General features: G+C 64.4%; 59 protein-coding genes (1 of these 59 running past the window's edge). 45 read left to right on the top strand and 14 right to left on the bottom strand.

Annotation, left to right across the window (positions count from 1 at the left end):
- The 17 genes from fliF to flhB form a co-directional block, all read left to right on the top strand.
- Positions 1-636: the 3' end of a flagellar basal-body MS-ring/collar protein FliF gene (gene fliF / locus JFY56_RS11140; RefSeq protein ID WP_208313720.1), read on the top strand. The gene continues 1149 nt to the left of window position 1, outside the view; 636 of the gene's 1785 nt are visible here — the last part of the coding sequence; the start codon falls outside the window, past its left edge; its stop codon occupies positions 634-636.
- The gene (fliG, locus tag JFY56_RS11135; RefSeq protein WP_208313719.1) at positions 629-1645 is read left to right on the top strand and encodes a flagellar motor switch protein FliG; all 1017 of its coding nucleotides are present in this window, start codon (positions 629-631) and stop codon (positions 1643-1645) included. Before fliF ends, fliG begins: the two co-directional genes overlap by 8 nt.
- The gene (fliH, locus tag JFY56_RS11130; RefSeq protein ID WP_208313718.1) at positions 1646-2440 is read left to right on the top strand and encodes a flagellar assembly protein FliH; all 795 of its coding nucleotides are present in this window, start codon (positions 1646-1648) and stop codon (positions 2438-2440) included.
- Complete coding sequence (gene fliI / locus JFY56_RS11125; RefSeq protein WP_208313717.1) at positions 2430-3785, top strand: flagellar protein export ATPase FliI; 1356 nt, start codon at positions 2430-2432, stop codon at positions 3783-3785. The genes fliH and fliI overlap by 11 nt, the downstream gene beginning before the upstream one ends.
- A gap of 216 nt (positions 3786-4001) precedes the next feature.
- A complete protein-coding gene (gene fliJ / locus JFY56_RS11120) occupies positions 4002-4445 on the top strand; it encodes a flagellar export protein FliJ (protein ID WP_208313716.1) in 444 nt (147 codons plus the stop codon).
- A 188-nt stretch (positions 4446-4633) separates the two neighbouring features.
- Entirely contained in the window at positions 4634-4939 is a 306-nt protein-coding gene (locus JFY56_RS11115; protein ID WP_208313715.1) for an STAS domain-containing protein, read from the top strand.
- A gap of 17 nt (positions 4940-4956) precedes the next feature.
- On the top strand, positions 4957-6651 hold the full coding sequence (locus JFY56_RS11110) for a fused response regulator/phosphatase (RefSeq protein WP_208313714.1): 1695 nt from the start codon (positions 4957-4959) through the stop codon (positions 6649-6651).
- Positions 6652-6705: 54 nt separating this feature from the next.
- Positions 6706-7056 carry an Hpt domain-containing protein gene (locus JFY56_RS11105; RefSeq protein ID WP_208313713.1) on the top strand — a complete coding sequence of 117 codons (351 nt, stop codon included), beginning with the start codon at positions 6706-6708 and terminating at the stop codon, positions 7054-7056.
- Between the two features lie 70 nt (positions 7057-7126).
- A complete protein-coding gene (locus tag JFY56_RS11100) occupies positions 7127-8326 on the top strand; it encodes a flagellar hook-length control protein FliK (RefSeq protein ID WP_208313712.1) in 1200 nt (399 codons plus the stop codon).
- Positions 8327-8684: 358 nt separating this feature from the next.
- Positions 8685-9200 carry a flagellar basal body-associated FliL family protein gene (locus tag JFY56_RS11095; protein WP_208313711.1) on the top strand — a complete coding sequence of 172 codons (516 nt, stop codon included), beginning with the start codon at positions 8685-8687 and terminating at the stop codon, positions 9198-9200.
- Positions 9201-9207: 7 nt separating this feature from the next.
- Complete coding sequence (fliM, locus tag JFY56_RS11090; protein WP_208313710.1) at positions 9208-10179, top strand: flagellar motor switch protein FliM; 972 nt, start codon at positions 9208-9210, stop codon at positions 10177-10179.
- 25 nt (positions 10180-10204) lie between these two features.
- Positions 10205-10660, top strand: a complete 456-nt coding sequence (gene fliN / locus JFY56_RS11085; RefSeq protein ID WP_208313709.1) for a flagellar motor switch protein FliN — start codon at positions 10205-10207, stop codon at positions 10658-10660.
- A gap of 1 nt (position 10661) precedes the next feature.
- Positions 10662-11126, top strand: coding sequence for a flagellar biosynthetic protein FliO (fliO, locus tag JFY56_RS11080; protein ID WP_208313708.1), 465 nt, complete (start codon positions 10662-10664; stop codon positions 11124-11126).
- Positions 11123-11887, top strand: a complete 765-nt coding sequence (gene fliP, locus JFY56_RS11075) for a flagellar type III secretion system pore protein FliP (RefSeq protein WP_208313707.1) — start codon at positions 11123-11125, stop codon at positions 11885-11887. Before fliO ends, fliP begins: the two co-directional genes overlap by 4 nt.
- A 121-nt stretch (positions 11888-12008) precedes the next feature.
- Positions 12009-12278 (top strand): flagellar biosynthesis protein FliQ, encoded by a 270-nt coding sequence (gene fliQ, locus JFY56_RS11070; RefSeq protein WP_208313706.1) that lies wholly within the window; start codon positions 12009-12011, stop codon positions 12276-12278.
- Positions 12278-13054 carry a flagellar biosynthetic protein FliR gene (gene fliR, locus JFY56_RS11065; RefSeq protein ID WP_208313705.1) on the top strand — a complete coding sequence of 259 codons (777 nt, stop codon included), beginning with the start codon at positions 12278-12280 and terminating at the stop codon, positions 13052-13054. Before fliQ ends, fliR begins: the two co-directional genes overlap by 1 nt.
- 4 nt (positions 13055-13058) lie before the next feature.
- Positions 13059-14195 (top strand): flagellar biosynthesis protein FlhB, encoded by a 1137-nt coding sequence (flhB, locus tag JFY56_RS11060; RefSeq protein ID WP_208313704.1) that lies wholly within the window; start codon positions 13059-13061, stop codon positions 14193-14195.
- A gap of 340 nt (positions 14196-14535) precedes the next feature.
- Here the strand turns inward: flhB and JFY56_RS11055 are convergent, their stop codons facing one another.
- The 7 genes from JFY56_RS11055 to tssI all read right to left on the bottom strand — a co-directional run bounded on the left by JFY56_RS11055 (position 14536) and on the right by tssI (position 22100).
- Positions 14536-15033, bottom strand: a complete 498-nt coding sequence (locus tag JFY56_RS11055; protein WP_208313703.1) for an immunity protein YezG family protein — start codon at positions 15031-15033, stop codon at positions 14536-14538.
- A 274-nt stretch (positions 15034-15307) separates the two neighbouring features.
- Positions 15308-16270 carry a hypothetical protein gene (locus tag JFY56_RS11050; protein WP_208313702.1) on the bottom strand — a complete coding sequence of 321 codons (963 nt, stop codon included), beginning with the start codon at positions 16268-16270 and terminating at the stop codon, positions 15308-15310.
- A gap of 117 nt (positions 16271-16387) precedes the next feature.
- On the bottom strand, positions 16388-17350 hold the full coding sequence (locus tag JFY56_RS11045; protein ID WP_208313701.1) for a hypothetical protein: 963 nt from the start codon (positions 17348-17350) through the stop codon (positions 16388-16390).
- On the bottom strand, positions 17351-18481 hold the full coding sequence (locus JFY56_RS11040; RefSeq protein WP_208313700.1) for a hypothetical protein: 1131 nt from the start codon (positions 18479-18481) through the stop codon (positions 17351-17353).
- Between the two features lies 1 nt (position 18482).
- Positions 18483-18839 carry a DUF4150 domain-containing protein gene (locus JFY56_RS11035; protein ID WP_208313699.1) on the bottom strand — a complete coding sequence of 119 codons (357 nt, stop codon included), beginning with the start codon at positions 18837-18839 and terminating at the stop codon, positions 18483-18485.
- 2 nt (positions 18840-18841) lie between these two features.
- Entirely contained in the window at positions 18842-20056 is a 1215-nt protein-coding gene (locus tag JFY56_RS11030; RefSeq protein WP_208313698.1) for a DUF2169 family type VI secretion system accessory protein, read from the bottom strand.
- Between the two features lie 10 nt (positions 20057-20066).
- Positions 20067-22100 carry a type VI secretion system Vgr family protein gene (gene tssI / locus JFY56_RS11025; RefSeq protein WP_208313697.1) on the bottom strand — a complete coding sequence of 678 codons (2034 nt, stop codon included), beginning with the start codon at positions 22098-22100 and terminating at the stop codon, positions 20067-20069.
- Positions 22101-22368: 268 nt separating this feature from the next.
- On the opposite strand from tssI, the gene flhA reads away from it, so the two are divergent.
- From flhA to JFY56_RS10955, 14 genes are all read left to right on the top strand, one after another.
- Positions 22369-24492 (top strand): flagellar biosynthesis protein FlhA, encoded by a 2124-nt coding sequence (flhA, locus tag JFY56_RS11020; protein WP_208313696.1) that lies wholly within the window; start codon positions 22369-22371, stop codon positions 24490-24492.
- A 30-nt stretch (positions 24493-24522) separates the two neighbouring features.
- The gene (gene flhF, locus JFY56_RS11015) at positions 24523-25788 is read left to right on the top strand and encodes a flagellar biosynthesis protein FlhF (RefSeq protein WP_208313695.1); all 1266 of its coding nucleotides are present in this window, start codon (positions 24523-24525) and stop codon (positions 25786-25788) included.
- Positions 25789-25933: 145 nt separating this feature from the next.
- The gene (fleN, locus tag JFY56_RS11010; RefSeq protein ID WP_208313694.1) at positions 25934-26767 is read left to right on the top strand and encodes a flagellar synthesis regulator FleN; all 834 of its coding nucleotides are present in this window, start codon (positions 25934-25936) and stop codon (positions 26765-26767) included.
- Complete coding sequence (gene fliA / locus JFY56_RS11005) at positions 26764-27513, top strand: RNA polymerase sigma factor FliA (RefSeq protein ID WP_208313693.1); 750 nt, start codon at positions 26764-26766, stop codon at positions 27511-27513. Before fleN ends, fliA begins: the two co-directional genes overlap by 4 nt.
- A gap of 167 nt (positions 27514-27680) precedes the next feature.
- Positions 27681-28055 (top strand): chemotaxis response regulator CheY, encoded by a 375-nt coding sequence (locus JFY56_RS11000; protein ID WP_208313692.1) that lies wholly within the window; start codon positions 27681-27683, stop codon positions 28053-28055.
- A gap of 19 nt (positions 28056-28074) precedes the next feature.
- A complete protein-coding gene (locus JFY56_RS10995; RefSeq protein WP_208313691.1) occupies positions 28075-28860 on the top strand; it encodes a protein phosphatase CheZ in 786 nt (261 codons plus the stop codon).
- 61 nt (positions 28861-28921) lie between these two features.
- Positions 28922-31075 carry a chemotaxis protein CheA gene (locus tag JFY56_RS10990; RefSeq protein ID WP_208313690.1) on the top strand — a complete coding sequence of 718 codons (2154 nt, stop codon included), beginning with the start codon at positions 28922-28924 and terminating at the stop codon, positions 31073-31075.
- A gap of 46 nt (positions 31076-31121) precedes the next feature.
- Positions 31122-32192 (top strand): protein-glutamate methylesterase/protein-glutamine glutaminase, encoded by a 1071-nt coding sequence (locus JFY56_RS10985; RefSeq protein ID WP_208313689.1) that lies wholly within the window; start codon positions 31122-31124, stop codon positions 32190-32192.
- Entirely contained in the window at positions 32192-32932 is a 741-nt protein-coding gene (locus tag JFY56_RS10980; RefSeq protein WP_208313688.1) for a flagellar motor protein, read from the top strand. The genes JFY56_RS10985 and JFY56_RS10980 overlap by 1 nt, the downstream gene beginning before the upstream one ends.
- Positions 32933-32942: 10 nt before the next feature.
- Complete coding sequence (gene motD / locus JFY56_RS10975; RefSeq protein ID WP_208313687.1) at positions 32943-33782, top strand: flagellar motor protein MotD; 840 nt, start codon at positions 32943-32945, stop codon at positions 33780-33782.
- A 28-nt stretch (positions 33783-33810) separates the two neighbouring features.
- The gene (locus JFY56_RS10970) at positions 33811-34599 is read left to right on the top strand and encodes a ParA family protein (RefSeq protein WP_208313686.1); all 789 of its coding nucleotides are present in this window, start codon (positions 33811-33813) and stop codon (positions 34597-34599) included.
- 67 nt (positions 34600-34666) lie between these two features.
- Positions 34667-35440, top strand: coding sequence for a CheW domain-containing protein (locus tag JFY56_RS10965; RefSeq protein WP_208313685.1), 774 nt, complete (start codon positions 34667-34669; stop codon positions 35438-35440).
- 73 nt (positions 35441-35513) lie between these two features.
- Entirely contained in the window at positions 35514-35993 is a 480-nt protein-coding gene (locus tag JFY56_RS10960) for a chemotaxis protein CheW (protein ID WP_208313684.1), read from the top strand.
- A gap of 1 nt (position 35994) precedes the next feature.
- On the top strand, positions 35995-36405 hold the full coding sequence (locus JFY56_RS10955) for a DUF2802 domain-containing protein (RefSeq protein WP_208313683.1): 411 nt from the start codon (positions 35995-35997) through the stop codon (positions 36403-36405).
- Positions 36406-36412: 7 nt separating this feature from the next.
- On the opposite strand, the gene JFY56_RS10950 is transcribed toward JFY56_RS10955, so the two are convergent.
- The 3 genes from JFY56_RS10950 to JFY56_RS10940 are packed head-to-tail and all read right to left on the bottom strand — an operon-like array spanning position 36413 to position 39582.
- On the bottom strand, positions 36413-37504 hold the full coding sequence (locus JFY56_RS10950; protein WP_208313682.1) for a M48 family metalloprotease: 1092 nt from the start codon (positions 37502-37504) through the stop codon (positions 36413-36415).
- A 28-nt stretch (positions 37505-37532) separates the two neighbouring features.
- A complete protein-coding gene (locus tag JFY56_RS10945; protein ID WP_208313681.1) occupies positions 37533-37976 on the bottom strand; it encodes a hypothetical protein in 444 nt (147 codons plus the stop codon).
- Positions 37977-37989: 13 nt separating this feature from the next.
- Complete coding sequence (locus JFY56_RS10940; protein WP_208313680.1) at positions 37990-39582, bottom strand: CHASE2 domain-containing protein; 1593 nt, start codon at positions 39580-39582, stop codon at positions 37990-37992.
- Positions 39583-39981: 399 nt separating this feature from the next.
- Between JFY56_RS10940 and JFY56_RS10935 the strand changes: the two genes are divergently transcribed.
- A complete protein-coding gene (locus JFY56_RS10935; RefSeq protein WP_208313679.1) occupies positions 39982-40428 on the top strand; it encodes a hypothetical protein in 447 nt (148 codons plus the stop codon).
- Positions 40429-40509: 81 nt separating this feature from the next.
- On the opposite strand, the gene JFY56_RS10930 is transcribed toward JFY56_RS10935, so the two are convergent.
- Positions 40510-40812 carry an EscU/YscU/HrcU family type III secretion system export apparatus switch protein gene (locus JFY56_RS10930; protein WP_208313678.1) on the bottom strand — a complete coding sequence of 101 codons (303 nt, stop codon included), beginning with the start codon at positions 40810-40812 and terminating at the stop codon, positions 40510-40512.
- Entirely contained in the window at positions 40809-42341 is a 1533-nt protein-coding gene (gene fliK / locus JFY56_RS10925; RefSeq protein WP_208313677.1) for a flagellar hook-length control protein FliK, read from the bottom strand. The genes JFY56_RS10930 and fliK overlap by 4 nt, the downstream gene beginning before the upstream one ends.
- 134 nt (positions 42342-42475) lie before the next feature.
- Here fliK and ccmA point away from each other — a divergent pair, with 134 nt between their 5' ends.
- The 12 genes from ccmA to JFY56_RS10865 all read left to right on the top strand — a co-directional run bounded on the left by ccmA (position 42476) and on the right by JFY56_RS10865 (position 52819).
- Positions 42476-43162 (top strand): cytochrome c biogenesis heme-transporting ATPase CcmA, encoded by a 687-nt coding sequence (gene ccmA / locus JFY56_RS10920; protein ID WP_208313676.1) that lies wholly within the window; start codon positions 42476-42478, stop codon positions 43160-43162.
- A complete protein-coding gene (gene ccmB / locus JFY56_RS10915) occupies positions 43155-43826 on the top strand; it encodes a heme exporter protein CcmB (RefSeq protein WP_208313675.1) in 672 nt (223 codons plus the stop codon). Before ccmA ends, ccmB begins: the two co-directional genes overlap by 8 nt.
- A gap of 62 nt (positions 43827-43888) precedes the next feature.
- On the top strand, positions 43889-44635 hold the full coding sequence (locus JFY56_RS10910; protein ID WP_208313674.1) for a heme ABC transporter permease: 747 nt from the start codon (positions 43889-43891) through the stop codon (positions 44633-44635).
- Positions 44632-44808, top strand: coding sequence for a heme exporter protein CcmD (ccmD, locus tag JFY56_RS10905; RefSeq protein ID WP_208313673.1), 177 nt, complete (start codon positions 44632-44634; stop codon positions 44806-44808). The genes JFY56_RS10910 and ccmD overlap by 4 nt, the downstream gene beginning before the upstream one ends.
- Complete coding sequence (ccmE, locus tag JFY56_RS10900; protein ID WP_208313672.1) at positions 44805-45281, top strand: cytochrome c maturation protein CcmE; 477 nt, start codon at positions 44805-44807, stop codon at positions 45279-45281. Before ccmD ends, ccmE begins: the two co-directional genes overlap by 4 nt.
- A gap of 2 nt (positions 45282-45283) precedes the next feature.
- A complete protein-coding gene (locus tag JFY56_RS10895; RefSeq protein ID WP_208313671.1) occupies positions 45284-47257 on the top strand; it encodes a heme lyase CcmF/NrfE family subunit in 1974 nt (657 codons plus the stop codon).
- 2 nt (positions 47258-47259) lie between these two features.
- Positions 47260-47802, top strand: a complete 543-nt coding sequence (dsbE, locus tag JFY56_RS10890) for a thiol:disulfide interchange protein DsbE (RefSeq protein ID WP_208313670.1) — start codon at positions 47260-47262, stop codon at positions 47800-47802.
- Complete coding sequence (gene ccmH / locus JFY56_RS10885; protein ID WP_208313669.1) at positions 47799-48284, top strand: cytochrome c maturation protein CcmH; 486 nt, start codon at positions 47799-47801, stop codon at positions 48282-48284. Before dsbE ends, ccmH begins: the two co-directional genes overlap by 4 nt.
- Positions 48281-49495, top strand: a complete 1215-nt coding sequence (ccmI, locus tag JFY56_RS10880; RefSeq protein WP_208313668.1) for a c-type cytochrome biogenesis protein CcmI — start codon at positions 48281-48283, stop codon at positions 49493-49495. The genes ccmH and ccmI overlap by 4 nt, the downstream gene beginning before the upstream one ends.
- A gap of 18 nt (positions 49496-49513) precedes the next feature.
- Positions 49514-49933 (top strand): hypothetical protein, encoded by a 420-nt coding sequence (locus JFY56_RS10875; protein WP_208313667.1) that lies wholly within the window; start codon positions 49514-49516, stop codon positions 49931-49933.
- Positions 49934-50193: 260 nt separating this feature from the next.
- Complete coding sequence (locus JFY56_RS10870) at positions 50194-50910, top strand: lipoate--protein ligase family protein (RefSeq protein ID WP_208313666.1); 717 nt, start codon at positions 50194-50196, stop codon at positions 50908-50910.
- Positions 50911-51007: 97 nt separating this feature from the next.
- Positions 51008-52819 carry a monovalent cation:proton antiporter-2 (CPA2) family protein gene (locus tag JFY56_RS10865; RefSeq protein WP_208313665.1) on the top strand — a complete coding sequence of 604 codons (1812 nt, stop codon included), beginning with the start codon at positions 51008-51010 and terminating at the stop codon, positions 52817-52819.
- A 25-nt stretch (positions 52820-52844) separates the two neighbouring features.
- On the opposite strand, the gene JFY56_RS10860 is transcribed toward JFY56_RS10865, so the two are convergent.
- Positions 52845-53465, bottom strand: coding sequence for an MFS transporter permease (locus JFY56_RS10860; protein WP_208313664.1), 621 nt, complete (start codon positions 53463-53465; stop codon positions 52845-52847).
- A 25-nt stretch (positions 53466-53490) separates the two neighbouring features.
- Positions 53491-54213, bottom strand: a complete 723-nt coding sequence (locus tag JFY56_RS10855; protein ID WP_208313663.1) for an rRNA pseudouridine synthase — start codon at positions 54211-54213, stop codon at positions 53491-53493.
- Positions 54214-54316: 103 nt separating this feature from the next.
- Here JFY56_RS10855 and JFY56_RS10850 point away from each other — a divergent pair, with 103 nt between their 5' ends.
- On the top strand, positions 54317-54940 hold the full coding sequence (locus JFY56_RS10850; protein ID WP_208313662.1) for a hypothetical protein: 624 nt from the start codon (positions 54317-54319) through the stop codon (positions 54938-54940).
- Positions 54941-54952 lie beyond the last annotated feature (12 nt).

Genomic DNA, 54952 nt, shown 5'->3' with positions numbered 1-54952 from the left:
AAGCGCGAGCAGAACACCCGCAACTACGAGCTGGATCGTTCCGTCAGCTACACCAAACAGCAGCAGGGCCGTCTGCGCCGGCTTTCCGTCGCGGTGGTGCTGGACGACCGTGCAATCACCGATCCGAAGACCGGCGAGATCAGCCACAAGCCGTGGAGCGCCGAGGAACTGGCGCGCTTCACCCGCCTGGTGCAGGACGCCGTCGGCTACGACGCCAGCCGTGGCGACAGCGTCAGCGTGATCAACGCGCCGTTCGCCGCGGAGCAGGGCATGGAGATCGCCTCGCCGCCGATCTACGAGCAGCCGTGGTTCTGGGATGTGGTCAAGCAGGTGCTCGGCATCGGCTTCATCCTCGTGCTGGTGCTCGGCGTGCTGCGCCCGGTGCTGAACAACCTCAGCGGCGGCAAGGGCAAGGAGCTGGTCGCCATGGGCGGCGAGCCGGGGCTGGGCGACATGGGCGGGCTGGACGGCGATCTGGCGGACGACCGGGTGAGTCTCGGCGGCCCGCAGAGCATCCTCCTGCCGAGCCCGACCGACGGCTACGAAGGCCAGCTCAACGCGATCAAGAACCTGGTGGCGCAGGACCCGGGCCGCGTCGCCCAGGTGGTGAAAGAGTGGATCAATTCCGATGAGTGAGATGCGCGTGAGTGCCAAGCTGAGCAAGGTCGACAAGGCCGCCATCCTGTTGCTCTCCCTCGGCGAGACCGACGCCGCGCAGGTGCTGCGGCATCTCGGGCCGAAGGAAGTGCAGAAGGTCGGCGTGGCCATGGCGCAGATGCGCAATGTGCAGCGCGAGCAGGTCGAGCAGGTGATGGGCGAGTTCGTCGAGATCGTCGGCGACCAGACCAGCCTCGGCGTCGGCGCCGACAGCTACATCCGCAAGATGCTCACCCAGGCCCTCGGCGAGGACAAGGCGAACAACCTGATCGACCGCATCCTCCTCGGCGGCAACACCAGCGGCCTGGACAGCCTGAAGTGGATGGAGCCGCGCGCTGTCGCCGACGTGATCCGCTACGAACACCCGCAGATCCAGGCCATCGTCGTCGCCTATCTCGATCCCGACCAGGCCGCCGAGGTGCTCAACCATTTCGAGCACAAGGTGCGTCTGGAAATCGTACTGCGCGTATCCGCGCTGAACACCGTGCAGCCGTCGGCGCTGAAGGAACTCAACCTGATCCTGGAGAAGCAGTTCGCCGGCAACTCCAACTCCACCCGCACCACCATGGGCGGGGTGAAGCGCGCGGCGGACATCATGAACTACCTCGACAGCTCGGTGGAGGGTGCGCTGATGGACGCCATCCGCCAGGTCGATGACGACCTGTCCGGGCAGATCGAGGACCTGATGTTCGTCTTCGACAACCTCGCCGACGTCGACGACCGCGGCATCCAGGCGCTGCTGCGCGAGGTGTCGTCCGACGTGTTGGTGCTGGCCCTGAAGGGCGCCGACGACCCGGTGCGCGAGAAGGTCTTCCGCAACATGTCCAAGCGCGCCGCCGAGCTGCTGCGCGACGATCTGGAAGCGCGCGGCCCGGTGCGGGTCAGCGAAGTGGAAGGCGCGCAGAAGGAAATCCTCACCATCGCCCGGCGCATGGCCGATTCCGGCGAGATTGCCCTGGGCGGCAAGGGCGGCGAGGAGATGATCTAAGTGTTCGAGTCGGACAAGCCGAGGGAAAGGAAGCGCGACGGCGAGCCCGGCGAGCTGATCCGCGCGCGCGATGTGGCGGGCTTCGATCTCTGGTCGCTGCCGAGCTTCGATCCGGTGGTCGAACGGCCCGAGCCGGAACCCGAGCCAGAGGCGGTGGAAACCCCGCAGGTCGAGGAAGTGCCGGTCGAAGAGGTCAAGCCGCTGACGCTCGAAGAACTCGAAGCGATCCGCCAGGATGCCTACAACGAAGGTTTCGCCACGGGCGAGAAGGACGGCTTCCACGCCGGCCAGCTGAAGGCGCGGCAGGAGGCGGAGACTGCGTTGCAGGCCCGTCTGCAGAGTCTGGAAACCCTGATGAACCAGCTGTTCGAGCCGATCGCCGAGCAGGACCAGTTGATCGAGCAGGCCATGCTCAACCTGGTCCAGCATGTCGTCCGCCAGGTGATCCAGCGCGAGCTGAGCCACGATTCCAGCCATGTCCGCCAGGTCCTGCGCGAGGCGCTGAAGCTGCTGCCGATGGGCGCGGAGAACATCCGCATCATGGTCAATCCGCAGGACTTCGAACTGATCAAGGCGCTGCGCGACCGCCATGAGGAAAGCTGGCGCATCCTCGAAGACGATGCGCTGCTGCCCGGCGGCTGCCGCATCGAGACAGAACACACGCGGATCGACGCCAGCATCGAGACGCGTCTGGCGCAGGCGACCAAGCAATTGCTCGAACAACAGCGCGAACAGGCGACCCACCCGCTGCGGGCCGACCTGCATATCGAACTGGAGCCGGCCGATGCGCCTTGATCGGGTCAGCTTCGCCAAGCGCCTGGGCGGTTACGCCGACGCGGTGAACCTGCCCGGCGAGCCGGTGGTGGAAGGCCGCCTGCTGCGCATGGTCGGCCTGACCCTGGAAGCCGAGGGCCTGTTGGCCGCCATGGGTAGCCGCTGCCTGGTGATCAACGACGGCATCTACCACCCGGTGCAGGTCGAGGCCGAGGTGATGGGCTTCTCCGGCGGCCGCACGTTTCTCATGCCGGTCGGCAGCCTGGCCGGCATCGCGCCCGGTGCGCGGGTGGTGCCGCTGCCCGACAGCGGGCGACTGCCGATGGGCAAGTCGATGCTCGGCCGGGTGCTCGACGGCCTTGGCCGCGCGCTGGACAACAAGGGCGGGATGCGCGCGGAAGACTGGGTACCGATGGACGGCCCGGTGATCAACCCGCTGGCCCGCGATCCGATCCACGAACCGATGGACGTCGGCATCCGCTCGATCAACTCGCTGCTTACCGTCGGCCGCGGCCAGCGCCTCGGCCTGTTCGCCGGCACCGGCGTCGGCAAGAGCGTGCTGCTGGGCATGATGACCCGCTTCACCAAGGCCGACATCATCGTGGTCGGGCTGATCGGCGAGCGGGGACGCGAGGTGAAGGAGTTCATCGAGCACATCCTCGGCGAAGAGGGCCTGAAGCGCTCGGTGGTGGTCGCTTCGCCGGCGGACGACGCGCCGCTGATGCGCCTGCGCGCCGCCACCTACTGCACGCGCATCGCCGAATACTTCCGCGACAAGGGCAAGAACGTCCTGCTGCTGATGGATTCGCTGACCCGTTTCGCCCAGGCCCAGCGCGAGATCGCCCTGGCCATCGGCGAACCGCCGGCGACCAAGGGCTACCCGCCGTCGGTGTTCGCCAAGCTGCCACGGCTGGTCGAGCGCGCCGGCAACGGCGAGAAGGGCGGCGGCTCGATCACCGCGTTCTACACCGTGCTCAGCGAGGGCGACGACCAGCAGGACCCGATCGCCGACGCCGCGCGGGGTATCCTCGACGGTCACTTCGTGCTGTCGCGCCGGCTGGCGGAGGAGGGGCACTACCCGGCCATCGATATCGAAGCCTCGATCAGCCGGGTGATGCCGCAGGTGGTCAGCCCGGAACAGCTTTCCAGCGCCCAGCGCTTCAAGCAGCTGTGGTCGCGCTACCAGCAGAGCCGCGACCTGATCAGCGTTGGCGCCTACGTGGCCGGCGGCGATGCCGAGACCGACCTGGCCATCGCCCGCTTCCCGGTGATGCGCGAATTCCTCCGCCAGAGCCTTGGCGAAAGCCAGAGCCTGGAAGACAGCGCGCAACTGCTCGACGCCGTGCTCAATGGCAAGGCCGGTTGATGACGCCGGTTACCGATGGGGTGGCGGGTTTCACCCGCCCTACGGGGCTGGTTCGAATGGCGCGTAGGTTGGCGCTGAGCTTGCGAAGCCCAACGGTGCCATGGCTCGACAGGTGTTGGGCTTCACTGCGTTCAGCGCCAACCTACGGGGCGCGCAACCGGCCGTCCGTAGGATGGGTTGAGCGCAGCGATACCCATCGCTCATGCGGTACGTGCAATGCCCCGTCGCGCTGAACGCCTCGCCCCCGTCGTCGAAATGGCGGTGAAGGCCGAACGCGAGGCCGCGCGCCAGCTCGGCCAGGTGCAGGCGCAGATGCTCCAGGCGCAGCGCCAGCTCGCCGACCTGGAGCGCTATCGCCTCGACTACCAGCAGCAGTGGATCGAGCAGGGCCAGAAAGGCGTCAGCGGCCAGTGGCTGATCAACTACCAGCGCTTCCTCTCGCAACTGGAAACCGCCGTCGAGCAGCAGGGCCGCAGCGTCGACTGGCATCGCGGTGTGGTCGACAAGGCCCGCGATGGCTGGCAGGAGAAGTACGCCCGCGTCGAAGGCCTGCGCAAGCTGGTCGAACGCTACCGCCAGGAGGCGCAACAGGCGGAGGACAAGCGCGAGCAGAAGCAGCTCGACGAACTGGCGCAGCGGGTGCGGCATACACAGCGGTAGGAGCAACTGTGTTTAGTTCCGTAGGATGGGTTGAGCGCAGCGATACCCATGGGGGCCGCGAATGATGGGTATCGCAAGCTCAACCCATCCTACAAGGCTGCCCGACATTCCCTGCCTGTTGCCGCCCCCCGGCCAAGCTGCTACATCTTGATCCGCGCAGAGGCGCATCCAACGACAGGGAGAATCCGATGGCCATCACTTCCGTTCCGTCCGCCGACGGGCAAGAGCTGAGCATTGTGATAGAGGGTCGCTTCGACTTCGGTGCGCATCAGGACTTCCGCAACGCCTATGAGCGCGTGGAGATCACGCCGAAGCGCTACGTGGTGGACCTCAAGGGCGCCACCTACCTGGACAGCTCGGCGCTGGGCATGCTCCTGCTGCTGCGCGACCATGCCGGCGGCGAGCAGGCGCAGATCAGCCTGATCCACTGCAATGCGGACGTGCGCAAGATCCTGTCGATCTCCAACTTCGAGCAGCTGTTCAAGATCAGCTAGAGGAGGGCATTCCTCCGATGTCCGACTACCTGACGGTACTGATCGCCGAAGACAACGCGGCGGACCGACTGCTGCTGTCCACCATCGTCAGCCGCCAGGGGCATCGTGTGGTCACCGCGTCCAATGGCCTGGAAGCGCTCGCCCAGTTCGCCCAGGAGCGTCCGCAACTGGTGCTGATGGACGTGATGATGCCGGTGATGGACGGCTTCGAGGTGGCGCGGCGGATTCGCCAGCGGACCGGCGAGGAGCTGGTGCCGATCATCTTCCTCACCTCGCTGACCGAGTCCGGCGCGCTCGGACAGGGGCTGGAGGCCGGCGGCGACGACTTCCTCATCAAGCCCTACAACCGCGTGGTCATCGAAGCCAAGATCCGCGCCATGGCCCGCCTGCATCACCTGCAGCGCATGGTGCTCGAACAGCGCGACCTGATCGCCCGGCACAACGAGCACCTGCTCAACGAGCAGCGCGTGGCCAAGGCGGTGTTCGACAAGGTGGCGCATTCCGGTTGCCTCGACGCGGCGAACATCCGCTACCTGCAATCGCCGTTCGCGGTGTTCAACGGCGACCTGCTGCTGGCGGCGTTCAAGCCGTCCGGCGGCATGCACGTGCTGCTCGGCGACTTCACCGGCCACGGCCTGCCGGCGGCGATCGGCGCGATGCCGCTGGCCGAGGTGTTCTACGGGATGACCGCCAAGGGCTATTCGATGCCCGACATCCTCCGCGAGATGAACGCCAAGCTGAAACGCATCCTGCCGGTGGGCGTGTTCTGCTGCGCGAGCATGCTCAACCTGAGCTTCCAGCGCGGGCTGGTGGAAGTGTGGACCGGAGGACTGCCGGACGGCTTCCTCTACCGTCGGGAAACCCGCGAGCGGGTGCCGCTGGTATCGCGCCATCTGCCGCTCGGCATCCTCGCCCCGGCGGCGTTCGACGAGCGCTACGAGGTCTACCCGATGAGCGAGGGCGACCGCGTATTCCTGTTCTCCGATGGCGTGCTGGAGGCGACCAATACCGCCGGCGAAATGTTCGGCGAGCAGCGACTGATGGAGGTGTTCGCCAGCCAGGCGGATGCTTCGCGCCTGTTCGACGACATCCAGACCGCGTTGTCGCGCTTCCGTGGCGAGGCGCAGGACGACCTCAGCATGCTGGAAGTGGCGATGGCGCCGCAGGTCAGCCAGCAGCGCCCGCCGCTGGCGTTCTCCGACAGCGGATTGAGCAATCCGCTGGACTGGTCGGCGAGCTTCGAATTCCGCGCGCCGACGCTCAAGCACTTCAATCCGCTGCCGTTCCTCCTGCAACTGCTGATGGAAGTGCAGGCCCTGCGGCCCAAGGGCGGCGCCCTGTACAGTGTGCTCGCCGAGCTGTATTCGAATGCCCTGGAGCATGGCGTGATGGGCCTGGATTCCTCGCTCAAGCGCGACGCCAAGGGTTTCGCCCGCTACTACGAGCAGCGTGCCGAACGCCTGGCGGCATTGCGCGACGGCTATGTGCGTTTCCATCTCGACCTGTCGTCCCATGCCGATGGCGGCGGCCGCCTGCTCATTCGCATGGAGGACAGCGGGGATGGCTTCGATGTCGGCGCGGTGCTGCAGTCGCAGTGCGAGGTTTCCAGCTACTGCGGCCGTGGGCTGCTGCTGGTGCGGCAGTTGGCCGATCGCTGCCAGTGGTCCGCGGATGGCAAGTCGGTGTCCGTGGAATTCTTCTGGGAGAGTTAGGGTCAACAGACCCTGACCCTCCCGCCATCGCCCGTATTCCCGGAGACCCAGCGAATGTCCGAAGTGCATCTCGACGACGCCGTGCAAAGCGCCCTGCAGGAGGTGATGGAGGACGACTATCCGCTGCTGCTGGATGCCTTCGTCAGCGACTCCGAAGTACGCCTGCGCGAAATCCGCGCCGGGCTGGCCAATGCCGACCGCGAAGCGGTGCGCCTGGCCGCGCACAGCCTCAAGGGCAGCTGCAGCAACATGGGCGCGGCGCGACTGCTCGGCCTCTGCGTGCAGATCGAGGAGTGCGCGCGGCACGGCGATTTGGCCCGGGTGGCGGTGCTGTTCGAACAGGCCGATGCGGAGTTCGGCACGGTCTGCAGCCTGCTGGGCAGGCGCCGGCTGGACGAAATCTGAACCGCGCACGACGAATTGGCCCGGCGGTTGCTACATCCGTTCCCGTCACTGAATGGAACGGAGAATCCCGATGGCAGTCGCCCCGGATGTGCTGCTCAAACCGACGCCCCCCGGCAAGTCCGGTGCGGCGCTTTCCAGCACCCTGAAGCATGCCGGCAATCCCACGCGCGACAAGGGTTCCAGCTTTGCCGACGTCTACGCGCGGGAGAGCCGTCCGGCGCCTGCGGAGCGTCCCGCGCACGCAGCCCGGCCGGCGCGCGAGCGTGTTGCCGACAGCGCCAGGGACAACCCGGCGAAACCGCCTGCTGCCGCCGACAAGCCGGAGGTTGCCGATGACGGCAAGAGTTTGCCGGGCGCGGCGGAGGACAAGCCGGAAAGCGTGGACGACAAGCCCGCGGAGCAGGCGGAATCGCAGCAGCCGCAGACCGGCGAGCCCGTGCCGCTGCTGGTCACCCTTGGAGCTGAACAGCAGAACGCAGCGAATACCGATTTCGACCTCGAAAAGCTCAACCAGCAGGGCGGCGTGAAGCTGAGCCTGGAGCAGGGTGCCCAAGCGCAACAGCAGGGTGTGCCCCAGGGCAAGCTGGATCTGGCGGCGCTGCAGGCGGGCCAGGTCGTGGAGCAACAGCCGGAAGCGGGCGACAGCAAGCTCCTGCAGGGCGCCTTGCAGGCCGGTGCGGGATTGCTGCGTCTGGCGGAAGGCCAGTCCGATGGCAAGTCGGACGCCCACAGCGAAACCTTCGCCGCCCGGCTGGAGGCGCTGACCCACGCCCTTGGCTCGCAACCTGCGCTGACCAGCCGCCCGGTGAATGCCCTGGTGCCCGGCCAGCCGCTGGCGCTGCAGCAGAATGGTATCAGCGAGGCGCTGGTGGACCGGGTGATGTGGATGTCCAGCCAGAACCTCAAGTCGGCGGATATCCAGATGGAGCCGGCCGACCTCGGTCGCCTCGAAGTGCGCATCCACATGACCGCCGAGCAGACCCAGGTGACCTTCGCCAGCGCCAACGCCGGCGTCCGCGACGCCCTGGAAAGCCAGATGCACCGCCTGCGCGACATGTTCAGCCAGCAGGGCATGAGCAGCCTTGACGTCAACGTCTCCGACCAGTCGCTGTCGCGCGGCTGGCAGGGGCAGGAGGGCGAGGCCGGGCGTGGGCAGGGTCGCGGGGGGCGTGGCGGCGGTGGCGATGACGAGCCGGTGCTGAGCGGCGTCGCGGAAGTGCGCAGCCAGCCGGGACGGCAGGGACGGGGATTGGTGGACTATTTCGCCTGATCCCGCGCGCCGCCGCTGCTTTTGGTAGGAGCCAGCAAGAACTAGGCGTCCCCCTGGCTCCTACAGGTGTGGCGCAGGCTGCAATGCCCATCGTAGGTTGGCGCTTCGCAACGCGAAGCCCAACAGCGCCATCGTTGGGCTTCACTGCGTTCAGCACCAACCTACGCGGGTTCTGGCCCAGCCACCCAGCCACATGGTTACTTAGGATGCAAACCAGTTGCTCCTGCAGCAAAAAACGCCTCGCACTTTTCCTCCCCGCCCTACGTACCACGCTGTAATATCCGCTCCCGAGCTGGCACAGCCCTTGCTCAAGTCCAGATATATGCGCAACGCGCCGGATTACTGACGGATTTTTGGCATGGCGAAGAAGGACCAGCAGACCCCCTCCCAGAAGAGCACCCGGGCGATCCCGGTGAAGCCCGCCGTCCTGCTGGCGGTGGCTTTCCTGCTGGCGATCGGCCTGTCGGTGGGCGGCACCTGGTTCTTCCTCAGCAAGCAGTCGAAGGACGAAAGCGCTGCCGAGGCCGGTGCCGAACACGCCACCACCGGCAAGAAACCGGCGCTGTACGAGCAACTGGCGCCGCCTTTCGTGGTCAACTTCAGTCAGGGCGGGCGGCCGCGCTATCTGCAGGTGTCGCTGGCGCTGATGGGCCGCGACAAGGCACAAATGGATGCCCTGCGCGAACAGATGCCGCTGGTCCGTAATCAGTTGGTCATGCTGTTTTCCGGTCAGAATTTCGATTCGCTGACCACACCGGTGGGCAAGGAAATGCTCCGCCAACTGGCCACCGCCAAGGTCCAGGAGGTGGCGAAGAAGGCCACCGGCAAACTGGTCGTGGAACAAGTGTTTTTCACCAACTTCGTATTGCAGTAGGTGCAGCATGGCCATGCAGGATCTGCTCTCCCAGGACGAAATCGACGCGCTGCTGCACGGCGTGGACGATGGCCTGGTCGAGCCCGAGGATGATCACGAGCCGGGGGCGGTCAGGTCCTACGACCTGACCAGCCAGGACCGCATCGTCCGGGGCCGCATGCCGACCCTGGAGATGATCAACGAGCGTTTCGCCCGCTACACCCGCATCAGCATGTTCAACCTGCTGCGCCGCTCGGCGGATGTCGCGGTGGGCGGCGTGCAGGTGATGAAGTTCGGCGAGTACGTGCATTCGCTGTACGTGCCGACCAGCCTCAACCTGGTGAAGATGAAGCCGCTGCGCGGCACCGCGCTGTTCATCCTCGACGCCAAGCTGGTGTTCAAGCTGGTCGACAACTTCTTCGGCGGCGACGGTCGTCACGCCAAGATCGAGGGCCGCGAATTCACCCCCACCGAGCTGCGCGTGGTGCGCATGGTGGTCGAGCAGGCGTTCACCGACCTGATCGAAGCCTGGAGCGCGGTGATGCCGATCTCCTTCGAGTACGTCAACTCGGAGGTCAACCCGGCGATGGCGAACATCGTCAGCCCCAGCGAAGTGGTGGTGGTCTCGACCTTCCATATCGAGCTGGACGGCGGCGGCGGCGACCTGCACATCACCATGCCGTATTCGATGATCGAGCCGGTGCGCGAACTGCTCGACGCCGGCTTCAAGTCCGACGTCGACGACCAGGACGAGCGCTGGGTCAACGCCCTGCGCGAAGACATCCTCGACGTCCACGTCCCGCTCGATGCCACCGTGGTGCGCCGCCAACTGAGGCTGCGCGACATCCTGCACATGCAGCCGGGCGACGTGATCCCGGTGGAACTGCCGGAACACATGATCATGCGCGCCAACGGCGTGCCTTCCTTCAAGGTCAAGCTGGGTTCGCACAAGGGCAACCTGGCGCTGCAGATTATCGATCCGCTCGAACGCCCGCGTTGAGCGCATCCACCAGAGGACACCGTCAATGGCAGACCAAGACAACGTGACCCCAGAGGAGCAGGCGCTGGCCGATGAGTGGGCCGCCGCACTCTCCGAGTCGGGCGACATCGACCAGAGCGGCATCGACGCGCTGATGACCAAGGCGCCGCCGAAGCCGCCGCGCGCACCGATGGAAGAGTTCGGCATGGCGCCCAAGGCGCCGACCATCGCCGGGCTGGAAGGGCCGAACCTGGATGTGATCCTGGACATCCCGGTGACCATTTCCATGGAGGTCGGCCGCACCGACATCAGCATCCGCAACCTGCTGCAGCTGAACCAGGGCTCGGTGATCGAACTCGACCGCCTGGCCGGCGAGCCGCTCGACGTGCTGGTCAACGGCACCCTGATCGCCCACGGCGAGGTGGTGGTGGTGAACGAGAAGTTCGGCATCCGCCTCACCGACGTGATCAGCCCCAGCGAACGCATCAAGAAGCTGCGCTGACATGAACCGACTCGTCGCATCCCTTGCCGCCCTGCCGCTGGCCGGGCTGGCGTCCTTCGCCGGCGCCGCGGAGAATCCCGCGCCGGCCATCGTCCACGCCAGCAGCGCGCCGAGTCTGATCACCGGCAGCGCCGGCGCGCAGCTGATGCAGCTGCTGTTCGGCCTGGTGCTGGTGGTCGCGCTGATCTTCCTGCTCGCCTGGCTGGTGCGCCGCGTGCAGCAGGTCGGCCCGCGCGGCAACCAGACCATCCGCCTGCTCGCCAGCCAGGCCCTCGGCCCGCGCGACCGGCTGGTGCTGGTGCAGGTTGGCGAGGAGCAGATCCTTCTCGGCCTCACGCCCGGGCGCATCACCCCGCTGCATGTGATGCAGCAACCGGTGCACCTGCCCGACGCCGAACCGGCCACCCCGGACTTCGCCCGCAACCTGCTGGAACTGCTGAACAAGGACAAGGGCCGCCCGCAATGATTTTTGCTGTCCTGCGCTGGGCGCCGCTGGCGCTCGGCCTCTTCCTGCTCGGCCTGCCGCAGGCCTTCGCCGCCGACCCGATGTCGATCCCGGCGATCACCGTGACCACCAACCCGCAGGGCCAGCAGGAATACTCGGTCAGCCTGCAGATACTGCTGATCATGACCGCGCTGAGCTTCATCCCGGCGTTCGTCATGCTGATGACCAGCTTCACGCGGATCATCATCGTCTTCTCCATCCTGCGCCAGGCGCTGGGCCTGCAGACCACGCCGTCGAACCAGGTGCTGATCGGCCTGGCGCTGTTCCTCACCCTGTTCGTCATGGCGCCGGTGTTCGACCGCATCAACAACGAGGCGCTGCAGCCGTACCTCAACGAGCAGATCCCGGCGCAGGAAGCGCTGAGCCGCGCCGAGGTGCCGCTGAAGGGCTTCATGCTGGCGCAGACCCGGCAGTCCGACCTGGAGCTGTTCGTGCGCCTGTCCAAGCGCACCGACATCGCCAGCGCCGACGCCACGCCGCTGACCATCCTGGTTCCGGCCTTCGTCACCTCGGAGCTGAAGACCGCGTTCCAGATCGGCTTCATGATCTTCATCCCGTTCCTGATCATCGACCTGGTGGTGTCCAGCGTGCTGATGGCGATGGGCATGATGATGCTGTCGCCGCTGATCATCTCGCTGCCGTTCAAGATCATGCTGTTCGTCCTGGTGGACGGCTGGGCGCTGATCATCGGGACGCTGGCGGGCAGTTTCGGGACGGTATAACGATGTTGTCTTTCGTAGGTTGGTGCTGAGCTTGCGAAGCCCAACATCGCCATGGCCAACGTTGGGCTTCACTGCGTTCAGCGCCAACCTACGTGTGCAGTTTGAGAGGTGAGGGCCAAGCATGACCCCTGAAGTCGCACTGGACCTGTTCCGCGAAGCGCTCTGGCTGACTGCGCTGATCGTCGCCATCCTCATCGTGCCGAGCCTGCTGGTCGGCCTGGTGGTGGCGATGTTCCAGGCCGCCACGCAGATCAACGAGCAGACCCTGAGCTTCCTGCCGCGCCTGCTGGTGGTGCTGCTCACCCTGATCGTGCTGGGTCCGTGGCTGCTGCGGCAGCTGATGGAGTTCACCCAGAACCTGATCGCCAACATTCCGACGCTGATCGGCTGATGTTCGAACTGAGCAACGCACAGATCGGCGGGTGGATCGGCAGCTTCGTCTGGCCGCTGTTCCGCGTCGCCGCGCTGCTGATGACCATGCCGATCATCGGCACCCAACTGGTGCCGACCCGCGTGCGCCTGTACCTGGCGCTGGCGATCTGCGTAGTGCTGGTGCCGAGCCTGCCGCCGATGCCGCAGGTCGACGCGCTGAGCCCCCGCGCGCTGCTGCTGATCGGCTGGGAAATCCTCATCGGCGCCATGCTCGGCTTCGTCCTGCAGTTGCTGTTCCATGCCTTCGTGGTCGCCGGGCAGATCATCTCCATGCAGATGGGCCTCGGCTTCGCCTCCATGGTCGACCCAACCAACGGCGTGTCGGTGCCTGTGCTCGGGCAATTCTTCACCATGCTGGTGACCCTGCTGTTCCTCGCCATGAACGGCCATCTGGTGGTGTTCGAGGTGATCGCCGAAAGCTTCGTCACCCTGCCGGTGGGCGAGGGGCTTTCCGGCAACCACCTGTGGGAAGTCGCCGGCAAGCTCGGCTGGGTGCTCGGCGCCGGCCTGCTGCTGGCGCTGCCGGCGATCACCGCGCTGCTGGTGGTCAACCTGGCGTTCGGCGCCATGACCCGCGCGGCGCCGCAGCTGAACATCTTCTCCATCGGCTTCCCGCTGACTCTCGTGCTGGGGCTGGTGATCCTGTGGATCGGCACCGCCGATCTCCTTGCGCAGTACCAGGTGCTCGCCAGCGAGACCCTGCAACTGCTTCGTGAACTGATCCGGTCGAGGTAGCGCGATGTCCGAAGACCAGAGTTCCGAAGACCGTACAGAGGAACCCACGGAGAAGCGGCGGCGAGAGGCGCGAGAAAAAGGCCAACTGCCGCGATCCCGTGAGCTGAACACCCTGGCGGTGCTGCTGGCCGGCGCCGGCGGTCTGCTGCTGTACGGCGCCGCGCTGGGCGACAGCCTGCTGCGCCTGATGCGCGGCAGCTTCCAGCTGTCCCGCGAGACGGTGATGAACAGCGACAGCATGCTCCAGCTGTTCGCCACCGGCGGCTGGCTGGCGGCCGAGGGGTTGTGGCCGATCCTCGCGCTGTTGCTGGTGGCGGCTCTCGTCGGCCCCATCGCGCTGGGCGGCTGGCTGTTCTCCAGCGAGGCGCTGGCGCCGAAGTTCAGCCGCCTCAACCCGCTGGCGGGGCTGAAACGGATGTTCTCGGCCAAGTCGCTGCTGGAACTGTTCAAGGCACTGGTGAAGTTCGTCGTGGTCCTGCTGGTGGCGCTGCTGGTGCTGCAGTCGGACAAGGACGACCTGCTGGCGATGGCCCATGAACCGATGGAGCAGGCCATCGTTCATAGCGCCAAGGTGGTGGGCTGGAGCGCGCTGTGGCTGGCCGCCAGCCTGCTGATCATCGCCGCGGTGGACGTGCCCTATCAGCTCTGGGACAACCGCAAGAAGCTGATGATGACCAAGCAGGAAATCCGCGACGAATACAAGGACAGCGAAGGCAAGCCGGAAGTGAAGGCCAAGGTCCGCCAGATGCAGCGCGAGATGGCGCAGCGGCGGATGATGCAGGCGGTGCCGACGGCCGACGTGGTGATCACCAACCCGACGCACTTCGCCGTGGCCCTGAAATACGACGCCGAGGCCGGCGGCGCGCCGAAGCTGCTGGCCAAGGGCAACGACTTCATCGCCCTGAAGATCCGCGAGGTGGCCAACGAGCACAAGGTGATGGTGCTGGAGTCCCCGGCGCTGGCGCGGGCGGTGTACTACTCGACCGAGCTCGACCAGGAGATTCCGGCCGGCCTGTACCTGGCGGTGGCGCAGGTGCTGGCCTACGTGTACCAGCTCAAGCAATTCCGCGCCGGCAAGGGCAAACGACCGGAGCCGCTGGCGGAACCGCCGATTCCGGAGGATTTGCGCAGGGACGAATGAAAGGTAATTGGTGCTCCCTTGCCTTGATCCGCTCCAAACCTCGGGACATCGCGATCGGTGTATTTCAGCAGAAACATAGAGCCTTCTTTAGAGTTTCCTTAGATAAGCTCAATATCCAATCTGTCAATTTTCGAGGAAACATATTTCCCTCGAAATGGCCAAGGGGTCACTCAGTAACACTTCGTTGCAGAGAGCCAATTCTCCGCAATTCAAGTGTCGACTCGTCAGTTTGCCGACTGCAGTATAAGAATGGCCTGTGCCGTCTCTGACAATCAAGGGATCTGCATAAGATGGCTCTTCGGTGCAGCAATGTGAAGTGTATTGTGAGTTGGTGATTGCACTATTTGTTTTGTAGGTCGGCTAAGCGCTTTATTAGAGTTTTGTAGCCTTCCTCCTTTTCATCGGAGTAGTCGATGCTACCGTCCAGCCATTCTTTAAGGTGTATTTCAAGGTCCGGGCGAGGGTGTTCTAAAAATTCAGCACGCCATTTATCAGGGCTGGGGATGGTTTCAAACGAAGGCAGATGATCATAGTCATAGTTGAAGTTGAAATTTCCATCGGAGGTTAATTCAAATGTTAAAGTATACCAGGCATCACTTTGATAGTTTGTCTTGGTCATTAGGGATCTTAATGTCTTGGCTAACTCTATTGATTCGGCGTAGCCTCGCAAGCTTTTGGTTTTTCCTGACTGATCGATTGATTCGGCTTCGGCTTCGGCTTCTAGATATTGTTTTATAATTTTAATTTTGAGTTTAACGCTTGCCCATTTTTCGTTTTTTACGATGGAGTAGATGCTCGTTGCGATTTTTTGTTGTAGGTATTCCTGCTGGCTACTCATCGGTTTTCTCCATTTGCTATCTGCTTCAATATTGTCTTTCCATTCGTGGTTTGTTCAATGTTAAATTGAGATGCTCTCGCTGTTTCATTGGTGTATATCAATTAAGTTCTTGCCTCGACTTCTTTACCCTCTTTCAGGTTTTTGCTCATTCTTTTTCCATCTGTCCCCATTCGCCACACCATGCCCATCGGGAATAAAGATGAGGAAGAGACACGTTCCTATTCGAAGTCGAACTGCAAACTGATCACCTTCCCGATCAAAACAAATATGAGGCTCAATCTTTTGGCCACGGAATGCTGTTGGGATACTGTTGGTTGAATTTGGCGACTACCTGATCGAGCAGCGGGGTGTCGGGGCGGGCGAGGGGGACGCCGGGCTCGCAGGGCAGGCGGCCGAGGGGTTGTTGCATCAAGGGATGGTCGAATTCTTGCGGGTTTTTCAGGCCTATCCATTCACGTAGGCGTAGGAAGGCGAAGATTTCGTATGGGAATAGCCAATAGTCCTCTTCTTCGAATTCGTAAACTTCTCGTCCTTGTGAATCTTCGCGCGAATGCTGAACATGGAAATCGGCCATGCACTGGACCATTTCTCCGACTTTTTCCAGATCAGTAGTTTTCCAGTCAGAAAGGACTTCGTCATATGGTGTGAGGCTTTCCGGATAGGAGTAAAGGGAAGTGTCAATAGACAGTTTTTCTACATCAAAGACCAAATGCAGCAAGAACCAGAAGTGACGATAGAGAGTGCCATTTTCGTGCAAATGTGTGAGATGTAAATCAAGAAGTTCTGTATCTAGTCCTGCATGTAGAGCACGAACCAGCGCGTGGAACTCTCTGTTCCAACCGGCAATGATGGTTGTAGATAAATTAAAAGCTGCTTCAGTGAGTAGCAAGCCACTTGTCAGTTTTTGCTGCTCTATAAGCACAGCATCAAACATCACGCTAGCGTAATTGTGTCGCGCCAAGAGAGCTAGTTTCTGGCTACCAGTTTCTGGATGAAAGAATATAGAGTTGCTGTATTCGTTTAGGTACCAGTAAGCTGTGTTTGCGGCGCCCAGCCCTAACAACTGGATATCGTCAGCGGTGCTAATGTAATTTCTGAGGTTTTCAATGCTTCCATCAAGAAAGCTGCTCCTGTTTCTCGGGTGTTCTAACCATTCTTGAACTTCTTTTTTTATATAATTTAGTTGTTTTATTACTATTTTTCTTGCTTTTTCAATTTTAGATTTTTCGTTTTTCACGTCAATTTTCAATTGGGTTGCCGTTCCCGTCGGGGATAAAGATGAGGAAGAGACACGCTCCTATTTCAAGTCGAACCGCAGACCGACCACCTTTCCGATCAAAAATAAACTTGAGCCTCAATCTTTCGGCCACGGAATGCTGTTGGGGTACTGTTGGTTGAATTTGGCGATCACTTGGTCGAGCAGCGGGGTCTCGGGGCGGGCGAGGGGGATGCCGGGCTCGCAGGGCAGGCAGCCGAGCGGTTGTTGCATCAAGGGATGGTCGAACTCGTGCGGGTTTTTCAGTCCCAACCACTCACGTAGGCGTAGGAAGGCGAAGATTTCGTAGGGGAATAGCCAGCGTTCTTCATTTTCGAATTCGTAGACTTCTCGTCCTCGCGAATCTTCGCGCGAGTGCTGCGCGTGGAAATCGGCCATGCGTTGCACCATCTGGCTGACTTTGCCCAGATCGGTGGTTTTCCAGTCGGCCAGGACTTCGTCATACGGGGCGAGGCTCTTTGGATAAGAGTACAGGGAGGTGTCGATAGTCAATTCTTCCACTTCGCAGGCAAGATGCACTAGGAACCAGAAGTGGCGATAAAGGGTGCCTTTATCGTGTTTGGGGGTGATTCTCAAATCAAGCAGTTTGGTGTCCAATCCTGCATGTAGCGCGCGAACCAGTGCGCGGAACTCTTTACCCCAGCCGGAAATTATGGCTATCGATAAATTGAAGGACGCCTCAGTGGTTAACAGACCGCTAGTCATTTTTTTTTTGTTAATAAGCTCGGCGTCAAACATTGTGCTGGCATAAGTATGACGGGCTATCAGAGCGAGTGCTTGGTAGTCAAGCGAAGACCCGGTGAGCGCGAGATGGCTATAGGTCATCAGGTGCCAATGACTGATTTCTGATGAGGCTAGACCCATAAGATTTATATTGTCCTCGCCTTTGAGATAAAGGCCGAACTCTTCTTTCCCGTCGTCTAGGAAGAGTTTCTTGCTATTTGGGTGTGCCAACCACTCGGTGAACTCTTTTTTTAGATTATTTACTTTCTTGTTTATAAATTTTGTTGTTTCTATGGATGGGGTGTTCTTACTGAGCATTTAGACGTTCCTTGATGGCCATGGTTTTGATCTTGAGGGTTTTTTCGGGCTCTTCATACAGCCTTTATCGATGTTTTCAATAAATACTTCTCGTTTTTCATAACTGATATTGGTGCTTTGTTTTATCCACTTTAGTGCCTTCCTGGCAGCCTCGTCAGTTCCGTGTGGAGCGCTTTGATAGTGCCCAAGCCGATTTGCTGCTTTTCTGAGGCGATCTATTGTAAAACCCTCCCCGCCCATTTCCGCCTGCGCTTTACTCAAACTCCCCGCCCGTGAAGTCTCCGTCGCTTTTACCTCCCAGGCCTTCACTTCGCCAGTCTGGCTGTTACGGCCAATCAGGTCGACGCCCTGCCCGGAGTTATTCTGCACCGAGAGAATTTCGTCGAAGCCTTCATCCATCATGTCCATTCTGGACAGCCATTCACCGCACTTGCCTGTCTCGGCGCTCTTGTTGCCTTTGACCTTTCCGCCGTCTTCTTTCTTTTCCGGTTCCTTCGGCTTTCTGGCCTGTTCTGCCTTTTTCGCCTCTTCGGCTTTCCTGGCTGCTTCTTCCGCTCTTGCGGTATCGGCAGCTTTCTCGGCTGCCTTTTCACCCTTGACCAGATCGCCAAGGGCTTCCACGCCTTTCTTGCCGATCTTGCCCAGTTTTCCGGTGGGTATGATTTCCCAGTAGGACTCGGGCATGAAAACTTCACTGACCGCCGTGGCCATGGCGCCAACGACCATGGCTCCGGTGCTGAAACCTGTGCTGGCGACCCAGGCGTCGATGCTGTTCTGGAGGCCGGCCTTGGCTTGTTCGAGCAGGTTCTTGTCCAGTGGAGGATTGGCGCCCTGTGCGCTAGTGCCGCTGGAGGGGCCTTCTCCGGTGATCTTGCCGATGGTGTTTCCGCTGCCGCTGTAGCTGCCGGTGAGGGCGGGCCTGAAGTCGAATGTGGGCAAATTCAGTTCCGCGTATTTGCGGCGGAACTCTTCGTAGGCCAGCGGGGTGAAGCTACCGTTGTTGAGAAGCTCGTTCTGATTGCTCCATACCGCCCAACCAACGCTGTTGGCGTGCGGGTAGAGGCCCAGCGTCGTACCGTCGGACAGAGGGCGGAATACGGCCGGCCCGTTGATTGTGATAGGGGTGGCCATGTCAGGCTCCGTTCATCCAGAACCGGTCGCCATGGCGAAGGATGTATTTGCCGCCGGCACGTACGCTGCCGCTGTGTTCCAGGGGGTAGCAATTGGCGCCGACGGTACCGCTTTTTACGCCCTTGCCTTGCCCAGGCTCATCGCCCTGGGTTTGTGGGATCTTGCTGTGCTGGTACACCAGTAACGCTTCACCATTGGCGCGCACGCTGGGTACCACGGCGACGGCGTTCTGCATTTCCGCGACGACGGGATAGGGCACTGGCGGCAGGCTTGAGCCCATCGGGGTCTTGCAGACATCCGGCAGCAGGCTGATGACCCGCCAGTTTTCGCACTGGCGGGCGGTGACGTCGTGGGCCATGGTCAGACCTCCCTGGTCTTGATGAGCGGCGCGTCGGGATCGGTTTCGAAGCGGGCTTCCAGTGCTTCGAGGGGAAACTCGGTGGGGACCAGGCAGCGCCAGGCGACCTCCACCAGCAGGGCATCGGTGTCTATCGCCAGGGTGTCGATCACTGCGTTGAGCGGGAGCAGGCCGCCTCCCTCGAACCAGGCGAGCACAAAGGCGCGGTGGCCCGGCAGTGAGGCCAGGACGGTGCCATGGGGTGAGCAGGCAGGCGGAAGCAGATTGCTCAACTCGATCACTGCATCCGGCGGTGGATAGGCGATCTGCTGGTCCTGGGGGGCGCCATTCCAGTAGGCGAAGTCGAAATCCCCGGGCAAGCCAGGCCAGCGCTCGTCGAGCCATTGCTGGTCGAAGGTGCCGGCTTTCTGCAGACGTGGAGTCCAGGCGCGGCCGACGATGCCGAAGCCCGCTGGTCGCTGGCCATAACTCTCGACGACTCTGGCCATTGCCGGGGCATCCAGAGAGCCCTCCGGGTGGCGAACGAGCAGAGGTGGCTTGAAGTTGTCGTCCGGGTAGGTGATCTGCGGTACTGGCAGGTTGTCCGGTGGGACATGACCTGCCTGCCTGGCCATCTTGCGGTGGAGCTTGTCCATCCACCCGGTGCCAAGCGGGTTGCTATAGCAGACTTCGTTGAGCAGCCACTCGGGTTGGGCGGGATCTTCCGCGTGTTTGGGATTGGGGACACGGCTGCTGCCACCAAAGGCATGCTCCCAGTCCAGGGGGACCTTGGACGTGGTTTGCGGATCGTAGAGGCCCCAGCCGAGGTAGTCCTTGTAGAAGATTCGTGGTGCGCTGATGCGCAAGGCCTTGTCGAGCAGCAGAGGGGCGTTGGGGTTGCCTGCGCGACGCAGGGCCAGGCGGGCGATCCAGCTTCGTGATGGCCTGCCAAATGGTGCGTGGGTGTGACCCTGCAGGATTACATCGCAGCGAGGCTTGAAGGGCGCCAGGTCCGACTCGCGGCGAACGCTGGATTGGCCAGGGGCGCCGTAGTACTCGTCGACATAGCAGAGCCCGACGGGGTCGCTGTCCTTGACGGACAGACGGGCGTCGCCTGTCTGCGGATCGACTTGCAGGTCGTAACCGACCTTGATCACGACTACCCGGTATTCCCGGTCGTCCACGTCAAGGGCGTCGTAGCACTGTGCAGCGAATGGCGTGAGGTTGCGGAATTCCATGGACGCAACCTCAGTTCAGATCGATGTCTTTGCCGCTGATCTGTACTGGCCCGCTGGCTTCGAAGTCGAAGCGGGTGCCGTTGATCAGGATGTGTCCATCGCTCTTGAGCACCAATGACGCCTTGCCGACACGCAATGCGATGCTGTCGCCGTCCATGGTGATGTTCGAGGTAGGACCGCCACCGACGGTCAGGCTGTAGCGCTGGCCCACAGTGGAGTTCTGTTCCAGCCCGACAATGGTGTTCTTGTGCAGCCCGACGTTCTGGCTGTACACCGTGCCGATGTTCATCATCTTGGCCAGGCCGACGTTCTGCATGTACGCCAGCTTCACCGTCTCGGTCTTGAAGCGGTCGACCGTGGTCGACCAGTTGCGCCTGATGTGGTCGGTCTGGTGTTTGTCGACGGTCTTGGTGCGGCTTTTGTGGATGGTGATCTTTTCGTTGCCGTCGACGGTCTCGGTGCGGTCGTTGCCGATGTGCACGGTTTCGTCGTGGTCGATGGTCTTCCTGCGGTCATGGCCGACCCAGTGGCTTTCGTCGTGCTCGACCTTGATGTCCTGGTCGCGCTCGGCGTGGATATAGATCTGTTCGGCTCCCTTGCGGTCCTCGATGCGCAGTTCGTTGGAGCCGCGGCCACCGCGGCTGCTGTTGGTCTTGAACACGCTGCGGGTCTTGTGTTCGGGCAGGGCGTAGGGCACCCGGCGCAGCTTGTTTGGCAGGCAGCCGTGGATCAGCGGCTGGTCGGGGTCACCTTCGAGGAAGCTGACCAGCACCTCCATGCCGATGCGTGGAATCAGCACGTGGCCGTAGCCGTCATGCGCCCAGCCGCTGGCGACCCGCACCCAGCAGCTGGAATGCTCGTCGCGCTGGCCGTCGCGGTCCCAGTGGAACTGCACTTTCACCCGGCCGTATTCGTCGCAGTAGATCTCTTCGCTCGCCGGGCCGGTGACCACGGCGGTCTGGCTGCCGAGCACGCGCGGCTTGGGATGGTTCAGGGCGGGGCGGTGGAAGGTCTCGCCGGGGATGGCCTGGAATTGGTTGCGATAACCCTGTTCGCTGGCGTGTTCGACCAGCTCCTGCAGCACCTGAGGCTGGCGTCCCCAGTGGCTGACGCGGGTGACCAGCCAGAGCGCGTTGCAGGCGGGCAGGGGATGGTCGGTGAGGGTGATCAGGTGGCCGCTGGCCAGTGGGCGGTCGCCGCCGCCGCTGGCTTGCAAGGAGTCGCTGCGCTGGCGCTGCAGGGCGATGCGGCTGAGCTGCTTGCCGCGTGCGCCGCTGCGGAACAGGCCGGGGTAGTCGTAGTCTTCGAGGTCGGGGCGGCCATCGTCCCTGGCGCTGCCTTCCAGCAGCAGGCTGGGATGCTCGAAGTCGTAGTCGCGGCGGGTGACGCGCGAGGTGCGGAGGGCCACGCCGCTGTCGAACTGCTTGATCACCGGGTGGTCGGCGACCAGGCCGCTGTCCTGCAGGTATTCCACGCTGCCGATAGTGGCCCAGGCCGGCGGACCGTCGCCGAAGACCAGGGTGTGATCGCCGGGATTGTGTTCGAAGTGGTAGTGGAGGCCTTCCTCCTCGCAGAGGCGCGAGACGAAATGCAGGTCGCTCTCGTCGTACTGCACGCAGTAGTCGCGCACGGGCGGCGGGTTGAGCAGGCGGAAGGCGAAGCTGGAAATGCCGTGCTCGCCCAGGATGGTGGCGATGATCTGCCGGGCATCCTTGTGCTGGAAGATGCGCTGGTTGCGGCGCAGGGCGAGGTTGGCGAAGTGCGGTTCGAGGATCGCCCGAAGGCGGCAGAAGCGTCCGTCCCAGGCGCCCTGGACGGCTTCGCGGATCAGTCCGTGCACGCCGTGCTGCCGGTCGTCGAAGGCCAGGAAGGCCGGTTTGGAGAGTAGGCCCGCCGGATCGACGGGGCGTTCGCTGACCAGTTCGATCTCGAAGCGGTAGCAACTGTCGAGGGCTTCCTCGCCCTGGAAGCCGAGCACCTGCAGCGTACTCGCGGTGCCATCGATCAGTAGTTGGAACTGTGCCTGGTTAGCCGGTTGGAACATGCCTGTCGCCCTGAAACGTCCGTTGTAGAGCGGCGGAATTTAGGGGCAACCGGGTTGGTGCGCAGGAGGGGATTTGAGCCTTGGGAATCTTCCTCCGGGGCTCTCAGGGCTTTCACTCAGGCGGAGCTGCGAGTCCACCACGGAGTGGTGCATGCCATCTTGGGTAATAGTTGGCTCACTTCCTGCAATCCCCCTCCCCAACGCCATTCCGGCGTCAAAGTTTTGATTTCGCAGGCGATTTGCCGGCGCTAGGGAAAGGGAGTCGAGGGTGGATCGCACGCAACTGATCGGGCAGATGCGCAGTGGCCTGGCGGGGCTCGGCAGGGGCAACCTGGGGGTGCCGCTGCTGTTGCTGGCGATGCTGGCCATGATGACCCTGCCGATCCCGCCGTTCCTGCTGGACGTGCTGTTCACCTTCAACATCGCCCTGTCCATCGTCGTCCTGCTGGTCTGCGTGTACGCGCTGCGGCCGCTGGATTTCGCCGTGTTCCCGACCATCCTGCTGGTCGCCACACTGCTGCGCCTGGCGCTGAACGTCGCTTCCACCCGCGTGGTGCTGCTCCACGGCCACGATGGCCACGCCGCCGCCGGCAAGGTGATCCAGGCGTTCGGCGAGGTGGTGATCGGCGGCAACTACGTGGTCGGTATCGTGGTGTTCGCCATCCTCATGATCATCAACTTCGTGGTGGTCACCAAGGGCGCCGGGCGTATCTCCGAGGTGAGCGCGCGTTTCACCCTCGACGCCATGCCCGGCAAGCAGATGGCCATCGATGCCGACCTCAACGCCGGCCTGATCGAGCAGACGGAAGCCAAGAAGCGTCGCAGCGAAGTGGCGCAGGAAGCCGACTTCTACGGCTCGATGGACGGTGCCAGCAAGTTCGTCCGCGGTGACGCCGTCGCCGGCCTGCTGATCCTCTTCATCAACCTGATCGGCGGCATCGCCATCGGCATGATCCAGCACGCCATGACCTTCGCCGATGCCGGCAAGGTGTATGCGCTGCTGACCATCGGCGACGGCCTGGTGGCGCAGTTGCCGTCGCTGCTGCTGTCGACCGCCGCGGCGATCATGGTGACCCGCGTTTCCAGTTCCGAGGACATGGGCCAGCAGGTCAACCGGCAGATGTTCGCCTCGCCCAAGGCGTTGGCGATTTCCGCTGCGATCCTCATCGCCATGGGCCTGGTGCCGGGCATGCCGCATGTGTCCTTCGTCGGCCTCGGCGCGCTGGCGGCCGGCGGTGCCTGGCTGATCTGGCAGCGCCAGCGGCAGGCGAAGGTGGCGGTCGAGCAGGAAACCCAGCGCCAGCAGGAACTGCTGCCGGCGCAGCGCGCGCAGGAAGTTAAGGAGCTCGGCTGGGACGACGTGACCCCGGTGGACATGGTCGGCCTGGAAGTCGGCTACCGGCTGATTCCGCTGGTCGACCGCAACCAGGGCGGGCAGTTGCTGGCGCGGATCAAGGGCGTGCGCAAGAAGCTCTCGCAGGACCTCGGCTTCCTCATGCCGTCGGTGCACATCCGCGACAACCTCGACCTGTTGCCCAACGCCTATCGTTTGACGCTGATGGGCGTCAGCGTCGCCGAGGCGGAGATCCATCCGGACCGCGAACTGGCGATCAACCCCGGCCAGGTGTTCGGCAGCCTCAACGGCATCGCCGGCAAGGACCCGGCGTTCGGCCTGGAGGCGGTGTGGATCGAGGCCAGCCAGCGCGACCAGGCGCAGTCGCTGGGCTACACCGTGGTGGACGCCAGCACGGTGGTCGCCACCCACCTCAACCAGGTGCTGCACAAGCACGCCCACGAGCTGATCGGCCACGAGGAAGTCCAGCAACTGCTGCAACTGCTGGCGAAGAGTTCGCCGAAGCTGGCCGAGGAACTGGTGCCGGGGCTGATTTCCCTGTCCGGGCTGCTCAAGGTGCTGCAGGCTCTGCTGCAGGAGCAGGTGCCGGTACGCGACATCCGCACCATCGCCGAGGCCATCGCGAACACCGCCGTCAGGAGTCAAGATCCCGCCGCCATGGTTGCGGCCGTTCGCGTCGCGCTGGCCCGCGCAATCGTGCAAAGCATTGTGGGACTAGAGCCGGAGCTGCCTGTGATCACTCTGGAGCCCAGGTTGGAACAGATATTGCTGAATAGTCTGCAGAAGGCCGGACAGGGTTCCGAAGACGGCATGTTGCTGGAGCCGGGGATGGCCGAAAAGCTGCAACGCTCGCTGGTCGAGTCGGCGCAGCGCCAGGAGATGCTCGGCAAGCCGGCGATCCTGCTGGTGGCCGGTCCCATCCGCGCGATGATGTCGCGTTTCGCGCGGATGGCGGTCCAGGGCATGCATGTGCTGGCCTACCAGGAAATTCCGGAAAACAAGCAAGTCACCATCGTCGCCACCGTTGGCCAGAACTAATAAGTGGCACAGAACTAAGGGGCTCGGGTCATGCAGGTAAAACGCTTCTTCGCCGCCGATATGCGCCAGGCCATGAAACTGGTGCGCGACGAACTCGGCGCGGATGCCGCGATCATCGGCAACCGCCGGGTTGCCGGCGGCGTGGAGCTGACCGCTGCGCTGGATTACCAGCCGCCGGCAGCGCCGGGCAAGCCGAATCCGGCGCTGGAGGCCGAGCTGCGCAAGACCCAGGCGCGTATCGCCCAGGCCAAGGCCGACCTCGAAGCGCCCACCCGCAAGGTCGAGGCGCCGGCGAAGAACCGTCAAATGTACGACGCCCGGCCGGCCGCAGCGCCGATCAGCGAGCCCGTGGCGGCCGCTCCGAACACCGGTGCGCTGGAGGCGATGCGCAGCGAGCTCAACGGCCTGCGCGAACTGATCGAAGTGCAGCTCGGCTCCATCGCCTGGGGCCAGCTGCAGCAGCAGCGGCCGAAGCAGGCCAACCTGTGGCGCCGCCTGCAGCGCATGGGGCTGCCGGCGGAGCTGAGCCGGCAACTGCTGGAACAGGTGGCCGGCATCGCCGATCCGCGCCAGGCCTGGCGCATGCTGCTGGCGCACCTGACCCGCGCGGTGGAGACGCCGGAAGACGATCCGCTGGAGCAGGGCGGGGTGGTCGCGCTGGTCGGTCCGGCCGGCATGGGCAAGACCACCACCCTGGCCAAGCTGGCCGCGCAGTACGTACTGAAATACGGCTCGCAGAGCCTGGCGCTGGTGGGCATGGACGGTTACCGTCTGGGTGCGCAGGAGCAGATCCGCACCCTCGGGCGCATCCTCGACGTTTCCGTGACGCTGGTCGATCCCGGCCAGTCGCTGCTGCAGGCTGTCGCGCCGCTGCTGGCGCGCAAGCGCCTGGTGCTGATCGACACCGCCGGCCTGCAGGCCAGCGATCCGGCGCTGCGCATGCAGCTCGAAGCGCTGGCGGCGCAGAGCCTGAAGGTGCGGAATTATCTGGTGCTGGCGACGACCAGCCAGAGCCAGGTGCTGAAGTCGGCCTGGCACGCCTATCGTCATTGCGGCCTGGCCGGTTGCATCCTGACCAAGCTGGACGAGGCGGGCAGTCTCGGCGAATCTCTGGCGCTGGCGATCAGTCAGCGCCTGCCGGTAGCCTACCTGGCCGACGGTCCGCGGATTCCGGACGACCTGCAACTGGCGCGCAGCCACCAGTTGGTGAGCCGCGCGGTGAGCCTGCAGGCGGAAGATCCCTGCGAGGACACCATGGCCGAGCTGTTTTCCGGCCTGGCGCGGCGAGTGGGTTGAAGTTTCGAAGACGGCCAGGGTTGGCCAGACAATGCGGATGCTCGGAATGCAGGTCCGCGAACGCCGGGATCGGGAGAGCACCGAAACCGGAGTGCCGGGCGCGGGGAACCGCGCAACGTGCGAATGACCAGACAAGGTAAGACTTATGGGTAGCATGCATCCCGTTCAGGTAATCGCTGTCACCGGTGGCAAGGGTGGCGTCGGCAAGACCAATGTGTCGGTGAACCTGGCCCTGGCCCTGGCCGATCTCGGCCGGCGCGTCATCCTGCTGGACGCCGACCTGGGCCTGGCCAACGTCGATGTGCTGCTCGGCCTGTCGCCGCAGCGCACGCTGGCCGATGTGATCGCCGGCGAGTGCGACTTGCGCGACGTGCTGCTGCAGGGGCCGGGCGGCATCCGTGTGGTCCCGGCGGCATCCGGCACGCAGAGCATGGTGCACCTCACGCCCATGCAGCACGCCGGACTGATCCAGGCGTTCAGCGACATCAGCGACAACGTCGACGTGCTGGTGATCGACACCGCCGCCGGCATCGGCGACTCGGTGATCAGCTTCGTCCGCGCCGCGCAGGAAGTCCTGCTGGTGGTGTGCGACGAGCCGACCTCGATCACCGATGCCTACGCGCTGATCAAGCTGCTCAACCGCGACTACGACATCACCCGCTTCCGCGTGCTGGCCAACATGGCGCACAGCCCGCAGGAAGGCCGCAACCTGTTCGCCAAGCTGACCAAGGTCACCGACCGCTTCCTCGACGTGGCGCTGCAATACGTCGGCGTCATCCCATACGACGAGTCGGTGCGCAAGGCCGTGCAGAAGCAGCGCGCGGTGTACGAGGCCTTCCCGCGCAGCAAGGCTTCGCTGGCGTTCAAGGCGGTGGCGCAGAAGGTCGACAGCTGGCCGCTGCCGGCCAACCCGCGCGGCCATCTGGAATTCTTCATCGAGCGCCTGGTGCAGAACGTCGGCGCGGGATCGGCCGTATGAGGTCGGCCGCGGGAGCGCGCCTTTACGGCAAGGCGCAGGCGCAGAACGCCCAGGAGCAGCTGATCCAGCGCCACGCCCCGCTGGTCAAGCGCATCGCCTATCACCTGCTCGCCCGCCTGCCGGCCAGCGTGCAGGTGGAGGACCTGATGCAGGCCGGCATGATCGGCCTGCTCGAAGCGGCGAAGAAATACGACGCCGGCAAGGGCGCGAGCTTCGAGACCTACGCCGGCATCCGCATCCGTGGCGCCATGCTCGACGAGGTGCGCAAGGGCGACTGGGCGCCGCGTTCGGTGCACCGCAACACCCGTCTGGTGAGCGATGCGATCCGCGCCGTGGAAGCGAGAACCGGACGCGACGCTAAAGATCAGGAAGTCGCTGCCGAATTAGAGATGAGTCTCGACGATTACTACGCGATTCTCGCCGACACCCAGGGCAGCCGGCTGTACAGCTTCGACGACCTGTTGCAGGACGGCGAGCAGGGCGGCGGACTGCGGGAAGACACCGTGCTGCTGGACAACGAGCCATCCAGCGGACTGGAGGACGAACGCTTCCAGGCCGCCCTGGCCGAGGCCATCGGCAAGCTGCCGGAGCGCGAGCGGCTGGTGCTGGCGCTGTATTACGACGAAGAGCTGAACCTGAAGGAGATCGGCGAGGTGCTGGGCGTCAGCGAATCGCGGGTCTGCCAGTTGCACAGCCAGTGCGCCGCCCGCTTGCGCGCACGGCTGGCCGAGTGGCGCGGCGGCTAGGCAAGTTGCCTGGCGCCCGCTGTGGCGCCCGCATGAATGATTTTGGCGGGAGGCAGTTGCCTCCCGCCGTCTTGTAAGGGCCGGGCGCATGGCGCCGGGCGAAAGATCGAACGGTGCGTCCGGGGGGACGTACCTGGGTATGGATGGAGGCAGGCTTGGACAAAAATATGAAAATTCTCATCGTGGACGACTTCTCCACGATGAGGCGCATCATCAAGAACCTCCTGCGCGACCTGGGGTTCACCAACACTGCCGAGGCCGACGACGGCACCAGCGCGCTGCCGATGCTGCACAGCGGCAATTTCGACTTCCTCATCACCGACTGGAACATGCCCGGCATGACCGGCATCGACCTGCTGCGCACGGTGCGTGCCGATGCGCGTCTGCAGCATCTGCCGGTGCTGATGGTGACCGCCGAGGCCAAGCGCGAGCAGATCATCGAAGCGGCGCAGGCCGGCGTGAACGGCTATGTGGTCAAGCCGTTCACCGCGCAGGTGCTGAAGGAAAAGATCGAGAAAATCTTCGAACGGGTCAGCGCCTGACACGGGCCAGGAGGGCGTCATGGAACTGGTCAAGGAAACCGTGGGCGACTTCGAGTCGACCCTGAAACAACGCGCGCATGAACTGGTCGCCAGCCTGGAGCGCGGCGAGTTCACCGATGCCGTGCAGCTGATCGGCGAACTGAACCAGGTGCGCGATCGCGGCCTGTATCAGGAAGTCGGCAAGCTGACGCGCGAACTGCACAACGCCATCGTCAACTTCCAGATCGACCCTCGCTCGCCAATCGCGCAGGAAGTGTCGGAGATCGCCGATGCGACCGATCGCCTGTCCTACGTGGTGCGCATGACCGAGGACGCGGCCAACCGCACCATGGACCTGGTGGAGCAGAGCACGCCGCTGCTCGGCGAGCTGGGCAACGAGGCCGGCGCGTTGTACGACGAGTGGCAGCGCCTGCGCCGTCGCGAGCTGGGCGCGGAAGACTTCCGCCTGCTCGCCGCACGCATGGAGCGCTTCCTGCTGCGCAGCGTCGAGGACAACCGCATGTTGTCCAGCAACCTCAACGACATCCTGCTCGCCCAGGACTTCCAGGACCTCACCGGGCAGGTGATCAAGCGCGTCACCCGGCTGGTCACCGATGTCGAGCGCGACCTGGTCAAGCTGGTCTGCATGGCCGGCCAGGTGGACCGCTACGTCGGTATCGAGCATGACCACGAAAGCATGCGCGACGAAGCGGCAAGAAAAAGATCCTCCCAGGGTGAAGGTCCGCAGGTTGCTGCCGATAAGAGAGAGGACGTGGTTTCCAGCCAGGACGATGTGGACGATCTGTTGTCCAGCCTGGGTTTCTGATGGGCGCTTTTGGTCTGTGGGTGTGGCGACACATCGACGGACCCTATTTGGGGAGTACTGAATGAGCTTCGACGCCGATGAGGAAATCCTCCAGGACTTCCTGGTTGAGGCCGGCGAGATTCTCGAGCAACTGTCCGAACAACTGGTCGAGCTGGAAAGCCGGCCGGACGACATGGATCTGCTCAACGCCATTTTCCGCGGGTTCCATACCGTCAAGGGCGGCGCCGGCTTCCTCCAGCTGAACGCGCTGGTGGACTGCTGCCACATCGCGGAAAACGTCTTCGACATCCTGCGCAAGGGCGAACGCAAGGTCGGCCCGGAGCTGATGGACGTGGTCCTGCAGGCGCTGGATGCGATCAACGAGATGTTCGACCAGGTGCGCGACCAGCGCGACCCATCACCAGCTTCCCCGGCACTGCTGGCCGCGCTGTCGCGGCTTGCCGACCCGGAAGCTGCCGAACTGCCGCCGGTGATCCAGGAAATGGTGGAGCAGGCCGAATCGGCCGGCTACGCCGACATCACCGACGCCGAGTTCGAGGAGTTGCTCAACGCCCTGGAGCCGCCGGCCGAGCAGGCCGCGCCCGCGCCAGTGGTCGCTGCCAGGTCCGCCGACGCCGGCAGCGACGAGATCAGCGACGACGAGTTCGAATCGCTGCTCGACCAGTTGCACGGCAAGGGCAAGTTCGGTGGCGCTCCGGCGAGCGGTGCTGCGCAGCAGCCTGTCGCCCAGCCGGCGGCCGACGACGACCAGATCAGCGACGACGAGTTCGAATCGCTGCTCGACCAGCTGCACGGCAAGGGCAAGTTCACCGGCTCCGTGGAAGCCAAGCCTGTAGCGGCAGTCGAGGTGACTCCCGCTGCGCAGGACGACAACATCAGCGAGGACGAATTCGAGGCGCTGCTCGACCAGTTGCATGGCAAGGGCAGGTTCGGCGGTTCGCCCGCCGCGACCGTGGCCACCCAGCCGGCTGCGAAAAGCGTCGTGGAGAAATCCATCCCGGCAGTGGAGGCCGCCCGTCCCACCGCCGACAAGAGTCCGGCCCACGAAGCGGAAACCACCGTGCGGGTGGATACCGCGCGGCTCGACGAGATCATGAACATGGTCGGCGAGCTGGTGCTGGTGCGTAACCGTCTGGTGCGCCTGGGCCTGAACAGCGAAGACGAGGCGATGGCCAAGGCCGTGGCCAATCTCGACGTGGTCACCGCCGACCTGCAGACCTCGGTGATGAAGACCCGCATGCAGCCGATCAAGAAGGTCTTCGGCCGCTTCCCGCGCCTGGTCCGCGATCTGGCGCGCAACCTGAAGAAAGAGATCCACCTCGATCTGGTCGGCGAGGACACCGATCTCGACAAGAACCTGGTCGAGGCGCTGGCCGATCCGCTGGTGCACCTGGTGCGCAATGCCGTCGACCACGGCATCGAAGGCCCCGACGAGCGCGAGGCTGCCGGCAAGCCGCGCTCGGGACGGGTGGTGCTGTCGGCCGAGCAGGAGGGCGACCACATCCTCTTGTCGATCTCCGACGACGGCAAGGGCATGGACCCCGACGTGCTGCGCGCCAAGGCGGTGGAGAAGGGCCTGCTGGACAGGGACGCCGCCGAGCGCCTCAGCGAGTCCGACTGCTACAACCTGATCTTCGCCCCGGGCTTCTCGACCAAGACCGAGATTTCCGACGTCTCCGGCCGTGGCGTCGGCATGGACGTGGTGAAGACCAAGATTTCCCAGCTCAACGGCATCATCAATATCTACTCGGTGAAGGGCCAGGGTTCGAAGATTGCTATCAAGGTGCCGCTGACCCTGGCGATCATGCCGACCCTGATGGTCATGCTCGAAAACCAGGCGTTCGCCTTCCCGCTGGTCAACGTCAGCGAGATCTTCCACCTCGACCTGTCGCGTACCAACGTGGTCGATGGCCAGGAAGTGGTGATCGTCCGCGACAAGGCGCTGCCGCTGTTCCATCTCAAGCGCTGGCTGGTGCCGGGCGCGGCCTACGAGGAACCGGGCGAGGGCCATGTGGTGATCCTCGCGGTGGGCAACCAGCGCATCGGCTTCGTCGTCGACCAACTGGTGGGCCAGGAAGAAGTGGTGATCAAGCCGCTCGGCAAGATGCTGCAGGGCACGCCCGGCATGGCCGGCGCGACCATCACCGGCGACGGCCGCATCGCCCTGATCCTCGACGTGCCGGGCATGCTCAAGCGCTACGCGCGGCGTACGTAACTGATCGCTTGCGCGCGGGCTGCCGCGCGCGATGCAAGGAGCTTTTATGGTTGTCAAAGTCCTGGTGGTGGACGATTCCGGGTTCTTCCGCCGGCGCGTTTCGGAAATCCTTTCCTCCGATCCGCAGATCCAGGTGATCGGCACCGCCAGCAATGGCCGCGAGGCCATCGAGCAGGCGCAGGCGCTGAAGCCCGACGTGATCACCATGGACTACGAGATGCCGCTGATGGATGGCATCACCGCGGTGCGCAACATCATGCAGCGCTGTCCGACGCCGGTGCTGATGTTTTCCTCGCTGACCCACGAGGGCGCGCGGGTCACCCTCGATGCGCTGGATGCCGGCGCGGTGGACTACCTGCCGAAGAACTTCGAGGAAGTCTCGCGCAATTCGGAGAAGGTCCGCCAACTGCTCTGCGAGAAGATCCACACCATCGCCCGCAGCAACCGCCGCTACAGCGGCCTGGCCAGCGCTCCGGCGCCGCAGCCGGCACTCGCCAGCGTGCGTCCGGCGCCTGCCGCGGTCTCTCCGGTCCCAAAGCGTAAGGCCTACCGGCTGGTGACCATCGGCACCTCCACCGGTGGGCCGGTCGCGCTGCAGCGTGTGCTGGCGCAACTGCCGGCCAGCTTCCCGGTGCCGCTGCTGCTGGTCCAGCACATGCCGGCGGCGTTCACCAAGGCGTTCGCCGAGCGCCTCGACAAGCTCTGCCGGATCAGCGTGAAGGAAGCCGAGGACGGCGACCTGCTGCGCCCCGGCCTGGCCCTGCTGGCGCCGGGCGGCAAGCAGATGATGGTCGACGGGCGCGGCGCGGTGCGCATCCTGCCCGGCGACGAACGCTTGAACTACAAGCCGTGCGTTGACGTGACTTTCGGCTCGGCGGCACGCGCCTTCGGCGACAAGGTGCTGGCGCTGGTGCTCACCGGCATGGGCGCCGACGGCCGCGAGGGCGCGCGCCTGCTCAAGCAGAGCGGCAGCCAGGTGTGGGCGCAGGACGAGGCGAGCAGCGTGATCTACGGCATGCCGATGGCGGTCGCCAAGGCCGGTCTGACCGACGCGATCTACGGCCTCGACGACATCGGCCGGCATCTGGTCGATGCCTGCGCGGGGCCGCGCGACTGATGGATGTGCTGAGCCTTGTCGGCCTGATCCTCGCGCTGGTCGCGATTGTCGGCGGCAATTTCATCGAAGGCGGACATATCGGCGCGTTGGCCAACGGCTCGGCGGCGCTGATCGTCATCGGCGGCACCCTGGCGGCGGCGCTGGTGCAGACCCCGGTGCAAGTGCTCAAGCGCGCCATGACCATGCTGCGCTGGGTGTTCTTCCCGCCGCGCATCGACCTGGTCGGCGGCATCCACCGCGTGGTCGGCTGGGCCATGAGCGCGCGCAAGGAGGGGCTGCTCGGCCTCGAAGCGCTGGCCGACAGCGAGGCCGATCCGTATGCACGCAAGGGCCTGCAATTGCTGGTCGATGGCGTCGAGCCGGAGGTCATCCGCAGCATCCTCGAAGTGGACATGGTCAACCAGGAAGAACGCGACCTGCAGGCGGCAAGGGTGTTCGAGAGCATGGGCGGCTACGCGCCGACCATCGGCATCATCGGCGCGGTGATGGGCCTGATCCACGTGATGGGCAATCTCGCCGATCCCGGCCAACTGGGCAGCGGCATCGCCGTCGCCTTCGTCGCCACCATCTATGGCGTCGGCCTGGCCAACCTGCTGCTGCTGCCGATGGGCAACAAGCTGAAGAGCCTGGTGCTGCGCCAGTCCAGCTACCGCGAAATGCTGATGGAAGGCCTGCTGTCCATCGCCGAGGGCGAGAACCCGCGTTCCATCGAACTGAAGCTGCAAGGCTTCGCCGGCTGACGGGGGCGGAATGGCGCGGCGCCGGCATCGCGAGGAACACCAGAACCAGGAGCGCTGGCTGGTTTCCTACGCGGACTTCATCACCCTGCTGTTCGCCTTTTTCGTGGTGATGTACTCCATTTCGTCGATCAACGAAGGCAAGTACAAGATTCTTTCGGAAACCCTCACCGGCGTGTTCAACCAGCCGGAGCAGGCGATGAAGGCGATCCCCATCGGCGAGGAGCGGCCGCGCACCACGCAGAAAGAGCTGTTGCGCGACGTGCAGAACGGCTCGGCGGAGGGCGACCCGCTGAAGCAGATCGCCGACAGCGTGCGCGCGGCGTTCGGCGACCTGATCGCCACCGACCAGCTGCATGTGCGCGGCAACGAGCAGTGGATCGAGATCACCCTCAGTTCCAGCCTTCTGTTCCCCAGCGGCGAGGCGATTCCCAACGAAGCCGCCTTCGACATCATCGAGAAGGTCGCCGGGATTCTGGCGCCGTACCGCAACCCGGTGAACGTCGAGGGTTTCACCGACAACGTGCCGATCCACAACGCGCGCTTCCCGACCAACTGGGAGCTGTCCACGGCGCGGGCGGCGAGCATCGTCCGCCTGCTGGCGCAGGACGGCGTCGATCCCGGCCGGCTGGCGGCGGTGGGCTACGGCGAGTTCCGTCCGCTGGCGGACAACGCCGATGCCGAGGGGCGCGCGCGCAACCGGCGGGTGGTGCTGGTGGTGTCGCGCAACCTCGACGTGCGCCGCGTCTCCACCGGTGCGGCGGACGCCAGGCAGGATGCTGGCACGCAACCTGCACCGCAGTCCGCCAGCGGGGGGAAACCCGTCAAATCTTCGTCAGCGTCGGGGAGCTGAGCGTCATGCGGTCGTGGGGAGCCAAGCAATGAAAATCTGGGCGATTGCCAACCAGAAGGGCGGTGTCGGCAAGACCACGTCGACCGTCGCCCTGGCCGGCCTGCTGGCCGATGCCGGCAAGCGCGTGCTGGTGGTCGATCTCGATCCGCACGGCTCGATGACCAGCTATTTCGGCCACGACCCGGACAGCCTCGAACACAGCGTGTTCGACCTGTTCCAGCAGCAGGGCCAGGTGCCCGAAGGGCTGCCGCGCCAACTGCTGCTGCCGACCAGCCACGAAAACCTCATGCTGCTGCCGTCGAGCACCGCGCTGGCCACCCTGGAGCGCCAGTCGCCCGGGCAGAATGGTCTCGGCCTGGTGCTTTCGAAAAGCCTGGCGCAGCTGTGGAACGACTTCGACCACGCGATCATCGACAGCCCGCCGCTGCTGGGCGTGCTGATGGTCAACGCGCTGGCCGCCAGCCAGCACCTGGTGATCCCGGTGCAGACCGAATTCCTCGCCCTCAAGGGGCTGGAGCGGATGATCGCCACCCTGGCGATGATCAACCGCTCGCGTCGCCAGGCGCTGCCGTTCAGCATCGTGCCGACCCTGTTCGACCGTCGCACCCAGGCTTCCATCGGCGCCTTGCGGGTGTTGCGCGACAGCTATCCGGACAACCTCTGGCGGGCCTTCATCCCGGTGGACACGCGCCTGCGCGATGCCAGCCGCAACGGCCTGGTGCCGTCGCGCTTCGATGGCTCCAGCCGCGGAGTGATCGCCTATCGCGCGCTGCTGCAGCACCTGCTGGCGGGCGAGCCGGCGGCGCAGGTGGCCTGAGCATGCATTCAAGTCCTGCCGGCGTGCTGCCGATATACCGGCCAATCCATTCGCGCGGATTTCCGTCATGAGCCATTCCGCCACCACCACGCGTCCCCAGCTCGCGCTGCAGTCCTATCTCGACTCGCTACTGCAGGAAGCCACCTGCGAAGCGCTGTATGGCGAGGTCGAGCCGTCGCCGGTAGTGGTGAGCAGCGTCAGCGCCGACGAGTTCCAGGCGGCGGTGCTGGAAGAGCAGATCCGCGATGCGCGCATGCGCCAGCCGCCTGTCGAGGCGCCGCGCGAGCCGACGCCGGCCGCGCCGGTGATCGAACTGCGCCAGCCGGGTGCCGCCGAATTGCCGTCGGCGCCGCTGGCCCTGCTCGACAGCGGCCTGCCGCCGTGGGCCGCCGAACCGTTCGAGTGCCTGCTGTTCGACGTGGCCGGCCTGACCCTGGCGGTGCCGCTGGTCTGCCTCGGCTCGATCCATTCCCTGGAAGGCCGCGAGATGACGCCGCTGGTTGGCCAGCCGGACTGGTTCCTCGGCCTGCTGCCGGGCCAGCAGGGCAACCTGAAGGTGCTGGATACCGCGCGCTGGGTGATGCCCGAGCGCTACCGCGACGATTACCGCGAAGGCCTGAAATACGTGATTTCGGTGCAGGGCTACGACTGGGGGCTGGCGGTGCATCAGGTCAGCCGCTCGCTGCGCATCGACCCGTCGGAGGTCAAGTGGCGCACCCGGCGTCTGCAGCGGCCGTGGCTGGCCGGCACCGTGATCGAACAGATGTGCGCGCTGCTCGACGTTTCGGCACTGGCCGGGATGCTCGCCGGCGGCGCGTCGCGCAACAGCGGCCGGGCCTGAACGCCCGGTACCGGAACGAACGATAACCGCCGCACGGATGCCGTCGCGGCGCAACAGCAAGAGGCGAGGGGATATGAGCAAAGTAGCAGCGCAAAGCGTCGAGGATCCGATCCTGCAGTGGGTCACCTTCCGCCTGGACAACGAGACCTACGGCATCAATGTGATGCAGGTGCAGGAAGTCCTGCGCTACAGCGAGATCGCTCCCGTGCCGGGCGCGCCGAGCTATGTGCTGGGCATCATCAACCTGCGCGGCAACGTGGTGACGGTGATCGACACCCGCCAGCGCTTCGGTCTCGAACCGGCGCCGGTGACCGACAACACCCGCATCGTCATCATCGAGGCGGATCGCCAGGTGGTCGGCATCCTGGTCGACAGCGTCGCCGAGGTGATCTATCTGCGCCAGTCGGAAATCGAGACCGCACCCAACGTCGGCAACGACGAGTCGGCCAAGTTCATCCAGGGCGTGTGCAACAAGAACGGCGTGCTGCTGATCCTGGTCGACCTGGAAAAGATGCTGACCGACGAAGAATGGTCGGAGCTGGAGGTCATCTGAAATGCTGATCGCCCTGGTGGTACTCGGCTGTGCCTGCGTCGCGCTGGCGGTCGTATTCGCCTTCCTGCTGCGCGACCAGCGCCGCCAGTCCGTACTGCTCGCGCAGCAGGCGGCCCACGTCGCCGAGCTCGATCAGCGGGCGAAGGAGCTGGGCAAGCGGCTCGAAGCGTACCAGCAGGTCAACGTGCGCCTGGGCGAGCAACTGCGCGAGCTGGGCAGCCAGGTCGCGCCGCTGCCGGAGCGCCTGAACCGCATCGAGCAGCGCGATCCCGCCAGCCTGTCGTTCAACCAGGCGGCGCGGCTGGTCGGCCTCGGCGCCAGCGCTACCGAGCTGAGCCAGAGCTGCGGCCTGTCGCGTGCCGAGGCGGAACTGATGGCCCGCCTGCACGGCAACCGGCAGCAGACGGGCTGACGCGCCGCTATTGCGCCGCCGTGGTGATGCTGGTGACCTCGCGATAGATCGCCTGCAGGTTGTCGGTGCGTTCCCGGGTATTGGGGTGACGCATCATCGGCGAGTTGACGATGTCGTAGACCTCCTCGGACATCGCCTGGACGCTCCCGGACGAGGCGGCGGGGCGCACCTGCGGCAGATCCTTGACGAAGGTATCGATGGTGGCAGCCAGTTGCTGGTTGTCCGGATAGACATGGCTGAGCATCTTCACCGCGCATGAGTCGGCCTGCAGTTCCTGGTCCACATGGTGCTGGGTGAACTGCCCCTTCTCCAGCTTGATGCGGTCGACCACGGCGCCCGGGTTGTTCCTGGCGGACTGGATGGTATCGACCAGTTCCTCCTTCACGGTGAAGGAGTCCACCACCAGGCTCTGCATTTCCTTGGTTTCATGGCGCTGCAGCACGTGGCCGATCTCGTGGGCCAGGGCGAAGTAGGCCTTGCGCTGGTGCTCGGGTGTGTCGAGCAGGCCCTGGTCGAGGTACAGGTAGCCGCCGGGCAGGGCGAGGGCGTTGCGGTTGTCGGTCTTCACGATGAACAGCTTGAAGCGGTAGTCGTAGGGTTCCTTGATGCTGGCGAGGATGTCGGCAAGCATCTTGTCCGCGGTCGGGTAGTACTTGCGACCGAGCTTGCTGGTGCGCGACAGCAGGTCGGTGCGCTTGTTGTGCTGGCGCTCGGCGTACATTTCCTCGGCCGTCATGGGCATCCAGTTGAGCTGCTTGGCGGCCAGCTTGGTCGAGTCGGAGAGGCTGCCGCCAGTGGTCGGCGCGGCCGATTTTCCGCTGAGCATGCTGGTCAGCTGACTGCTGACGCCCTTGAGGCCCTCCTTGACGCTGAACATGGTCATCGAGGCGACGTTGTCGGCAAGCCGATAGGGCTGCACCAGGTCCGGGCAGTTCTTGTCGAGCACGACGGACGCTCGCGGCGAGAGATTGGTGATTTCCTTCACCTGCACGTCGCTGCTGCCACTGCTCAACGGGTTGGAAATCGAAGCGCCGCTGCAGGCGGCCAGCAGGGTGACGCAGGCCAGCGTCCAGCAGGTTGTCGATGCACACGGTGTCATGGAGCCTCCTCGGGCAGGCGCCGGCCTGTCATTTGAGTTGTTGCCGGAGTTGGCGGACCAGCATGTCGCGGGCGCTGTAGTAGCCTTCCTCGTCGAGGATTGCAGCCTGGTAGAGCAGCCGCTGGTTGCTGTCGCTGACCTCCTTGCTGACCTGATCCAGGCGCTGGCGTACTTCGGGGTCGGATTGCGCCTTGGCGTAGTTGGCCTGGGCTTCGCTGGGGTTGTAGGGGCGGTCTTCTTCGAGTTTTCGGCCGGCCTCGATATCTGTCCTGGCTGCCTTGTTCATTACTGTCGCTACCGAATCACAATCGGCGACGTCGTCCTGGTTGTTTGCGACCGATTTCACCAGTTGTTGCAAAGCGGCCGAATTGCTTTTGCTCCTTATCTCGTCGAGTCCCTTGCATTCCATGGCATGGATACTGCTGCTGGCGAGCAATGCCATTACGCTGAGGCAGAGAGTCGGGATTTTCATGGGAACAGTTCCTCTAACTGACATGAGAAAGGGTGATACCCAGAGCGGTGGCCACCAGAGTGAGGAAGAGCAAGCGACCAGCAAGTTTCAGCGAGGCTGCTACCCAGTCTTCGCGGAACGGTCGTAGCGGATCGATGTGGATGGGTTTGCGCACCGGGACTGGATGGTCGTCGTGAGCATCCTGACGGGCTTGCTGGAGGGCGGCGTGAAATTGCTTCGGACCGGCGTCGAACGCCTGCTCAAGTTTTTCCGCCAGATCCCAGCGTTCACGCAGGCCTTCCTTCACTGCTCCATGTACTGCGCCAGTGAAGAAACTCTCGATCAGCATCCCGAGAGCAATAGGAATGGGCGATAGCCACAGGTTGTGATCGCGAAGTTGCAAATAGGAAAACATCGTTACCACTACGAGCAACACGCACAGGGCAAAACCCAGACCTAGAACCACCCAGGGGGCGGAGAGTCGGTAGCGCTCCTGGTTGCTGAAGCGGAGGTGGTAGTACTTGCCCCAGCACCAGGAGATGACCACGCCGAAGAGCAGGCCGATTGCGACTTCGAGCAGGAAGGCAAGCAGATGGGAGAAGTCGCTGGCGGGCTCCAGCAGCGACATGAATGCTGCTGCATGTACTTCTACACCGTACAAATGGCCGATAGGAGTGAGAAACACATCGTCCAGGCCGTAGGTACCGCCAAAGAACACTACCTTGGTTTCGTAAGCCAGGTGCCTGATGGTGATCTTGTCGCCGTCGGTAAGTTTGAAACGTTCACTTAGTAGGCGGATGTCTCCGACATTGACCGTATGTAAGGAAGACAGGTAGTGCCGTGGAGCGATCAGAAACATGCCGTCCGGTTTTTCCATACATCTGCCGCTCGTAATAACGGAGATATCTCGCATGGCGGCGACGGCAAGCCCATGAGGTACGCACGGCGCCTTGGTGACCACGCCATAGCTGACTGGTAGCCGTCCATCAGCGAAGACAACATTCGCGCGCTCTTGCATGCGCTGGCGCCATGCCCATGCATTTCGTCTGGCGTCGCGTCCCACGTTTGGATCGGTTAACGCAAACGGTTCCATAAGCACCGTACGAGTGCTGAGCTGGTTGTCTGTGATCAATTTGTAAAGCTGTTCATCGCAGTCATTTTTATCTTGCATCGGCACATTGCCGTAGGAGGCTTCCGTCGGTGTGGGCGACAGGTCCAGATCGATGACCATCATTCTTGGTGGTCGTGGGCTTTCATAAAAAGCTCTCAGGTCGTGCCGCAGTTGGCAGCGATCCAATGGAGAGCGCTCGCGGTAGTGCTTTTCATACGTGAGCTGATCGATGCCAGCCACGGTGATCTGTGGTGGCCGACATCTTTTATCTTTCTTCGCATCTCGGGAGTTGCACTCGGTAGTCAGGAAGGCCGTGAGGTTGCCGATACCCAGAAATGCATAGGTATCGACGGCATCCAGTAAATGGAATTTGTGGTGGCCGATAGTGACCAGCGAGGCAACCACAAGGGCAGCGGGCAGGTGATGCAGCGACCCGAGCATTTCGTGGCCGAACCTGGCCAATAGATTTGCGCCCCAGTCGAGCCAGTCCTGAAATGATCGCGGCGCTTCCGCCATGCCTGCGCGCTCCATGCCCCGGCAAAGCTCAGCCCCAGGGTTAGCCATTGACCTGGCAGGGCACGTGCTGCCGCTGCCGTCGCTGCGTCACCGCGAGAGCCAAGGGCGGGCATCGGCACGATCAGGTGTCCGGAGATGGCAAGACGCTATTGCAGAAATCTAGCAGCGAACGTTCGCCGTGCAAGGCGCTTGGTCGGCGTCGAAGCGCTCTAGATCGGGGCTGTAAAGGCGATGAAACACTCGGGATGGGGATTGCTTCAAAGAATTTTGAGCAAAAGTCTGACTCCCTAATCAGATTTGTCTGATCTATGCCGGTACGTCAGGGGGCTAGATTGTCCATCATCATTGGACATTTACCCAAAGGTCACCCAAATGACACCTAATCCGCGCAGGGTACTGGTGCTGTGTTCCCAACCAGGCCGCCTGCTGAACTACAGCGTCCTGCTCAATCGTCTGAACTACTTTCACCTGAGCCTCTGTCAGAACCTGGACGAAGTTCGCAAGGTGCTGTCGAAGAAGAACCCCTACAGCCTGTTCATCTATGACGACTTCACACCCGGCGTCGGTGAAATGGCGACCCTGCGCCGTCTGAGCGAAAACCACCAGATCGGCCAGTTCCTCCTGATCGGCAGCTTCAACGAACATGACAAGACGCGGCTGTTCCGCTGGGCATGCAGCAGCAGCGTGCCGTTGCTGCAGGTACTGGACAAGCCGTTCAACCTCGCGCAACTGCGCGAAGCCATCGGCGACCCGGATTGCGCAGAGGACGTTGAGGGTCGCGGCGGCTGTGGCTGTGGCCGTCAGGACCAGCGCGACCCGGCAGAGCCTGCCGCTCTCTGCTCATGACGATCGACATCGGCAGGCGGGCCGAGCAACTTGCGAAAGCCTGCCTGCCATTCCTTTGACCGGGCTATTCCTGCCCGGTACTCATCCCTCGAATATCTGCCCTGATGTCGTCTCGACAGCAGGGCTCTTGCCCTTCAGATACCACGCAAAGGCGATGATTTCGGCGATGGTGCGATACAGCGCCTCGGGAATCGCTTCGCCAAGTTCCAGGCGGGCCAGCAGGCGCACCAGGTCGGCATTCTCGTAGATCGGCACTTCGTATTCGCGGGCGATGGCGAGGATGGCCTCGGCCAGCTCGTCGTCACCCTTGGCGCTCAGCGTAGGCGTGTTCTGCCCATCGTAGGCGAGGGCGATGGCTTGGCGAGGTGCGTTCGACGGGTTCATGCGTTTTCATCCACCCAGTGCTGTTCCACGGCCGTGCGCTGGCTGCGTGGCGGTTTGCCCTGGCTGCAGGACAACTGGTTGACGGTGAGGCCGGCGTCGTCAAGACGCTGACGCAAATGTCCAAGCTCGCCTTCGATCAGGCGGACCGTGCTGTCGAGTTCGGCCCAGATGCGGCTGGAAAGCGCTCCCTGGGCCAGGCAGGCCTGGACCTGCAGGGGGCCGAGAGTGTCCAGGTCGAAGGCCAGTTCAAGGTGCCAGAGGATTTCCCCCTTCTGCTCCCGGTCTTTCTGTCTTTGTTCCTCCTGGATGCGCACCTGTATCGGCACCAGCGAGCGTTGCTGGCGCAGCGGGATCTCCATCTGCCAGGTATTCAGCAGGGTGCCGTCCGGCAGCGTTTCGCTCTGCGCCAGGCTGCTCAACTGGTGAGTCTGCAGACGTGCCAGGGCGGCGCTGGCGAGCTTGAGCAGCGCTTCCAGGCCGCCGTCATCTCTTGGGTCGAGGATCAGGCGGCCGGGCAGGGGGAATCCGCCCTCTTCCGCACGGGCGCCGGGCACGCCGAATACGCTTCGGGCAAGGGCTGGCAGCGCGTGCTCCGGGGCGAAGGGTTGGCCATTGCCGGGAAGGGCAGGAGTGGCAGTTCCCAATGCGGGCAGCAACTGGGCAACCAGGCGCAGCAGATTGGCCTTGAAGTCGCCTTGAGCGGCGAGGCCCTGCAATAGTCGGGCTTCGAGGAAGCCGCCGCTGCGCTGCAGTGCCTGTGCCAGCCCGTCGGGATCGCTGAGCTGGCGGGCGTCCGGCAGGCCGGCAAGCAGGCTGTCGACGGCGGTCCTCAGTCCTTCCGGCAGGTCCGATCCCTGTTTCAGTCCCTGCAATGCATCGAACAGTGCCGGCAGCGCGGCCTGGCGGCTCTGCTGGCTGGCCAGTTGGCGGGCCAGGTCGAGACGTTCGAGACGGCTGGAAAGCGGCATGAAACGCAGCATCTGGCTGGCCTGCACCTGGGCGCTGAGCAGGCTGCCAATCGGCAGCGGGTGTGCGGAGTCCAGGCTGAGCTGGCGTCCGGCGAGCGGGGTGTTCAGTACGCGCAGCAGAATCCGGTATGCCGGCTGACGCGCCTCGGCCTCGTCCAGTGGCTCGCTGGAAAGCACCTTGCCCTGCAGCAGGGTACCGGCGGGCACCTGTTCCAGGTCGATCTCACTCAGTGGCGGCGCGCTGTTCGAGGTGAGCAGGGTGGCGGCGAGGCTGGTTGGCGACAGGGCGGCGATGTTCAGGCTGCTGCCCTGGGGCAGGGCGCGCGGGCTTTCCGCAGTGGCCAGGGCCTGACGGCCGTCCGCCAGGGTCAGGCGCAGCAGCAACTGGAAGCTGACCTGCGCCTCTTTCACCGCCAGCACTTCGGCCTTTGCGCTCTGCCCGGGCGGCAGCAGCTCGCCAAGGCTGCGGGCGAGCCGCAGCGTCAGCTCCGCCGACGGCTGGCTCGCGCGTGGCGACGTGCTGGGCGGGAGTGGCGGGGTGGCGCCAATCGCACTTGGCATACTGGGTTACAACCTGTTGAAAAGCTGACTTCGGGCTCAGGGCGGGGCGTGTATAATGCCGCCCCGTCCGGCAGGCGGCCGCCCCTGCTCTTTGTAGCGGCCCGGCAAGCGCCGACTTTAGTCCTATTTATCCGATGGGTTCCGATGCCTTGACCAGCCCGCTTCTCGAAACCGTGGCGCTCGCCTGCGAGCGGGACTGGCGCATGCTCTTCGACCGTCTCGACATGCGTCTGGCGGCCGGCGAAATGCTGCAGGTGGCAGGCCCTAACGGCAGCGGCAAGACCAGCCTGCTGCGCCTGCTCTGCGGGCTGATGCAGCCGACCGCTGGCGTGGTGCGGGTGAACGGAAAGCCACTGCAGGAGCAGCGCGGCGAACTGGCGCGCATCCTCCTGTGGATCGGCCATGCCGCCGGCATCAAGGGGCTGCTCACCGCCGAGGAAAACCTCGCCTGGCTGTGCGCCCTGCACCGTCCGGCCAGCCACGAGGCTATCTGGCAGGCACTGGCGGCCGTCGGCCTGCGCGGATTCGAGGACGTTCCCTGCCACACCCTGTCCGCCGGCCAGCAACGTCGCGTGGCCCTGGCGCGCCTGTATCTCGATCCGCCGCCGCTGTGGATTCTCGACGAACCCTTCACCGCCCTCGACAAGCAGGGCGTGGCCCAGCTTGAAGAGCATCTGGCGCAGCACTGCGAGCGCGGCGGCCTGGTGGTGCTGACCACCCACCATACCCTGGAGCGCATGCCTGCCGGCTATCGCGCCCTCGACCTCGGCCAGCATGGACGCGAAGTGGCCCGGCAAAGCGCGGAGCGCGTGCATGAGTAACGTCTTCACCCTGCTGCTTTCCCGCGAAGCGCGCCTGCTGTTCCGCCGGCCGGCGGAGCTGGCCAATCCGCTGGTGTTCTTCGCCATCGTCATCGCCCTGTTCCCGCTGGCCGTAGGGCCGGAAAGCCAGATGCTGAAGACCCTGTCGCCGGGCCTGGTGTGGGTCGCGGCGCTGCTTGCGGTGCTGCTGTCGCTGGACGGCCTGTTCCGCAGCGATTTCGAGGACGGTTCGCTGGAGCAGTGGGTCCTTTCGCCGCACCCTCTGCCTCTTCTGGTGCTGGCCAAAGTGCTGGCACACTGGCTGATTTCCGGGCTGGCGCTGGTGCTGCTCGCCCCGCTGTTCGCTCTCATGCTCGGGCTGCCGGGACGCTGCCTGCCGGTGCTGCTGCTCTCGCTGCTGCTGGGAACGCCGATCCTCAGCCTGCTCGGCGCGGTCGGCGCAGCGCTGACCGTTGGCCTGAAGCGCGGCGGCCTGCTGCTGGCGCTGCTGATCCTGCCGCTTTACATACCGGTACTGATTCTCGGCAGCGGTGCCCTGCAGGCTTCGCTGCAAGGCCTGCCGACCGCCGGGCACCTGCTCTGGCTGAGCAGCCTGACGGCGTTAGCATTGACGCTGACGCCCTTTGCCATCGCCGCCGGCCTGAAGATCAGCGTCGGCGAATGAAGTGCTTGCCGGACCGCGGACGGTACCGGCGGCTGTATAAAGAGCCCTGAATACAGAGCCTGATGATGAACTGGACTTGGTTTCACAAGCTTGGGTCACCCAAGTGGTTCTACGAGATCAGCGGACGCTGGCTGCCCTGGTTCGCCATTGCCGCGTTGCTGCTGATGGTCACCGGCATCGTCTGGGGGCTGGCCTTCGCGCCGCCGGATTACCAGCAGGGCAACAGCTTCCGCATCATCTATATCCATGTGCCGGCGGCGTTCCTCGCCCAGTCCTGCTACGTGATGCTGGCGGTGGCCGGCGCCATCGGCCTGATCTGGAAGATGAAGATCGCCGACGTCGCCGTGCAGTGCGCCGCGCCGATCGGCGCCTGGATGACCTTCGTCGCGCTGGTCACCGGGGCCATCTGGGGCAAGCCGACCTGGGGCGCCTGGTGGGTCTGGGACGCACGCCTGACTTCGATGCTGATCCTGCTGTTCCTCTATTTCGGCGTCATCGCCCTCGGCCAGTCGATCAGCAACCGCGACAGCGCGGCCAAGGCCTGCGCGGTGCTGTCCATCGTCGGCGTGGTGAACATCCCGATCATCAAGTACTCGGTGGAGTGGTGGAACACCCTGCACCAGCCCGCCACCTTCACCCTCACCGAGAAGCCGCCGATGCCGCCGGAGATGTGGATTCCGCTGCTGTTGATGGTCGCCGGTTTCTACTGCTTCTTCGCCGTCGTTCTGCTGATGCGCATGCGCCTCGAGGTGCTCAAGCGCGAATCGCGCTCGTCCTGGGCGAAGGCTGAAGTGGAGCGCGCGCTATGAGTTTCCAGTCGTTCGGCGAGTTCATCGCCATGGGCCATCACGGTCCCTATGTGTGGTCGGCATACGCCATCAGCCTGGCGGTGCTGGCGATCAACGTCGCTTCGCCCCTGTTGGCACGGCGGCGTTACCTGCAAGAAGAGGCGCGTCGTCTGCGCCGGGAGGCCAAGAAGTGAATCCGGTCCGCAAGAAGCGCCTGTACATCGTTCTCGCCATCGTCGCCGGCGTTGGTATCGCCGTGGCGCTGGCGCTTTCCGCGCTGCAGCAGAACATCAACCTGTTCTACACCCCGACCCAGATTGCCAATGGCGAGGCGCCGCAGGATACCCGCATCCGCGCCGGCGGCATGGTCGAGAAGGGCTCGCTGACGCGTTCGGCCGACTCGCTGGACGTCCAGTTCGTCGTCACCGACTTCGCCAAGTCCGTGACAGTCAGGTACCGCGGCATCCTGCCGGACCTGTTCCGCGAAGGGCAGGGCATCGTCGCCCTCGGCAAGCTCGACGCCAACGGCGTGCTGACAGCCGACGAGGTGCTGGCCAAGCACGACGAGAAATACATGCCGCCGGAAGTGACCAAGGCGCTCAAGGACAGCGGCAAGATGGGCGAGTATGAAGCCGGCAGTAGCGGCGCAGCGCAGGGGAGCAACTGAGCATGGTTCCCGAACTCGGTCATCTCTCGCTGATCCTCGCCCTGTGCATGTCGCTGGTGATGTCCAGCTTCCCGCTGATCGGCGCCTGGCGCGGCGACCGCCAGTGGATGAGCCTGGCGCGCCCGGCGGCCTGGGGGCAGTTCAGCTTCCTGCTGTTCGCCTTCGCCTGCCTGGCCTGGGCGTTCCTGCATGACGACTTCTCCGTCGCCTACGTGGCGAGCAACTCCAACAGCGCGCTGCCCTGGTACTACAAGTTCAGCGCCGTCTGGGGCGCCCACGAGGGCTCGCTGCTGCTGTGGGCGCTGATCCTTGGCGGCTGGACCTTCGCCGTGTCGATCTTCTCCCGCCAGTTGCCGGAAGTGATGCTGTCCCGCGTGCTGGCGGTGATGGGCATGATCAGCACCGGCTTCCTGCTGTTCCTGATCATCACTTCCAACCCGTTCACCCGCCTGCTGCCGCAGTCGCCAGCCGACGGCAACGACCTCAACCCGCTGCTGCAGGACCCGGGCCTGATCATCCACCCGCCGATGCTCTACATGGGCTATGTGGGCTTCTCGGTGGCCTTCGCCTTCGCCATCGCCGCGCTGCTCGGCGGTCGCCTGGATGCCGCTTGGGCGCGCTGGTCGCGGCCGTGGACCCTGGTCGCCTGGACCTTCCTCGGCATCGGCATCGTGCTCGGCTCCTGGTGGGCCTACTACGAACTGGGCTGGGGCGGCTGGTGGTTCTGGGACCCGGTGGAAAACGCCTCGTTCATGCCCTGGCTGGTCGGCACCGCGCTGATCCACTCGCTGGCGGTGACCGAGAAGCGCGGCGTGTTCAAGAGCTGGACCGTGCTGCTGGCCATCGCGGCGTTCTCGCTCAGCCTGCTCGGCACCTTCCTCGTGCGTTCCGGCGTGCTGACCTCCGTTCACGCCTTCGCCTCCGACCCGGAGCGCGGAGTGTTCATCCTGGCCTTCCTGCTGGTGGTGGTCGGCGGTTCGCTGACCCTGTTCGCCCTGCGCGCGCCGGTGGTCAAGAGCCAGGTCGGCTTCGCCCTGTGGTCGCGGGAAACCCTGCTGCTGCTGAACAACGTGGTGCTGGTGGTGACCGCCTCGATGATCCTGCTCGGCACCCTCTACCCGCTGGTGCTGGATGCCCTCAGCGGCGCCAAGCTGTCGGTCGGCCCGCCGTACTTCAACGCGCTGTTCGTGCCGCTGATGGCGGTGCTGATGCTGGCCGTGGCGGTTGGCGTGATCGTGCGCTGGAAGGACACCCCGACCCAATGGCTGCGCAGCATGCTCACCCCGGTGCTGATCGGCAGTGCCGTGCTTGGCGGCGTCGGCACCTTCGTTTATGGCGACTTCCACTGGGAAGTGCTGGTGGTGTTCCTGCTGGCGGCCTGGGTAGTGCTGGCCGGCGTGCGCGATTTCTTCGACAAGGTCCGGCACAAGGGCGTGATCGCTGGCGCGGCCGGCCTGAACCGCAGCTACTGGGGCATGCAGCTGGCGCACCTGGGCGTCGCTGTGTGCGCCATCGGTATCGTGCTGACCAGCCAGTTCAGCGCCCAGCGCGACATGCGCATGGCGCCGGGCGAGTCGATCGAGCTGGCTGGTTACCAGTTCCGCTTCGAGGGCACCCATCACTTCGAGGGGCCGAACTTCACCTCCGACAAGGGCACCGTGCGGGTGACCCGTGATGGCGAGGAAGTCACCGTGCTGCATCCGGAGAAGCGCATGTATACCGTGCAGCGTTCGATGATGACCGAGGCCGGCATCTACGGCAGCCTGACCCGCGACCTCTACGTTGCTCTCGGCGAGCCGCTGGACAACGGCGCATGGGCGGTGCGCGTGCATATCAAGCCGTTCGTCCGCTTCATCTGGCTGGGCGGTCTGCTGATGGGCTTCGGCGGCCTGCTGGCGGCACTCGACCGGCGCTACCGGGTGAAAGTGAAAACACGTGTGCGTGAGGCGCTGGGCCTCGCCGGACAGGGAGCCTGAGTGTGAAGCGTGCGATCCTGCTGTTGCCGCTGGCGATCTTCCTGATCGTCGCGGTATTCCTCTTCCGCGGTCTCTGGCTCGACCCCAGCGAGCTGCCGTCGGCGCTGATCGGCAAGCCGTTCCCGGCATTCTCCCTGCCGAGCGTCACCGATCCGGCGAAGACCGTGACCGAGGCCGACCTCAAGGGTCGTCCGGCGCTGGTCAACGTCTGGGGCACCTGGTGCCCGACCTGCCGCGTCGAACATCCGGTGCTGACCCAACTGGCCGAACAGGGCGTGGTGATCTACGGGGTCAACTACAAGGACGACAACGCCGCTGCGCAGAAGTGGCTGAACGACCTGCACAATCCCTACCTGCTGAACATCCGCGACGAGCAGGGCACCCTCGGTCTCGACCTCGGTGTGTACGGCGCGCCGGAGACCTACATCATCGACAAGGACGGCATCATCCGGCACAAGCTGGTCGGTGCGGTGGACGAGCAGGTCTGGCGCGAGCAACTGGCGCCGATCTATCAGGGACTGGTTGACGAGGCGGCTGGCAAATGAAGCGCCTGCTCGCCACCTTCGCCCTGAGCCTGGCCCTGTGCGGCGTCGGCCAGGCGGCAATCGATACCTACGAATTCGCCAACGATGCCCAGCGCGAACGCTTCCGCGACCTGACCACCGAGCTGCGTTGCCCGAAGTGCCAGAACCAGGATATCGCCGACTCCAATGCGCCGATCGCCGCCGACCTGCGCAAGCAGATCTTCGAGCAGTTGCAGCAGGGCAAGAGCAACCAGCAGATCGTCGACTACATGGTTGCCCGCTATGGCGAGTTCGTCCGCTACAAGCCGGCGATCAACGAGCGTACCTGGCTGCTCTGGTTCGGCCCGGCCGCGCTGCTGCTGTTTGGGGTGGTGGTCATCGGCGTGATCGTGGTCCGCCGTCGGCGCCCGACCGGTGCCAGTTCCGCCACCCTGTCCGCCGAGGAGCAGGCGCGTCTCGCCGCACTGCTGAAAAACGAAACCCTGGATAACCAAGACAAATGATCGATTTCTGGCTCGCCGCCGGCCTTCTGCTGCTGGTTGCCCTGGCTTTCCTGCTGATTCCGCTGCTGCGTGGCCGTCGCGCCCAGGCCGAGGAAGACCGCACCGCCCTCAACGTCGCCCTGTACCAGGAGCGCCTCGACGAACTGGCCGCCCAGCGTGACGCAGGCACTCTCGATGCCGCGCAGTTCGAAGCCGGCCGCGCCGAGGCCGCCCGCGAACTGCTGGCGGATACCGAAGGTGCCGGCGAAGACCGCCGCACCCGTCTCGGCCGCGCGGCGCCGCTGATCGCTGCGGTGCTGTTGCCGATCCTGGGTCTTGGTCTCTACCTGCACTGGGGCGCCAGCGACAAGGTGGAACTGGCCCGCGAGTTCGCTACTGCGCCGCACTCCATGGAAGAAATGACCGCGCGTCTGGAGCGCGCCGTACAGGCCCAGCCGGATTCTGCGGAGGGCTGGTATTTCCTCGGCCGCACCTACATGACTCAGGAGCGCGCGGAGGATGCCGCCCGGGCCTTCGAGCAGGCGGCGCGTCTCAGCGGTCGCCAGCCGGAAGTGCTCGGCCAGTGGGCCCAGGCGCTGTATTTTGCCGGCGACAAGAAGATGAGCGAGCAGGTGCGCGCGCTGGCCGACGAGGCGCTGAAAGGCGACCCGGAAGAGGTCACCACCCTCGGCCTGCTCGGCATCGCCGCCTTCGAGGACGCCAATTACGCCGGTGCGGTGAAGTACTGGGAGCGTCTGGTCACCGTGCTGCCGGCGGACGATCCGTCGCGGTCGGCACTCCAGGGTGGCATCGAGCGCGCCCGCGAGCGTATGGCTGCCCGGGGCGAAACCCCACCACCCGCCAGTCAGCCGGCCGTGGCTGCTTCCGGGGTGACGCTGAAGGTCAAGGTCGATCTCAGCGATGCGGTGAAGGGGCAGGTCCAGCCCGATGACTCGGTGTTCGTCTTCGCCCGTGCGGTCAGCGGTCCGCCGATGCCGCTGGCGGTGAAGCGCCTGAAGGTCGCTGACCTGCCGAGCGAAGTGGCGCTCAGCGATGCCGACGCGATGATGCCGCAGCTCAAGCTGTCCAACTTCCCGCAGGTGCAGCTCGTCGCCCGGGTGTCCCGCGCGGGCAATGCCACTGCCGGCGAATGGATCGGTCGCAGCCAGCCGCTGTCTATTGCCAACGCGGGCGAGCAGGCAGTGACCATCGACAGCCCTGACCAGCGTTAACCGACAGAGGGGTGAAGGATGAAGGCGAGAATCCTGGCGCTCGGCGCCTTGCTGGCATTGGGTGGTTGCGTGGTGCAACCGCCGCAGCCGTCGCAGCCGGAAACCCCTCCGCCAGCCGTGCCACCGACGAAACCGAGCGTCGGCACGCCGCCGGGCAAGACGCCGCCGCGCACCGTCATCACGCCGCAGCCGTCGCCGCGCCCGGCGCAGTCCAACCGTCCCACCCAGTTCGCCCCGCCGCCGGGCGGCAACGGTCGCTGGGACGCTAGCCTGGGTGTCTATGTGATCCAGGGGCAGAAGGACCTGTACTACCGCCAGCGCACCTACTATCGCTGGGATGATGGCTGGTACTGGGGCGTCAGTCCGCAGGGTCCGTGGACCGCAACCGACAGCAGTGGGATTCCGCCGGGGCTTACCCGTCGGCACGCGGCGGATTGACGTTCTGCCGTAAAACATTCCCTCACCCTAACCCTCTTCCGGAGGGAGAGGGGACTGTCTGGAGCTGCCGGTTGGCACGGCGCACATCCCGATGCCGTTGTGCCCCCTCTCCCTCCGGGAGAGGGCTGGGGTGAGGGGTCAGCCCTGCCAATCTCACCCCGGGTCGCATTCCCCATCTGCCTATCCTCGATTAGCCGCATTGCTCGCAAGGCGTGCGGCGGGCATAGTCCCTTTCCTGCAAGCACGAAGGAGCCGAGGACATGAGCGAGAAGGTTCTGCGACTGGCGGCTGATGATGGCCTGGATGCCGAACGGGCTGCGCTGGATGAGGTGTTCTCCGGGCGCAGCGATGGCCGCTTGCTGTTCTGGCGCCCCGAGCGCAATGCCCTGGTGATGCCGCGCCGCCTGAGCCGGCTGGCAGGTTTCGCCGAGGCCGAGGCGCTGTGTCGCGACCGTGGCTGGCCGATTGCCCTGCGCGATACCGGTGGCGAGCCGGTGCCGCAGTCTCCCGCCGTGCTCAACGTCGCACTCGCTTATGCCGTACCGCTGGCCGACAACGAACAGACACGCATCGAAACCGCCTATCTGCGCCTCTGCCAGCCGCTGTGCGACTGGCTGGTGGCGATGGGGCTGGATGCGGGGCTGGGGGAGGTGGATGGCGCCTTCTGCGACGGCCGCTACAACGTCAACATCGGCGGTCGCAAACTGGTCGGTACCGCGCAGCGCTGGCGCCGGCGGCACAGCGACGGGCGCTACGTGGTGCTCGCTCACGGCGCCATTCTCATGGAAAACCAGCGTGAGGAAATGGTCGAGGTGGTCAATGCTTTCTACCAGGCCTGCGCGCTGGAGGATCGTTGCCGGGCGAGCAGCCACATCGCGCTGGACGAGCATTCCGCGGCGCCCTGGCAGCAGGTCGAGGCACTGGTCGGGCATTTCCGCCGCCATCTGCTGGACCAGGGGCTGTCCCTGGACGCCTGACCCAGCCGACTTTTTCCATTCGAAGACAGGATTGCCGATGACGTGTTTCCCCGCGAGTTCCCCTCTGGCTGCGTACTGCGCGGAGGGGGACTGAGTCATGCACGAAGACAGCTACCTGACCTCAGCGGTCGTATTCATGCTCGCGGCCGTATTCATGGTGCCGCTGGCCAAGCGCCTGCAGTTGGGGTCGGTGCTTGGCTACCTGCTGGCCGGTGTATTGATCGGTCCGTCGGTGCTGGGGCTGATCAGCAACCCGGGGAGCGTTTCCAACCTGTCCGAGCTGGGCGTGGTGCTGCTGCTGTTCATCATCGGTCTGGAGCTGTCGCCCAAGCGCCTGTGGGTGATGCGCCGGTCGGTATTCGGTGTCGGTTTGCTGCAGGTGTTGCTCTGCGCGGCGGCGATTGGTGTGGTGGCCCTGTTCTTCGGTCTGCCGCGCAACACCGCGGTGGTGGTGGGAGGTGGCCTGGCGCTGTCGTCCACAGCCTTCGGTCTGCAGATTCTCGCCGAACGCAAACAGCTGACCGCACCCTACGGCCGGCTGGCCTTCGCCATCCTGCTGTTCCAGGACATCGCGGCGATTCCGCTGATCGCCATGATTCCATTCCTTGGTGCGCATGCCGATGAAACCGTGCCCGGCGGCGATCTGGCTCACCTGCTGGAGGTCGTCGGCAGCATCGCCGTGGTGGTGATCGGCGGACGCTACCTGCTGCGGCCGGTGTTCCGTACCGTGGCGAGAACCGGGCAGTCCGACCTGTCCACGGCTACCGCGCTGCTGGTGGTGGTGGGAACCGCCTGGCTGATGGAGGTGGCGGGCGTATCCATGGGGCTTGGCGCCTTCCTCGCCGGTGTGCTGCTGGCCGACTCGGAATATCGCCACGAACTGGAATCGCAGCTCGAACCGTTCAAGGGCCTGCTGCTCGGGCTGTTCTTCATCGGCGTGGGGATGAGCGCCGACCTCAGTCTGCTGGGCAGCGCACCGCTCACCGTGATCGGGCTGACGCTGCTGCTCATCCTGCTGAAGCTGCCGCTGATCTACTGGGTGGGCCGCTTGGTTGGCGGGCTGGACAAGGGCGGTGCGCTGCGTCTCGGCCTGGTGCTGGCGGCTGGCGGCGAGTTCGCCTTCGTGGTGTTCAAGCTCTCGCTGGCCGAAGGTCTTCTGAGTGCCGCCCAGCACGACATGCTGGTGCTGACCATCACCCTGTCGATGGCCCTGACACCGCTGATGGTGTTGTTCGCCGCGCGGATGGCCAGGAACATTCCGGCGGCGCCCCAGCCCGAGCCGCCCGCCGAGTACCGGCAGATCGTGACCGACGAACCGCGCGTGGTGATCGCCGGCATGGGCCGCATGGGGCAGGTCATCGCCCGGATTCTGCGCGCCCAGGGGGTGCCGTTCGTGGCGCTCGACACGTCGGTGGACGCCATCGAGTTGCAGCGCAGCTTCGGCGGCATGCCGATCTACTACGGCGATCCGTTGCGCCCGGAGATATTGCGTGCGGTGAAGGTGGACAAGGCCGAGTTCTTCGTGGTCGCCACCAACAACCCGGAAACCAACATGGAAACCGCCCGCCTGGTGCGCAGGATGTACCCGCACGTGAAGGTCATCGCCCGGGCGCGCAACCGCCAGCACGTCTATCACCTGCTGGACATGGACGCCAAGCCGGTCCGCGAGACTTTCCATTCCAGCCTGGAGATGAGCCGGATGATCCTGCTCGGCATCGGCTTGAGCGAAGAACAGGCGCAGGCGCGCATTCGCCGCTTCAAGCAGCATGACGAGGAGGTGCTGATGGCCCAGTACGCCGTCTACGACGACGAACAGGCGGTCGTGCAGACCACCCGCGAGGCGCGGGCGGATCTGGAAAACCTGTTCGCTGGCGACCTGCAGGAGCAGGAGGGCGTCGGAAAGCCCTGAAATCCGTCAGGTTGCAGTGCTGCTCTCAGGCCTGCAGTTCAGGGAAAGCTTCGATGCCGTAACCCAGCAGAACGAGCAGCCAGAGCACGATGCCGAGTACGATGAACAGCATGTTGAGGCCGGACATCCCGGAGTTGCGTTCCCCCTGGGGATCGCCGCTGGCGAGATTGACCTGGCGCTGGATGCTGAGCATGGGGTATAGCGGCGACAGCAGGAACAACAGGCTGGCGAAGGAATACAGCGACAGTCCGGTGTAGCGATCGGCGACCTCGCTCAGTCCGTTGGACAGGATGGTCAGGATCACCACTTGCCAGGCATCGCCGCGGTGATTCCAGGCGGGGTGTCCATTCTGTTCAAGAGACTGGTTGATTCGTGCGCATAGCGAGTGGGTGAAGAACACATAGAACAGGCCGCGTGCGGCCGGCACGATGCGCTTCGGCAGCATGGCGGCGCGCTGCAAATCCCACTGTTTATAGAACCAGAAGACTCCGTACAGGCCGAATGTCGCCAGATACAGGAGAGCCATCTTGCTCAGCGAGGTGACGAAGAATGCCCCTTCCTCTTGCTGCACAGGTTCGACGAGGTTGGCTTCGGGAGTCTTGTAGAGGTTTTCCATCATGCGTCCGATGCGTGGGGGATTGCCCATAAGAGTCCCAGTGTAATGTCCGCCCCTAGAAGCGTTCTTGCGGCAAAAGGTAGCGCCATTCGCCGACCGGCAGTTTCGCCATGGACACTCCGCCGAGGCGGATGCGCTTGATCGACAGGACCTGCAGCCCGACCGCCCGGCACATGTGGCCGATCTGGCCGGGGCGGAACTGCTTGCCGGCGAAGCGCAGGCGGGTTTCGCTCTGCCAGCTGACTTTCAATTGCGGCAGGGGCTGGCCCTCGTAGCTGAGGCCGTGGCAAAGGCGGCGCAGGCCGTCCGCGGCGATTGTGCCGGCAACTTCGACCACATACTCGTGCTCGACCTTCTCCGCGTCATCCTCCAGCTTGCGCAGCACGCCACGGCTCTGGGTATAGATCATCAGGCCACTGGCATCGGTTTCCAGCGGGTAGGCCAACTGCTGGTGGCCGAAATGCTTGCGCAGCGGGCGCAATGGCGAACGGTCTTCCTCCCAGTGGTTCGCCGGGACGAGCAACTGTTGCGCGGAATTGGCGCCATTGCCGCTGCCGAACCTGGTCGGCTTGTTCAGCAGCAGGGTGACCGGCTCGATGGGCGTCGGCGTGGCGCCTGGCAGCAGTTCGATGCGCTGGTCGGTGACGCGGAAATGCGCTTCCTCCACAGGCTGGCCATCCACCGTCACCCAGCCGCCCTCGATATACAGCTCGGCCTCGCGGCGGGAGCAGGGCAGCAGTTCGGCAAGGCGCTTGGAAAGGCGGATCGGTTCGGACATGACGGGAGGCCAGGGAAGGATTGGGCGCTCATTGTAACCCGCCGGAGTGGAATGAACGGTGCGAGACCCGGTCAAACCCAAGAGGAGCTGGCGAGGAGTCGAAATGCGCATCAGCCTGATAGATGGCCTGGACTGGGATATCTCCGAAACCGGCAGTGGCAGCCTGAGCAATCGCCGGGGCGACAAGGTGCATCTGCGCCAGGGCGAGATGGACGGTGCCTGCGGGCCTTACTGCCTGGTGATGGCGATGCTCGCGCGCAACCAGTTGAGCCGGCGCCAGGCCAAGGGCGTTGCGCCGGTCGATATGCGCACCCGTTACGGTCGGCTGATGCAGGCGCTGGAGCGTCATGAACCGCTGGTGCGCGTCGGCACCACGGGCGATGACCTGCTGGATCTGCTCGGCGAGATCAGCGACAAGGAGTACCGGGTGGAGAAGGGCAGCGGCCGCCGGATGGTCGAGCTGACCCGGCGCCATCTGCAGGAGAACATCCCGGTGGTGCTGGGATTCCATGGCCGCAAGAGCAGTGATATTCGCCACTGGGGATTGGCGATCGGCATGAGCGAGGATGCCTTCTTCCTCCTTGACCCGGCCCACGAGCTGCAGCGTGGGCTGGCCTGGAATGCCGTGCTGACCACCGATCCGCATGGCTCGCGCTTTGGCTATCGCTACCTCAATCCGAAAGGCACCTGGGCGGTATGTCTGAAGGAAATGGTGGCGCTGCTGTAGGTTCTGTACGAA

Source organism: Pseudomonas schmalbachii (genome assembly GCF_017589465.1).
In the GTDB taxonomy this organism is placed as follows: Bacteria; Pseudomonadota; Gammaproteobacteria; order Pseudomonadales; family Pseudomonadaceae; genus Pseudomonas; species Pseudomonas schmalbachii.
Note: the sequence above shows the minus strand (reverse complement) of the source record. Positions and strands in the feature narration are given on the sequence as shown.

Excerpts from the sequence above, each read along its gene's own strand:
- JFY56_RS10875 (WP_208313667.1), top strand. The coding sequence starts at position 49,514 with ATGAAGGCGAGAATCCTGGCGCTCGGCGCCTTGCTGGCATTGGGTGGT.
- fliP (WP_208313707.1), top strand. The coding sequence starts at position 11,123 with ATGATTTTTGCTGTCCTGCGCTGGGCGCCGCTGGCGCTCGGCCTCTTC.
- JFY56_RS10980 (WP_208313688.1), top strand. The coding sequence starts at position 32,192 with ATGGATGTGCTGAGCCTTGTCGGCCTGATCCTCGCGCTGGTCGCGATT.
- JFY56_RS11000 (WP_208313692.1), top strand. The coding sequence starts at position 27,681 with ATGAAAATTCTCATCGTGGACGACTTCTCCACGATGAGGCGCATCATC.
- JFY56_RS10855 (WP_208313663.1), bottom strand. The coding sequence starts at position 54,213 with ATGTCCGAACCGATCCGCCTTTCCAAGCGCCTTGCCGAACTGCTGCCC.
- JFY56_RS11100 (WP_208313712.1), top strand. The coding sequence starts at position 7,127 with ATGGCAGTCGCCCCGGATGTGCTGCTCAAACCGACGCCCCCCGGCAAG.
- JFY56_RS10865 (WP_208313665.1), top strand. The coding sequence starts at position 51,008 with ATGCACGAAGACAGCTACCTGACCTCAGCGGTCGTATTCATGCTCGCG.
- JFY56_RS10895 (WP_208313671.1), top strand. The coding sequence starts at position 45,284 with ATGGTTCCCGAACTCGGTCATCTCTCGCTGATCCTCGCCCTGTGCATG.
- JFY56_RS11115 (WP_208313715.1), top strand. The coding sequence starts at position 4,634 with ATGGCCATCACTTCCGTTCCGTCCGCCGACGGGCAAGAGCTGAGCATT.
- fliQ (WP_208313706.1), top strand. The coding sequence starts at position 12,009 with ATGACCCCTGAAGTCGCACTGGACCTGTTCCGCGAAGCGCTCTGGCTG.
- fliG (WP_208313719.1), top strand. The coding sequence starts at position 629 with ATGAGTGAGATGCGCGTGAGTGCCAAGCTGAGCAAGGTCGACAAGGCC.
- fliO (WP_208313708.1), top strand. The coding sequence starts at position 10,662 with ATGAACCGACTCGTCGCATCCCTTGCCGCCCTGCCGCTGGCCGGGCTG.
- JFY56_RS10970 (WP_208313686.1), top strand. The coding sequence starts at position 33,811 with ATGAAAATCTGGGCGATTGCCAACCAGAAGGGCGGTGTCGGCAAGACC.
- motD (WP_208313687.1), top strand. The coding sequence starts at position 32,943 with ATGGCGCGGCGCCGGCATCGCGAGGAACACCAGAACCAGGAGCGCTGG.
- flhF (WP_208313695.1), top strand. The coding sequence starts at position 24,523 with ATGCAGGTAAAACGCTTCTTCGCCGCCGATATGCGCCAGGCCATGAAA.
- JFY56_RS11040 (WP_208313700.1), bottom strand. The coding sequence starts at position 18,481 with ATGGCCACCCCTATCACAATCAACGGGCCGGCCGTATTCCGCCCTCTG.
- JFY56_RS11035 (WP_208313699.1), bottom strand. The coding sequence starts at position 18,839 with ATGGCCCACGACGTCACCGCCCGCCAGTGCGAAAACTGGCGGGTCATC.
- ccmB (WP_208313675.1), top strand. The coding sequence starts at position 43,155 with ATGAGTAACGTCTTCACCCTGCTGCTTTCCCGCGAAGCGCGCCTGCTG.
- fliM (WP_208313710.1), top strand. The coding sequence starts at position 9,208 with ATGGCCATGCAGGATCTGCTCTCCCAGGACGAAATCGACGCGCTGCTG.
- fliR (WP_208313705.1), top strand. The coding sequence starts at position 12,278 with ATGTTCGAACTGAGCAACGCACAGATCGGCGGGTGGATCGGCAGCTTC.
- JFY56_RS10950 (WP_208313682.1), bottom strand. The coding sequence starts at position 37,504 with ATGACACCGTGTGCATCGACAACCTGCTGGACGCTGGCCTGCGTCACC.
- JFY56_RS10985 (WP_208313689.1), top strand. The coding sequence starts at position 31,122 with ATGGTTGTCAAAGTCCTGGTGGTGGACGATTCCGGGTTCTTCCGCCGG.
- fleN (WP_208313694.1), top strand. The coding sequence starts at position 25,934 with ATGGGTAGCATGCATCCCGTTCAGGTAATCGCTGTCACCGGTGGCAAG.
- ccmA (WP_208313676.1), top strand. The coding sequence starts at position 42,476 with ATGGGTTCCGATGCCTTGACCAGCCCGCTTCTCGAAACCGTGGCGCTC.
- ccmD (WP_208313673.1), top strand. The coding sequence starts at position 44,632 with ATGAGTTTCCAGTCGTTCGGCGAGTTCATCGCCATGGGCCATCACGGT.
- JFY56_RS10910 (WP_208313674.1), top strand. The coding sequence starts at position 43,889 with ATGATGAACTGGACTTGGTTTCACAAGCTTGGGTCACCCAAGTGGTTC.
- JFY56_RS10990 (WP_208313690.1), top strand. The coding sequence starts at position 28,922 with ATGAGCTTCGACGCCGATGAGGAAATCCTCCAGGACTTCCTGGTTGAG.
- fliJ (WP_208313716.1), top strand. The coding sequence starts at position 4,002 with ATGCCCCGTCGCGCTGAACGCCTCGCCCCCGTCGTCGAAATGGCGGTG.
- JFY56_RS11095 (WP_208313711.1), top strand. The coding sequence starts at position 8,685 with ATGGCGAAGAAGGACCAGCAGACCCCCTCCCAGAAGAGCACCCGGGCG.
- JFY56_RS10930 (WP_208313678.1), bottom strand. The coding sequence starts at position 40,812 with ATGAACCCGTCGAACGCACCTCGCCAAGCCATCGCCCTCGCCTACGAT.
- JFY56_RS11045 (WP_208313701.1), bottom strand. The coding sequence starts at position 17,350 with ATGCTCAGTAAGAACACCCCATCCATAGAAACAACAAAATTTATAAAC.
- ccmH (WP_208313669.1), top strand. The coding sequence starts at position 47,799 with ATGAAGCGCCTGCTCGCCACCTTCGCCCTGAGCCTGGCCCTGTGCGGC.
- JFY56_RS10860 (WP_208313664.1), bottom strand. The coding sequence starts at position 53,465 with ATGGGCAATCCCCCACGCATCGGACGCATGATGGAAAACCTCTACAAG.
- JFY56_RS11105 (WP_208313713.1), top strand. The coding sequence starts at position 6,706 with ATGTCCGAAGTGCATCTCGACGACGCCGTGCAAAGCGCCCTGCAGGAG.
- JFY56_RS11055 (WP_208313703.1), bottom strand. The coding sequence starts at position 15,033 with ATGAGTAGCCAGCAGGAATACCTACAACAAAAAATCGCAACGAGCATC.
- JFY56_RS10965 (WP_208313685.1), top strand. The coding sequence starts at position 34,667 with ATGAGCCATTCCGCCACCACCACGCGTCCCCAGCTCGCGCTGCAGTCC.
- fliN (WP_208313709.1), top strand. The coding sequence starts at position 10,205 with ATGGCAGACCAAGACAACGTGACCCCAGAGGAGCAGGCGCTGGCCGAT.
- fliK (WP_208313677.1), bottom strand. The coding sequence starts at position 42,341 with ATGCCAAGTGCGATTGGCGCCACCCCGCCACTCCCGCCCAGCACGTCG.
- JFY56_RS10940 (WP_208313680.1), bottom strand. The coding sequence starts at position 39,582 with ATGGCGGAAGCGCCGCGATCATTTCAGGACTGGCTCGACTGGGGCGCA.
- JFY56_RS10960 (WP_208313684.1), top strand. The coding sequence starts at position 35,514 with ATGAGCAAAGTAGCAGCGCAAAGCGTCGAGGATCCGATCCTGCAGTGG.
- JFY56_RS10955 (WP_208313683.1), top strand. The coding sequence starts at position 35,995 with ATGCTGATCGCCCTGGTGGTACTCGGCTGTGCCTGCGTCGCGCTGGCG.
- JFY56_RS10850 (WP_208313662.1), top strand. The coding sequence starts at position 54,317 with ATGCGCATCAGCCTGATAGATGGCCTGGACTGGGATATCTCCGAAACC.
- tssI (WP_208313697.1), bottom strand. The coding sequence starts at position 22,100 with ATGTTCCAACCGGCTAACCAGGCACAGTTCCAACTACTGATCGATGGC.
- fliA (WP_208313693.1), top strand. The coding sequence starts at position 26,764 with ATGAGGTCGGCCGCGGGAGCGCGCCTTTACGGCAAGGCGCAGGCGCAG.
- fliI (WP_208313717.1), top strand. The coding sequence starts at position 2,430 with ATGCGCCTTGATCGGGTCAGCTTCGCCAAGCGCCTGGGCGGTTACGCC.
- JFY56_RS10945 (WP_208313681.1), bottom strand. The coding sequence starts at position 37,976 with ATGAAAATCCCGACTCTCTGCCTCAGCGTAATGGCATTGCTCGCCAGC.
- JFY56_RS10870 (WP_208313666.1), top strand. The coding sequence starts at position 50,194 with ATGAGCGAGAAGGTTCTGCGACTGGCGGCTGATGATGGCCTGGATGCC.
- flhB (WP_208313704.1), top strand. The coding sequence starts at position 13,059 with ATGTCCGAAGACCAGAGTTCCGAAGACCGTACAGAGGAACCCACGGAG.
- JFY56_RS10995 (WP_208313691.1), top strand. The coding sequence starts at position 28,075 with ATGGAACTGGTCAAGGAAACCGTGGGCGACTTCGAGTCGACCCTGAAA.
- ccmI (WP_208313668.1), top strand. The coding sequence starts at position 48,281 with ATGATCGATTTCTGGCTCGCCGCCGGCCTTCTGCTGCTGGTTGCCCTG.
- JFY56_RS11110 (WP_208313714.1), top strand. The coding sequence starts at position 4,957 with ATGTCCGACTACCTGACGGTACTGATCGCCGAAGACAACGCGGCGGAC.
- JFY56_RS11030 (WP_208313698.1), bottom strand. The coding sequence starts at position 20,056 with ATGGAATTCCGCAACCTCACGCCATTCGCTGCACAGTGCTACGACGCC.